This is a genomic window from Erysipelothrix anatis (genome assembly GCF_009828745.1).
Taxonomy (GTDB): Bacteria; Bacillota_I; Bacilli_A; order Erysipelotrichales; family Erysipelotrichaceae; genus Erysipelothrix; species Erysipelothrix anatis.
Window position 1 is genome coordinate 1 of sequence record NZ_WTSX01000014.1, and the last position, 57671, is coordinate 57671.

Here is a 57671-nt window from a genome sequence, read left to right on the forward strand (position 1 = left end):
TGGTCTTTTATTTTTCTATTTAATTGCTTATACTTCATATGGGAGCTCCTTTTAGTCGGGTGGGCTCCTTTTATTATACAAAAACAACCGCACCTTGGTGGTGCGGTTGAGATTTGAATTTAGGAAAGTAGCCTCGGCTACTTTTTATTTGGTATAAAATGGTTTCGTAATGTTTGCAATGGCGTGTCCGAGTTCAGAATTACGCGGATACAAATCTACCGGAAGAGGAGCGTTGATGTCAGCCAAGAGCGTTTCAGCAATCTCTCGTAGCGCAGTCTCTTCCTCAACACCATCGATAATAACTACGAATTCGCTACGTCTACCGGTTTGGAGGATTCCAAGCGATGCGGCTGTAATATCACCATATGCCTCCAGTCGATCTTTTAATGTAAAGATAACCATGAGTGCCGTATTATCGGCTGGTTTAATCGAAACCTCCGGATTTTCATCGAAAATAAGTTCAAGCATTGAGTTATCCAGTGAAATTGCTTCATGCATGGGATTAATTACAATTTCATAATTTGGTTTTAACGTGAGGTCACGTAGAAATTGAACGTGAATGGGTGAATCAACTACACCCATTTCTTCTGCATAGCGATCGTTTGAAAAAACAGGAATGATGGTGATGCCATCATCGGTTGCGATGGAGAAATCTTGAATTATATAGATATGAGTATCACGCAATGCAGCTTCGAACGCTGCCTCGGCTTTCTGAGAATAGTCATTAACTAATTGTTGAAGTGCTGTATCAAGTTGTGTCATAAGTCGTACTTCCTTTTCTATACTATAACACGGATAAAATAAAGAAACGGAAATATAATTAAAATGGGTAAAAAAGAAATTATAGAAGAATACAGATTTTGGTCTTTGATACATGCACTTGATTGTACTCACTGGAAACGTCAAAGCGACAATTTGTTTGTGAAATGATTGCTAGTGTACTTGCAATCATCAAAAAGATATCATATAATTGGTTAGCGATTATCAAGAGTTGAGGTAGAGAGTTAGCTCGTTGACCTCATACCAACCTACACAATGTAAGGTGGTACAGCTAACAACGATGAGCTATCATTATTTAATAATGAGCCTTAGTGTTGTTGCTAGGACTTTTTTTTATGTCGTTAGAAAAAGAGGCTAGTATTAGAATGGAATACGTATATTTTACATCAGAAAGTGTGACAGATGGTCACCCTGATAAAATCTGTGATCAAATCGCAGATGCAATTTTAGATGCAGCATTGAAAGAAGATGCGAACTCAAAAATGGCAGTTGAGGCTACCATTAAAGATGATTTTATTCTTGTTTATGGTGAGGCAAATACACAAGCAACAGTAGATTATGCTGCAATTGCGAAGCAAGTTCTCGCTGATATCGGGTACAAAGAAACCTACGATGTCTTAGTGAAAGTTAACAAGCAGTCATCACAAATCAATCATGCGGTTGTGAGTGATGAAAGTGTTGGCGCTGGTGACCAAGGGATTATGTTTGGATATGCAACGAATGAAACTGAAAGCTATATGCCACTACCAATTGCTTTGGCACATGCGCTATCCCAACGTCTTAGTGAGGCTAAAGCAACGATTGATTGGTTATTACCTGATGGAAAAACACAAGTTACCGTTGCGTACGATGGCAACAAGCCAGTGTATGTCCATACTGTCTTAGTCAGTGCGTCGCACCAAGCTGGTATACCATTGGAAACAATTCAAGAAACAATCATGAATGATGTTATCTTACCAACAATCGATGCTCACTGGATTACAGATGAAACGCGTTTTATTATCAATCCAAGTGGCGAGTTCAGTATTGCCGGACCATTTAGTGATTCAGGCACGACAGGCCGTAAAATTGTTGTTGATACATACGGTGGTGTTGGTCGCATTGGCGGTGGATGCTTTAGTTCAAAAGACCCATCAAAAGTTGACCGTTCGGCTGCATATTTCTCCCGTTATGTTGCGAAGTCGGTGGTAGCTGCTGGATTAGCAGACAAAATTGAAATTCAGTTAAGTTATGCAATTGGCTTATCCGATCCATTGTCAATTCATATTGATACATTTGGCACCGCGAAACGTCCAGAAGCAGAAATTTTGGAAATCATTAACGCTAACTTTGATTTCAAAGTTGGAAATATTATTAAAGAACTTGATTTGTTACGTCCAATTTACCGCGAAAGTGCAAACTTTGGCCATTTTGGTCGTGATGGTTTCCCATGGGAAGCAATTAAACCATTAAAATTCTAAAATAAAAAACGAATCTGGAACGCTCCGTCAATCATAAGTTGAGGAACATGTTCTGGATTCGTTTTTGTATCTTATTCAGTCCGTATTAAACCAGACTTTTCCATTTGTATCAACCAATCTCGATAGTCTTTAGGATATGGCATACTGTATGCAAGTGTCGCACGCATTTCTAAATTATTGTCGTCATAATACTTATAGGCCGTTACAGCATTAGTTGCTTCCCGTTGAGCTTTCAAATACGCTTGCCCAGCTTTCGTCATACCAAGAATGCGGGTATTTGATGGCAAAATCACATCGGAACGTTTAATGCCAAGTAAAATCATCATTAAAGTACGTTGGATGCGAGATCGTGTGTAGCGTTTTGAGACGCAAGCTTCAATAAGTTCCGTGATGGGAAGGTGAACATTTTTCTTTAAGAGATTTTCGATGCCTTCGTCGACAAGATGAATCGATTGTAACCACGATGTATCGTTTTGAAGTATGATTGCGCGTATTTGTAAATCATAGGCTTCAAGGCGATGCAATGTGCTGTGATCAAGATCTAAAGGGGTCGTGTGTGAAACTGGTTTGTGACCATAGTGATTACGAATTGCGGTTGCGGAGGCGATGTCCGAGTCAATGTCTGTTCCATGATAATTGTTTGTGCGTTGGATTGTACGTGTAGCGATGCCAAGCATTTCAGCGACACGAATGTATTGAAAACCAAGAATATCATTAGCATTGCGAGAGGTTCCCATTTGTCGAGCATAGCTTTGACCTACGTCTGGATCATAATGAAATTGTGATTTGATATGCTCTATATTATTGGATTCCGAGCCGAAGACAATGGTGTCAGCGCCCATACGATGTAAAAGTGTCACAGCCGCTTCTGCAAAAAAGTCAGCGCTTTGTAAAACGAATGGTGTGGGAAGTTCAATCACGATATCAACACCATGATTTAATGCTGCTTCAGTGCGTTCCCATTTATTAATAAATGCGGGTTCTCCACGCTGGACAAAATTGCCTGACATGACCGCAATTAAAACATCACAATTTGTGATTTCGCGGGCCTTCTTGATATGATAAATGTGGCCATTATGAAGTGGGTTATATTCCACGACAATGCCTGTTACACTGTATTTTTTTGTCATAATTGTATTTTATCACATAATGATGAAAATAATGTAAAAAATACGATATTCATAATGTAAGCATGATACAATAGGAACATAAAGAGGTATAAGACATGAGATTACGTAAAAAAGACTGGAGTTCGGAGGTTTTCGAACAATTTTCTGATTATTTAATAAGCGATTTTGAAGCCATTAAAGGCAACTGGAAAGAAACCCTAAAGACCGATAAACTCCATGTGGAAATTGGTGCAGGAAAAGGGGATTATTGGCATCAAATGTCAGCCCTATACCCTGAACGCGGGATAGTAGCAATGGAGCGCGATTTTACAGCAAGTTCTATCGCACTCAAAAAGTTAGAAAGCAACTCGGGTGAACGAAAACGTTTCATCTATGGTGATGCCGAAAAACTCTCGGAGATGTTTGGACCGAAAGAGGTTGATGTGGTTCATTTAAACTTCAGTGATCCTTGGAAAAAGAATCGACATGAAAAACGCCGTTTAACCTACAAGACAAAATTAGATGATTACTATGACGTACTCACTGATACAGGAGAAATTTGGATGAAAACAGATAATGTTGGACTCTTCAATTATTCCTTGGTAAGCGTTGGCAGTCACAAATTTGAATTAGTAGATGTCCACGTTGATTTCCGAACAACTGATGATAACGATCCTTTCACGGAATATGAACACAAGTTCCATGAAATGGGGCAACCAATATTTAGAGCAATTTGGAGGAAAAAAGATGTTAAGTAAACAACAATTACAATGGTTCGAAACATTGACACAATTAGATGGTGTCAGTGGACATGAACATCAAGTTGCTGCATACTTGCGCAAAGAATATGAAAAGCTTGGTGTTGATGAGATTATCCAGGATAATCTTGGAAGTATTATGGCAGTACGTAAAAGTAAGAATCCCAATGCCAAACGTGTCATGGTTTTAGGACATATGGATGAAGTTGGATTTCTTGTCAAAGAAGTTACAAAAACAGGTGTTTTAAAGATTCATCCGGTTGGTGGATGGTTTAATCAGACGTTACTAGCACACCGTGTTCGCGTTACAACGCGTAAAGGTGATATCTATCCTGGAACAATCGGTAGCATTCCACCACATATGTTGAGTCCTGAAGATCGTGCAAAACCTATCGATATTCCACAAATGCTTGTGGATGTGGGGGCAACGGATGCTGACGATATCAAAAACATGGGAATTCAACCTGGAGACATGATTGTTGTTGATGGTGGATTTGAGATTCTCAATGGTGGGAAACGTCTTCTTGCCAAAGCATTTGATAACCGTTATGGCTGTGTCATGGGACTTGATTTACTGGATGCACTCAAAGACCAAGAATTAGATTATGATCTCTATGTTGGTGCAAGTGTTCAAGAAGAAGTCGGACTTCGCGGTGCCCAGACGATTACACAACTTATTAAGCCAGATCTTGCAATTATTCTTGATTGCTCACCAGCAATCGATACAATGGATTCAGAAGCACTTGGAAAACTAGGAGCTGGAATTCTCTTACGAATGGCAGATGGTAGCATGATTGCAACCAAGGATCTAATTTACAAACTACAAGACATTTGTGTTGAACATGATATTAAACATCAATTCTACTATTCTCCAGGTGGAACTGATGCAGGAATCGTCCACAAATCCAATGAAGGAATCAAAACAATTACATGTTGTGTGGTTGCTCGCAATATACATACGTCAGGAAGTATTCTTGATACGGATGACTATACTGCAGCAAAAGAAGCAATTGTTCGATTCATGGATAGCAATGTTTGGAGTGATGTGATTGTTTAAACGAATCATCGCGAGTGCCCTAGTGTTAGTTATTCTTGCTGGGTGTAGTTCGCCAAAACCTTATGAGGCGGTTGTACAGGATGCCTTATCCAGACCTCTTGTTCAATCACCAAATAAAAACAAGCAGTATCTGAAGTATTATGTCTTACCAGATACTGGCGTCAAAGAAACCACACAACTCTCAACCATGATGACTGTGATGTCAGAGCCCGTCATGATGACTTTAGATGTATCAGAGATTATCGGGCGTAAGTACTATGATTCAGCAGTTCTCGAAACGAAATTGAATGCAGATACCGTTGAGTATACCCAATCAGGGACCTATTTAGACCGTAATGATGTTGAACGTCAGTTTATCTTTACAGTCTTACCAAGCGGTAACAAAAAGACAATAATCTTAGAAAATGGTATCGTGACCCTAGTCGGAATCGTATCACCATCAAATCTAGCTTATGTAGCCGATTCTATGTTTGTAACAATGCGAAGCACGGAAGTGAATGAAGACGAAGTTGTTGCATACTACTCAAACAAAGAAATCATTGACTATAAAGCCGTTCATGAAAATTTCTTTGATCACAAAGTACCTGAGGAAGGAAGCTTGATTGAAATCTACAATCAACTTCACCCAGATAATCCGATCGAAGTTCCAAAGACTGAACAACCAGCGGAAACGCCAAAAGAGTAGGGGGAACGATTAAAAATGTTTAAAAAACTAACATCACTTCTCTTCAAAGAAGAGGAAATTGTGATTGAGGAAGAAATTGAAAAGCATGATAAAAAAGAAGAGGAATCACTTGTTATTCCAAATCTAAAGCCAATGGTCGCAAAACCAAAGGAAACGAAAGTAGAGCCTGCTTCCGTAGTCTCAACACCTGCGCCGACATTTAAAGACTCACAAAAAGAAGAAATTCACAACAGTGCAGAGTCTACTCAAGAAACACGTAAATCGATGATGATTGATGTGGATATTGATACGCATCCTGAAGTGAAAGAATCCAAAGTAAAAACAGAGGAAAAAACTTCTGCACGTCGTGAGGTAAAATATCAACGTAAGGAAATTATCAGTCCAATTTTTGGTGGTTCTGATAATGGTGCGGAACCACTTTCGAATGCAAAACCACACTATCAAGATGCAAAATCACGTGCACCTAAAACAAGTGTGATTAGTCCAATGTTTGGACAAATTGAAGTAACAGAACCTGTACATGAACAAATCTCAGAAGATGTCATGGATATGGATGTCACTGAATTGTTAGCACCAGAGCGTACAGAGGAAGAAGTCCAAGTATCACTCTATGACTATCTTGAGGAGCTTGATAAGCATGAATCAAAATAAATTATTTTTTGTTGGAATTAAAGGGACTGGGATGGCATCGTTAGCCAAAATCATGCGTAATCTCGATTATGATGTAGCAGGTTCAGACATTTCACGTCATTTCTTTACCGAAGATTCACTTCGCGCATTGGAAATCCCAATTTTGGACTTTGATGCTAACAATATTAAAGATGGTATGACTGTTATTGTTGGGAATGCGTTTGGTGATGACCACGAAGAAGTGGTTGCTGCACAGTCAAACGATACAGTTACCGTTTATCGTTATCACGATTATCTCGGTGATTTGGTCTCGAAGTTTCGAACTGTTACTGTCAGTGGATCACACGGGAAAACAACGACGACAACACTGTTAAAGGATATGCTTGATTATTCAAAAAATACTGGCTATCTAATTGGTGATGGACGTGGTGATTTATCAAACCAAGATGATTACTTTGCGGTTGAGGCCTGTGAGTTCCGTCGTCATTTCTTAGCGTATCGTCCAAAGGTAGCAATCATGACCAATTTTGAAATTGATCATGTAGACTATTTTAAATCTGAAAAAGATTACCTATCGGCGTATGAAGAATTTGCTGAAAACGTCGAAGAGCTTATTATTGTATGGGGTGATGATCCACATTATCGCGATTTAGATTTCAAAGATAAGACTGTATGGACCTATGGATTCTCAGATTCTAATAACCTTCAAGCCCGAAATATAGAACGAACCACAACACATAGCATTTTCGATGTCTATCATAATGATACATTCGTAAAGCGTTTTGATTTACCACTTGTGGGCGATCATATGATTCTTAATGCGCTAGCAGTAATTGGTGTAGGTCTTTATGAAGGAATTGCTGTTGATGCCATTGAAAAGGGAATTCAGAATTTTAAAGGCGCAAAACGCCGATTTGTAATTGAAGAAGGCAAAGAAAATATTTATATCGATGATTATGCGCACCACCCAACTGAAATTAAAGTTACGTTGGAAGCTGCACATACGCGTTATCCAGACCGTCGCTTGGTTGCGATTTTCAAACCACACCGAACAGGTCGCGTTTATTACTTTGCTGATGCATTTGCCGATGCGCTTAATTTAGCGGATCATGTTGCGCTGATGCCATTTACAAGTATTGATGACCAAGAAGAAGGTATCGATATTGATATAACATACCTTCAAGATCGTATCAAAGGAAGCATCGTTGTTGATGAAGGATCAGAAGAATCGTTAGATCAACTTCAGAAATACGGTCCTGCTGTTTATGTATTTATGAGCAGCAAAGATATTTATGATTTCAAAGATGCGTTGAAACGTCGTTTCAATGATTGAAACATTTTTCATAAAGACGTATAATAATAACTATAAGAGGTGAAAAGATGGATAAATTACTATTGAGTTTACACGACGTATCACTTGTACTATTACCAACAATTGGAGTGGTTTGCTTAGTCTTGCTTGCGATGATTCTTTATCGAATCTATAAAATCGTACAAGAACTTCCAAAGACAGTCACAAAAATCGATGGGGTAATAGATGCTACACAAAGATCAGTAGACAAATTGGATGCACCACTTACTACCTTAAACAACGTTTCGAATACAGTAGACCTTGTAAATGATTCTGCTGTAGGATTTGCAAGTAAGGCAGTTAATATGTCAATCAAGCATTCCGATGCAATCGTTGAATGGTTCCGAAACAACCAGCAACAACGAACCCATCGAAAAGAAGAAAAAGAAGTACGAAAAGAAGCACGTGAACATGCAGAAGCAGAAGCCCGAAAAGCTGAAGAGAAAGTAGAGGATTTTGGAATTTATGACTAAATATGATGATATACTCAACGAACTCGTTTATAAAATAGACGATGTGGTGTACGATTTCTATAGTAAAAGTAATGAACTCATTGCAACCAAAGCCAATCAAGATCGCCTCTTCACATTCCGTGATAAAACAATCAATACCATAAATGATATGAATGTTCGTTCACTGGAAATGATTTCTGGATTTAGAAGTGAAAGTCTTGTACGTGAACGTACTGAAAATCTTTATGACAAGAATATTCAACTTATCCAATCTGCGTATGATGTCATTGAAGCATCACCAAACAAAAGTGAATTCTTAGAAGATGTTCAAAATTTTGCAAGTGGTGTCTATACTCAAGCTAAAGATATGATGAAACGTGTCGAAGATTCAGGTACAATCGATCGCATTACTGATTCTGCACAAGTAGGGTTCAAAAAAGTACAAGATAGTTGGGATGAATTTGCAACAAATCCAACTGTTGTTAAGAATGTAGAAACACTGAAAGAAAAAACGAAGGAAGCTGTCGATTATGGTGCTAAAGTCATCCAAGATACATCTAAATTCGTTGCTGATAAAGTGTCTGAAACAAAAGAAAAACCATCAGATCCATCCTCAATTTACGTATCATCAACTGATGAACTACGTGATGTCATTGAAGATGTGACTGAACACACAACTGAACAGAAGGATGATAATTAATATGAAACGCGTCACTATATACGACGTAGCAAAAGAAGCGGGAGTATCCCTTGCTACAGTTTCACGGGTTATAAACGGACTTGAAATTGTTCGTGAAGAAACACGTGTTAAAGTCGAATCCGCTATTGATAAGCTTGGTTACAAGCCCAATGCTATCGCTCAAGGTTTAGCACTTCAAAAAACAACAACAATTGCGTTACTTGTTCCAGAAGCGAGCTTTGCATATACTGGCCAAATCATTAACGGTTTGATCGATGTAGCGAAAATTTACAAGTATAGCATTATGTTACACACGATGACAGAAGGAATTGTTGATATCAAAGATGTTATTGATGATGTTATTAAGTCCCGTGTCGACGGTGTTATTATTTATAACGACAAATTAATGGATAATGAATTGGAAGAGTTAAGTAAATATCAATTCCCAATCGTTATTATTGGAAATAAGATGTCAGATAAACAAATTTCATCAGTATATGTTGATATTGAAAAAGCAGTTTATGAACTCACAATGAACCAACTTGCTAAGAATAAAGACCGTAAAGTTGGTATTATCCAAGATCGCAAGAATGACTTTACAACAAATCAAATGATTCAAGGTGTACGTCGTGCTTACGCTGAAATGGGACGTGATTCAGAAGGGTATATCGAAATTCCATCGGAATACCGTCGCTCGTATGATTATTTCTTAGATCACATCGAGGATATGGACTATGACTTCTTAATTGCTAACCGTGACTCACAAGCCATCTCGGCCATGAATGCTGCACATGAACGTGGAATGTCAATTCCAGATGATTTAGAAATTGTCTGCTTAATTGACTCGAAATACAATTCAATGGTACGTCCTCGTCTCTCAAGCTTTGCAATCCCTGCATATGACTTGGGTGCGGTATCAATGCGCGTCCTTACCAAAATGCTTAATGACGATGAGGTGGAAGATAAAGAAATTGAACTCAGTTACCTTTATACACCACGTCAATCAACACGAAACTAAAGAGAGCAATCTCTTTTTTTCTTATCTTCACAAATACTTAATATTTTAATGAAAGGTATGAATAATGTGATTTATATAGAAAATTAAATATTTGTGTTTATCTATTGACAGAAACTATCGAAAGAGGTAATATTATACATGGTCAGAGATGGCCAATCGTTTATCAACAAATAATCTTTACCCCCCCACCCAAGATATTTGTTCGATAGACAACTTCATTGAAAGGCGCAGCAGCGTCTTTTTTATTTTAGGGGGCACAAAAATGTTACTACATGAATTTTATGACACATTATATCCAAATACTGGATTTACAACCATTCGCAAGACCACCAGAGCTATTGTTCTGAACGAGCACAATGAGGTCGGAATGATGCATGTTAAAGGAAATGATATCTTTGGACCACGTGATCATTATGAGACGCCAGGGGGTGGTGTAGAAGGTTCTGAGACTCTTGTTGAAGCGATCAAACGAGAAGTCCTTGAAGAGGTAGGTTATGAGTGCGAGGTTGAATCGTATCTTGGTTCAGTGATTAATCGTTACAATTTACTGGAAGTGATTACCATGCATCATTTCTTTGTCGTTCGAACTACAAAAAAAGCATCGATTGCGTGGACCGATGCTGAGAAAGAATGGTTTGATGGAGTGGTTTGGAAAACGCCTGAGGCATGGCGCGAGATTCTAAATGAACCCCGGGAAATGGTTAATGAATTAGTCCATGACCGGGAGCGTTTCATTATTGACTATTACTTAAATCAATTAAATAGGTAACGGGACTCAATGGCGTCTCGTATTCAAGAACTTCGTATGGCTTGTTTAAAGCTTCTACGAAGTTTTTTACTGCAAGATACTCGTCATATCCGCCGTCATGTTTGAGATAGCAGGATACGACGATAAATCCATCAACATAAGGAAGAATGCGATGTAATGAAGCAATAGTAGTTGCGGCAGTTGTAATGATTTCTTTGTTACTAGATGGTAAATATCCGAGATTATAGATGGCGCCGGTTATAGGTGCGATTAGGGCGTAGTCTACAAGGTCGTGACTCTGATTTAGATAAGTAATGTTGTGATACTCTTTAGTGCGCTCTTGGGCGCTTCTGATGGCCTCTGCTTGGATATCGATTGCTGTGACATGTTTTGCATGTTGCGCTAAGAACAAAGTGTCGTGACCGTTGCCAGCTGTCATATCGACAACGTTGCTCGTTTCATCAAGAAACTTCTGCATAAAAAGATGGGCTAGTTGTTTATGGTTCATAAGTATCGTCCTTTCAAAAAAAGAACCCTCATTTACTGAGGGTTTTGTAATCTAATAATAACAACATCTGGATTTGTAAACAATCTAAATTCTGGTTTGCTTGTGCCTACACCAGAACTTTGAATCATAATGGTTTCATCATATTGTTTGCGTTTCTCATTGTACTTACTGGATGGGAATAGGGCTCCAATGAGTGGCAGCCTTATTTTTCCATTCATAGATTTCCCAGTAATCATGACATCCATGGTCTGATCTCGTAAACTGTCGTAGACATCCGGATTGTGTGCAATAGCAATAACAAAGCCACCATCAACAACGGTTGGATAGGTAATACTTGCATTTGTGTTCAAGCCAACAAGTTGAATTGATTCATTCGTTTGCTTATGAATTGGGGTCACACTGTTGTCGAGAATGCGAAACCCAGAAGTTTGAAGGGTTTGACGTGCTGTGTCGTTTGAACTTGGAATATCGCCACTACCAAGAACCGCATATTTTCCAAGTTTGTCTGGAATACTTGTGAGTAAGTCACGGATGGCAACTTCATCACTTGCGGTTGTTGTTTCGTCGAATAAGTTACCAGAGAAGACAACGATATCCGGTTGATATATTTTTAAATGATCAACAGCTTTATTTAAGTTTGAGATATTTCCATTCACATCCGAAATAACACCAATTGATGCATTATGGAATGAAGGTGGAATCTTTTCGGATACTACAGTTTCGAAGCGAAGCGATACCCGACTTAATGAAAACACAGTCATTTCTAAATAAACTCCAACAAGTAATGAAAATATAATAAGTAAGGAAATTATTTGTTTTTTCTTACGCTTCATGAGTTTCTACTGAAGTTTCAGGTTGCTTTACAACGTCAGTTTTCGTCGGTTGTTTTGCTTTCGCTTGAGCGGGTTTCTTTACTTGTTGATTGGGATTTTTCTTAGGCTTTGGTTGTTGTTTCGCTGGACTGTTTTGTTTTTGATCCTTTGATTCAGCTTTGGGTTTATTGTTCTGACCTTGCTTGTTTTGTTTTGGCTTTTGAGCTTTCCCTTGTTTTTGCTTGGCATTTTTCTGTGGTGCTGATGCATCCACAGTTTGCCTTTGGTTTAGAATAACAGGAATTACAAGCGGATTACGTTGGGTGTGCTTGTACAAGAATGGTTCTAGTGAACCGCGAATTGTATTTTTAATTTCACCAAATGTAACTTTCTTTTGCATACGCTTTTTGAGTGCTTCGTACACAACTTGTTCTGCTTCTTTGAGAAGCGTTTGATTTTCTTTAATAAAAACGAAACCACGACTTACGATACTTGGTTTAGCCAATATCTTGTTTTGTCGGGAATCAATCGTAACCACGACACTTACCAATCCACTATCAGATAGGATTTTACGGTCTTTAATAACTGCAGTAGAAAGTCCACTGGAGTCGTTACCGTCTACGTAGATGTCATCCGCCTGAATACGAACGTCTGTTTGGAAGACTTCGCCACTTCGAATTGCGAGTACATCACCGTTAGAACAGATAAAGATGTTTTCAGGTTTAACCCCTGTTTCGATAGCTGTTTCTTTGTGTGTTTTTAACATTTTGTATTCCCCATGCATTGGCATGAAGTATTTTGGTTTAATAAGTTGTAACATCAAGGTTTGCTCATCTTTGGAGGCGTGACCTGTAGTGTGAAGTGAATTAAGTGGTGAATTAGTAAGGACGTTTGCTCCAGCACGACTGAGGCGGTTCACGACTTGTGACACACTTGGCCCATTTCCAGGGATTGGACTTGATGAAAAGATCACAGTATCTCCAGGAATAATGCTTACTTGTCGGTGTGTTCCGTTTGCGATACGGCTAAGCGCAGCAAGGGGCTCACCTTGAGATCCTGTACAGAGTACAAGAACTTTATCAGCAGGCAATTTATTGAGTTGGTTAGCATTGATGAAGTTTTTATCTGATGCTTTAATATGACCTAGTTTTCGAGCAATAGTGATTACGTTTTCCATGCTTCGTCCAAATACGGCGATTTTTCGATCTTGTGCGATTGCTGCTTCAATGATTTGTTGGACGCGGTAAACGTTGGAGGCAAAGGTAGCAATGATAATACGACCTTCAACCTTTTTAAAGATGCGATTAATCTCTTTCGCAACATCCCGTTCACTTATTGAGAATCCACTCACTTGAGCATTGGTCGAATCACTCATAAGAAGTGTGACACCGATTTCTCCCATGTAAGACATAATTTGATAATCTGGATTTTCACCAACAGGTGTTAAGTCGAACTTAAAGTCACCGGTCGATACGATTCTTCCGTTTGGTGTATTTACAAGAACACCTAAAGCATCAGGAATCGAGTGAACGACATTAAAGAAACCAATTACAAAATGTTTTGTTGTAACTTTTGATTCAGAACTAATTTCTTGAATTTTGTGCTTTGTTTTAATTTTACGTTCTTCAAGTTTACGTTCGATTTGTGCTTTCGCAAAACGTGGTGCGTAAATCATTGGAATGGTTACGCGTTGTAGAAGAAATGGAATTCCTCCGATGTGGTCTTCGTGACCGTGAGTAATGATTAATGCTTTAATTTTGTGTTGGTTTTTTACAAGATGTGAAAAGTCGGGGATGACATAGTCAACGCCAAGCAAATCATCCTCTGGGAACATGACACCGGCATCAATGATGATAATCTCATCATCGTGCTCAATGACGTACATATTTTTACCAACTTCGCCTAAACCACCTAAAGCATATACAAGGGTATCGGTTTTGCGAATTGAATTGTTATTTTCTGCCATAATAGCTCCTATTCTATAATCTTGAGTTTATCATCGTGTGCCCATGGATCTTGTTTATTAATATGATCGTAGAATAACACACCGTTTAAATGATCAATTTCATGTTGTAAAACAATTGCCAAAAAGTCTTTTGCGACAATTGTAACGTTTTCGCCTCTCAGATAATCATACGCTTCAACTTTGATGCGCTGACTTCTTGGTACGAGGCCTTCATATACTTTTTGAATGGATAGACATCCTTCACCATATGATAATGCTGCTTTACGAACCGCATGGGAAACAATCCGTGGATTGATTAACGCATACTCGATTTCAAAGTAATTACCGTCTTTGTCTTCATCTTCGATGACGATGACTGTCATTTGCTTTGAAATACCAATTTGAGGTGCCGCAATACCATTTGCTGGTTGTAGATTATACTTTTCTGCAAGTTCATCGACGCGTGAATCACGCACATATTTCAGCATTGATTCGATAGTTTCAATATCCTCTGATTGCAAAGGAAAAGATACCGGTTTTGCTTTTTGACGCAAAACGGGATTTGGGTCTTGGACGATTGTGTCCATATTTATTTTATGCATATTAAAAATTCCTCTATTCAAAATATGAGTTCTTTATGATTGTTTGACATAAACTCGTTAGGTATAGTTTAGCGTATTTTTAACATTTTTGAAAGGCTTTCGCATATTTTTCAAGGAAGTTATGCTATGATAATCGTATGAAAAAGAACAGATTCTCACTTAAAATGCCTGCGGGCTATAACCGTGCGATTCATGCAGCAGTCTTAATTCTAAATCTCTTCGGAGTTTTAATGGTTATTTCAGCGAGTATGTCCACGGATGCAACAAACGGTTCCTTATTATTCGCGGGTGCGAAGGAACTGGGTTTTGTCGTTATCTCTTATGTATTAATGATTTTTACAGCTCGTAATTTTTCGTTTAAATTGGTAACAAAGTATCAACGAATTATTAGCCTTTGCGTGATCGCAGTCTTGTTATCGGTACTTGTCTTTCCGCCTGTTAATGGGGCACGGGCTTGGCTTCGTTTTGGACCAATTACGATTCAACCAGCCGAGTTTGCGAAGATTTGGGTAATTATTCTTGTAGCAATTAACTTGGGGGACAAGCAACGTCATCGAGTGGCTAAGACATGGGATTTGGTCAAAGAACCCTTAATCTTTATTCTTATTTTCAGTGCTATTATTATTGCACTTCAAAGAGACCTTGGGTCTGCAGTCGTACTTCTTGGAATCGGTTATATGTGTTTCTTGGTGCCTTCCAATCGAAAACTTGATAAGTTTCAAAAATATATGACGATTTTCCTCTTGGTAGGTATCGTCTTAGTGGTATTTTTAGGGACCGAAACGGGTTTACATTTGGTTGAAAGCATTCTTAATAAAATTGGAGCACATGACTATATGCTTGGACGTTTTAAATCATCCGCCGATCCTTTAGGAGAGCGATATGGTGATTCATACCAGTTATTCATGAGTCTTGTAGCAATGATTCAAGGTTTGGACGCAGGTTTATTTGGAAAAGGGTATGGAAACAGTCTTAATAAACTCGGATACTTACCCGAGGCGCAGACAGACTTTGTACTCGCAATAGTTGTTGAAGAGCTTGGTATTTTTGGAATTCTTATCGTTTTAGTAGGTTACGGTGTGATTCTCTACAATACATTCAAGTATGCACTTTATGTTAAGCTCGAACGGGATAAAATTATCTTAGTGGGTGTGGCTTCATACCTAATGATTCACTTTGTCTTTAATGTTGGAGGGGTGACGGGTCTTGTGCCATTGACTGGAGTTCCGCTACTTTTTGTATCTGCGGGTGGTTCAAGCAAAATGGCCATTATGATTGCAATTGGTTTGGTTCAACATGTCATCAGTAACTACAATGTAGAGCAAAAAGTATTAGCGCAAAAGAAACGAATGGAGCAACAAGGCTTATGAGAATCGTAGCTGGAACCCACGGATCTCGTGTCCTTAAGACTTTGTCAGGACAGACGACACGACCAACAACAGATAAAGTAAGAGGTGCTATCTTCAGTAAAATTGGACCATACTTTGATGGTGGTACATTTCTTGATGTGTTTGGAGGTAGTGGTGCCATGGCATTGGAGGCAATCAGTCGAGGAATGCATGCCGCAACGATTATTGAAAAAGATAGCCGAGCACTCAAAGTGATTCAAGATAATGTTAAGACACTGAATGTGACACAACAAGTGACAGTACAAAAGGGAGATGCCCTGACAGTAACAAAGCGATTATCTGGAACGTTCGATGTGATTTTTATGGATCCTCCATACGCATATACCGAATTACCGAGTGTTTTTCTAAATTTGATTGAGGGCAATCTATTGCATACGGATAGTATCGTGATTGTTGAAATGGATAGTCGCGCAGATTTAAGCAATCAAATTGGCGATTGGCACTGTTATGACACGAAATCGTATGGCATTTCAAAAGTAAAGTTCTATGAACATGCACCACAATAATGTGGTGTTTTTATCAAAAGAAGTATGGAAAATTGCAAATAAACCATAATTTTATGTTTTTTAGGTATGTAAAATCATGGGATTGAACACTGTGAGCATTCTTTTAAGACAATAAGTATGATAAAATGACATTATTGTTAGTTGCGAATCAACTAAGATAACATATAATGTACAAAGACTGGAAACGGGTACCATGGAAAAATATATATTAAAAGTTCGCGAAGATGGATCAGAAATTACCCTTCGTGACGTACAAATGAAAACATTAGAAATACTTTTAGAATTTGACCGTATTTGTAAGAAACACAATCTTGAATACGCATTAGGATACGGAACGGCACTGGGTGCGGTCCGTCATAAAGGGTTTATTCCTTGGGATGATGATGTTGATGTCATGATGACCTATGATACATATCACAAATTATTGGAAATATTACCAGATGAAATTCAAGAACCTTACTATTATCACTGCCTGGAAAAAGATGATGCATATAATGTCTTAATTCCTGAAATGAAATTCCGTATGGGCGGAACTTATGTTAAAGAACAAAACTCATTACTGATGAATAAATGTGAAGGTGATGGTCTATTTATTGACGTTTTTGCGGTTGATAAGGTATCGGAAAGTAAATTTAAGTACTTATCAAGCCTTTGCTTTTCGATTGCATGTATGCCGATGTTTGTCTTCTTGGATAATATTGGAATCCAAGCAGCGCCACTTAAACGATGGTTCAACAATCGTGCGAAACGTTATGCTGCGAAACATAAAGATTCGAAATATACAGCGCTTAATCTAACATGGACATTCTTTCCAAAATTAGAAGACCAACGCGTGCCAAACGAAGTAATGTGGCCAACGATAGATATGGAATTTGAAGGACATATGTTACCAATGCCTCCTGGATACCACGAGTATCTAGTATCGCTATTTGGGGAGTCCTACATGCAATTTCCACCAGAAAAACAACAGAAACCGAAACATATTGATGATATAGAAATTTAGTGAGATGGTAGCGATGAATAAAAAGATTACAGGATTAACGTATCACGAAGTTGATCAGCAAGTCAGTCGCGGGAATGTCAATGTTATACCAAAAACAAAGTCTAAATCGAATGCTCAAATAATAATGGGCCATACATTTAACTTGTTTAACTTGTATAATGTTGTGATTGCTGCTGCACTGGTATTTGTTGGTGAGTATTTAAGTGTTTTCTTTCTTAACGTCATTATTATGAATATTGCGATTCGATCTTTTCAAGAAATACGGTCAAAGCGCATCGTTGAGAATTTGAATATATTAATTGCTCAAGATACTAAGGTAATACGTGAAGGCAATATCGAAAATATACCAAGTGAAGCACTTGTTTTAGGTGATGTGGTTCTTTATCGAGTGGGAGACCAAGTTTCTGCGGATGCTGTTGTCATTGAAGGAACTGCTGAGATGAATGAATCCAACTTAACTGGAGAATCAGTCCCTGTTATGAAAAATAGTGGGGAAGTTCTTCTGTCCGGAAGTTTTGTAACAAGTGGCACCGTATATGCCCGTACTACACACGTTGGACTCGATAGTTTTGCCCAAAAAATAACGAATGAAGCACGTAATTATACGCCAATTGAGTCTGAGCTCATGGAGACATTTTTACGGATTACCAGATGGTGTACTCGAATTGTACTGCCAATCGGAATTATTCTAGTTGTTCAAGCGATGGTATTCCGTCATCAAGATTTGCGAATGACTGTACTATCAACATCGACAGTCCTTCTTGGATTATTACCAAAAGGTCTTATTCTTTTAACAAGTTTATCATTTGGTGTTTCTGTTTTTAGACTTGCTCAAAAACGAACCCTAGTACAAGAAATCTATAGTATTGAAGTGTTATCCAAAGTAGATGTGCTGTGTATCGATAAAACTGGAACATTAACAGCTGGAGAAATGACGGTTCAAGATGTTATTTATTTAGAAGAACAAACGAAAGCATTACCAATGATAAGTACCTATGTGGGTAACTCAACGGATTCTGATTCTACAACATTAGCGATGAAATCGTTCTTCTCTGGTGAATGTGATATTCATCCGATTCATGTCTCGCCATTCTCATCTGCTCGTAAATGGGGTTCGATGACATATGAAGGTCATGGGACAGTATTCCTTGGTGCACCTGAATTTTTAATTGATAATTATGAATTACCAGAACAAGCAATTCAGTATCAAAGTGAGGGTGCGCGTGTTCTTCTCGTTGCGCGAACACCTGATGAACTGCATGAGATTGTTCGTCCTGATGATTTAATTCCGACAGCATTGATTGCGATTGCAGACCCTGTTCGTTTGGATGTGTATGACTCATTGGATTTCTTCAAAAACAATGAAGTCAACGTTAAAGTTATTTCTGGTGACAATATCAATACGCTTATGGCGGTTGCTACGAAAACAGGAATTCAAAATGGCGATAAAGCAATTGATGTAAGTCAAATTGAATCGGATGAAGAACTGGAGGCAGCTGTACTTAATTACAATGTTATTGGCCGCGCTTCACCCTATCAAAAACAAAAAATGGTTAAAATGCTGCAACAAAATGGCCAACGTGTTGCTATGGTTGGTGATGGTGTGAATGATGTCTTAGCACTTCGTTCTGCCGACTGTTCGATAGCTATGGGTGCTGGATCAAGTGCAGCCCGTCAAGCTGCACAAATCATCTTATTGGATAATGAATTTACAACAATGGTAGACGTTGTTATGGAAGGTCGTTTAGTCACCAATAATATATCCAGATCAGCATCGATGTATTACCTTGGAACGTTGCTAACCTTCTTATTAGCTCTTGTGGCAGTGTTTATGAATACACCTTATCCATTCACACCGCTCCAAGTCTCAATCATGAGCATGTTTGTCGAGGGGATGCCATCATCGTTCGTAACCTTTGAATCAAACTACGCGAAACCGAAAGAGGCTATTATCCCAAGTATTATGAAAAATATCTTTCCGAATGCTGCAGCAACTGCTGTCGTATTCGTGTTGATTCTATTCCAACCAATGCCTTTACCAGTTCGTCAGACAATGATGTATTTCGTAACGATATTCTTATCACTGGTCATGGTTGTGAAGCTATTCCAACCAATGAATTGGAAACGAATTGGTGTGATTTTCTTATCGGCAACAAGTTTGATTACGGTTTGTTATTTCTTGTATAAACCAATGCATCTTGCACGTTTGAATTCACACGAAACAGTCTTAACTGTAATGTTTGCATTTATTGGTCTTGCGACTCTATTTGTACTCACTAAAATAATTGATCGAATCGTGAATCGATACGCATCTTCAAGCAATGTAAAATAAGACACAATGAAGTGTCTTTTTTTTATTGTGTTTACAAGTGTAAATATAAAGTGATAAGATAATAAAAGTAAAAGGAGTTTAATATATATGATTATGGAATCAACTTTAACGTGTCCATACTGCGGCTTTAAAAGTACTGAAATTATGCCTGAGGATATGTGTCAATTCTTTTATAAATGCAGTCAATGCGAAACTGTTATTAAAGCACAACCCGGTGATTGCTGTGTATTTTGTTCTTATGGAACAGTGAAATGTCCATCCATGCAATAGAAAAAAGAACCCATACGGTTCTTTTTTTTCAGCTAAAGAAGCTTATGAAATAATAGTAGGCGTCTAAAAATGTCCGATACTATTGTTATACTTTAAATAGGTGATAAAGATGGAATATTACAAGAAAAACATTGAAGTTATTTCAATCATAAAAAAAGACGGTACCTATGTTCCGTTAAGTATATCAACGGGAAATAACCATTATGATATTGATCGTATTATTGAAGTACGGCAAGCCAACTCCCAAGTTGGAGGGTCTGGTTTGATGTATCGTATTATAATTCAAGAACATGAGCGTCGAATATTTGTAAAACAAAACCGTTGGTGGATTGAAAGCACTAAACCATAGCAGGAGGAAGAAGTGATGGAAAAAGAACGAATTATTTTTCATATTGACATAAATCATTGTTTTGCGCAAATTGAAGAGATGTTGAATCCAAAGCTTCGTGACGTTCCTATGTGTGTTGGAGGTGACGAGGAAACTCGAAGTGGGATTGTTCTTGCGCGAAATCTGAAAGCGAAGGAATTTGGCGTAAAAACAGCTGAAACGCTCCGAGATGCGTATCGAAAATGCCCGCAATTAAAAGTTGTTCCTGCACAGTATCAAGAGTATATTTACTATACAACGAAAGTAAAAGAAATCTATAAAGAGTATACGAATCTTGTGGAATCTTATGGTTTGGATGAAGCATGGATAGATGTTACTGATTCATACCATTTATTTGGCAAACCGTACGATCTTGCGTATGAAATGCAACGTCGAGTTTTAGATGAATATGGACTGACTGTTTCAGTTGGTGTGAGTTGGAATAAAGTTTTTGCAAAATTAGGGAGTGACTTAATCAAACCATCAGGAATGGTAATAATAACCAAGTATAACTTTAAGGAAATTGTATGGCCATTACCTGTGGGTGATTTACTATTTATTGGAAATAAAACCGTGCCCAAGCTTCATGAAATTGGTATATATACTATCGGAGATTTAGCTCAAACACAGCGTGATGTGTTGTATCAACGATTTGGACTTAAGGGATTAGAGATGTGGCATTATGCAAATGGTGATGATGCGGGGACGGTTGAAGCAAATGGGTATGTTGCCCCGCCAAAGAGTATTGGGAATAGTACGACGCCACCTCATGACATTAATTCCTTACGTGAAGCTGAAATCATCTTACAGCGCCTTTGCGAGAGTGTGGCATCTCGACTGCGTGATGAAAAGATGAAAGGACTTGTAATCGCGATTGCGCCAAGAGATGTTAATTTGAAGAGTTTTACACGCCAACGTAAAGTAATGCAACCAACCAATGTTTCGTCGGAAATATTGCGTATTGCTATGGACTTGTTGGAGGAAAATTATGATTTTTCAGTGTTGCCTTTACGATCAATTGGTGTCTATGTCAGCAAGCTGATTGATGATACGTCAATTCCACAACAAATAAACTTGTTTGAAACAGTGGATAATGATGCAACGCGATCTTTGACAGTTGACAAGACGATTGACGCTTTGAGGGATAAATTTGGCTTTCATGTTGTGAAACGAGCATCGTCGCTTCTTAATAAAGATATCGAAAATTTTGATGCTAAAAACAGCAATTCTGTCTTTCCAGGAAGAAAAAAAGATTACAACTTAGACACTGATGATTTGCATAATAAAATACTACGTAAAAAGGAGAAGTATGATCAGAAAAGCCGTGTAGATTTTATGAGAGGAAAAGGAGAGTACTAACAACTTCAATGCTTGAATGGACATATAAAAAAACAGAAACACCACATGCGAAAAAAGCGGTTTTCTGTTTTACATTTTATTTAGAACGCTCGGCTAACGGTGGGTGGCTTAAGATATGGGTCGGCGAGCAACAAATGCACCAATCCCGATTCCTAATAAGATACTCACTATACCATACTCTATAAAGTTACTTCCAATAATTCCAAGAATAATGCAAACACCGAAAATTGTTGCATCATGTTCGTATTGTTTCTTTTTCTTATTCATCAAGCAACCTCCATTTCTTACCCCATTATATGAAATAAAACGCGATATTGGCATATCAAATTGTATTTCAATTGTCCTTATTTTCATAAGTCGTGTGACACATTGTGAAGTGAAATAAGGTCCATCTTTCCATAAATGTATCGGTTTAAGCAAGAAAACATGCGACGTAATCACAAAAACTTGTGTAAACAGTGGTATTCCCATATATTGAACATAAATGGAGGTGTTTTTATGAAAACAATCAATGAAGATCGAATTAAGTATTATAGCTACTTGTTGTACAGTTTAATTGTCCCGTGGATTTTATCGTTTGGTGATATTCTTGGTGCTAAAAATTTATGGGTAAATCTAACTGTTTCGGTTTTGATTCTTATAAGTTTTGGGGTAACCGTTTATGCGCTCTCTAAACTTAAAACACTTGGAATTGGGAATGAAAATTTAGATGCATCGTTTAAATATTATAAATATGCAGTTAACTCCTTTATCGGAGTAGTTATTCTTACGTTGCTGGGTGTTGTAGCACCTATCGCAGTTATTTTTATCGTCATCTTAACATTTGTCGCTGCGATTTTTCTTTTTATTGCGAATTATTTCCTGTTCTGTGGTGGTGATTCGTTATTTGTGGAAAAATTCAAAATGCTTTACATCGGTTCCATTGCGGTGGGTATTGTTGTATCGATTGTGGCTCAGTTAAATCCAAATTTCAAAGTATTCGCAACGATAATCCAAAATCTTGCCCAAATTTTAGTATTCATAAGTATCTACAAAGCGCTGAAGGGATTTCAATTAACCGCTAACAATAGTCCATAGTGGTTGCTATGATGTTTTGAAGCGTGGCTGACCATAAGATGAGTTTATATATTGACTTGCTGAATCGTTCAGGACGTAAGTCATATTTATGGATAAATTTGATGACAATTTAAAATGTGAGATATCGTGCTTCCTCGAAACATGGTCTACACGGATACACATCATAAATTTTGTTGAAATGGAAAATGGAGGCAGAATGAACACTTTCTATTTTGGATCTATTGCTCAATCCAATAAACTTGTGGAGCTGAGTAGCGGAATAGTTATTTACGCCCTTATATATTTGATACTGTTTGTTGTTAAAGTCAGAAAAATGCCTGCAAAAGAAGGCTTTATCTGGTCATTAAAGTTTCTTTATATATGCGCTTTACTAGAAGTGACTATCTATCCGATACCCCTGACACCTGAAATGGTACAATACAATTTCTCGAAACCGAACGGGAGTTCGATTAATTATAACCCGTTCGTAGTTTTTAGTTTGATCGGCGATGGGCATAGACTGTACCTTAAACACTATCTATTGAATATACTTTTGACTATTCCTGCAGGGTTCTTCATTGCGAGTGGAAAGAAACATATTTCGTTTTGTAGGACGGTTCTCTGGGTATCGATGTTGTCTATGTCAATTGAGCTTGTACAACTATTGATGAGAGTATACCTCGGATCATCAAGAGATATCGATATTCTCGATGTGTTTTTAAACATTGTTGGTGGTATTCTTGGTTATATGCTATTCAAAATTTATCGCAAAATTAGAGTGTATCTTACACAAACCAGGAGAAAATGACTTTGAATACCTTGATTCAAAAGAATAGAAGTTTTGATTTATTGTCTTTTTCGTGTAAAGTCACGTCACGAAGTTTAACTCTTTTAAAAGTATCATATTGAAAAAATATAGCCATTATGCAAAGTTTTCCTACTCTTACAACAAACTGTTGTAACCCAAATTGATCATTGTCAAATCAATCTCACCGGGACACGAGGGATAGCGATGAGTTAGGTGAGAAAATAGTTGAGATTTCTGGGCGGTTTCGGATAAATGAAAGCAATAAAAAACGCACTATACAGTGCGTATTATTTATATATGGCAGGGGTAGCAGGACTCGAACCCACATTAACGGTTTTGGAGACCGTTGCTCTACCATTGAACTATACCCCTATCGATTGCTCACAAATAATATCATAGTCTTATACCAATTACAACCTGTTTTTGATATAATATTTCAAGAGGTGCAAAGATGAAAATAATAATGGACGAAAGTGCTATCAATCGCTCACTGATTCGGATGACACACGAAATCATAGAACGGAATAAAGGACTCGATAAAGTCGTTTTATTAGGAATTGAAACGCGTGGTGCCACGCTTGCATTCCGGATCGCAAAGCTCATGGAAAAAATAGAAAAAGTTAGTGTCCCAGTTGCATCGCTGGACATTAGTTATTGGCGCGATGATCTCAAATCAAAAGATCAAGCATTCCGATTACCAATCAGTGTACAAGACCGCGTTGTCGTTATTGTTGATGACGTGCTATTTAAAGGAAGAACCGTGCGTGCGGCAATGGATGGCATTGTCTATAACGGACGGCCACAACAAATTCAATTAGCTGTGCTTGTTGATCGCGGACATCGCGAATTACCAATTCGTGCAGATATTGTCGGAAAAAATATACCAACCGCTCTCGAAGAAAAAGTTAAAGTTAAACTTCGCGAAGTTGATGGGGAAGAAAGCGTTACAGTTCAATAGAAGCCCATAACGGGCTTTTCTATTCATAATCTAACTTTAGGAGGTACGTTATGAGAATAGGACTCTTTACAGATACCTATACACCAGATATAAATGGTGTCGTAACATCGATTGTTACATTAAAAGATGCACTTGAACGAGAAGGCCATACTGTATTTATAATTACAAACCAGCCATCTATTGTGTCAACAAGTTATGAAAATAATGTTTTAAGATTGCCAGGGGTTGAACTCAAGTTCTTATATGGTTATGTTCTCAGCAGTCCAATTCATATTCAGGCACAAGCTGTCATTGAAGAAATGGAATTGGATGTCATTCATGTTCACTCGGAATTCGGAGTAGGGATGTTTGCACGCATTATTGCGCGAAATCTACGTTTACCCCTTGTTTCGACATATCATACAACATATGAGGACTATACCCACTATGTTAACTTGTTGGGCTTGAAGTCTGTGGATCATTTGTCTCGGATTGCCGTTGCAAAAATGAGTCGTATGTTTACCAAAACAGCACAAATTATTATCGCACCATCAGAGAAAACTAAAAAAATGCTCTTGGGTTATGACATCAAAAAAGAAATTGCTGTAATTCCAACAGGACTCGACTTGGAACGTTTTGATAAACGTGATGATGAAGCTGTTAAAGCCATTCGCAGTACGTATGCGCTTCAAGGGATTCCGTTGTTTGTTTACATTGGGCGTCTCGCTAAAGAAAAAAGCATCGATGTTGTTATACGTAGCTTTAAGGAATTAGTTGTTCGAGAAGGCTGTGATGCTCGTTTAATGATAGTTGGAGCCGGTCCTTCCGATGATGATTTAAAAGAACAAGCTAAAGACTTAGGAATTCAAGATAACGTTATTTTTGTTGGACGTGTTCCATCAGAAGAGGTTGTCAACTACTATCATGTTGCTGATGCCTTCATTTCTGCATCATTGACGGAAACACAAGGATTAACCTATATTGAGGCACTTGCGTGTGGTCTGTGTGTCTTTGCGCGGCCGGATCGTCCTTTAGACGGTATTATCGTCGATGACGAAACCGGATACCTGTTTGAAGATGCCACAACATTTGCTGATAAAGCAGAAGCGTTTATCAAAGCATCTGAGCAAGAGCATGAGCGAATCCGTACGAATGCACTTATGAAAGCAAGTACGTTTGATAGTAAACTCTTTGCTGATAATATGCTTGCAGTTTACCGACGTGCAGGCGATATGTACCATGGACGTTATAATGTCGTTGGAGTCGAAGAACGTAGTGATGGTCAAAGTGAAATTACAATTGAATCTAAAGGAAATACAGAAACACTACTTATTGATGAATTCATTCAAGAACGCCGTGAAATTAAAGAAGGTGATACATTGTCACGTCTCGAAATAAATGAAATGGAAGATGATCAACAAATATACGAAGCCTACCAAATCGCGCTTCAACGGATTGGACTTCGGGATTATACATCCTATGAAATGGCGGATTATCTACGCTCTAAGTTTGATCTAAATGAAACACAGATTGAGATTGTTGTTGATTTGCTCGTTAAACGACGCTTTATCGATGATGAACGATATTTCCGTGATAAAATTGATTACCACCGTGAACAAAATCGTGGAAATTATCGAATCTTTGAAGATTTACAGCGCCGCGGTTTTGCGAGTGATAAAATAACAGAAGCGCTTGAAAGCGAAGACCAAGATCTTTATATAGAACGTGGTATCGAACGTGCAAATGCATATTTGAATACCTTAAAAGACGGATCGCAGCGTCAACGTGTTGATAAGGCAAGCCAACATCTGTTGCGTCAAGGTTATGACTACAACGTCATTAAAGAAATTATGAATCGCATTGATGATTTCTATGGTGAGGACGAAGAAATAAGTAGTCTGCGTCTTGTTATAGACAAAGCATGGGCACGATACTCAAAACGTTACGATACGGAGCGCGAAATTAAGAATCATGTTGTGAAACATGCACTATCAAAAGGATATGATTATGACCTTGTATCCCGAGTAATGGAGGAAAGAAATGATGAAAATTAAAGAATTACAAAATGGACAAAAGTTCGAAGGTCCACTATTAGTAGGACGGTTTGTACGTGGAGTAACCCAAAGTGGTGCGCCATATTTGTCAATTACCTTCCAAGATAACTCGGGTGAAATTGAAGGGAAAGTATGGGATTTGAAACCTGAAATTGAAGCAATGGTCCAAGTCGGACTTATTCTAGAAGTTAAAGGTGATGTGAATCAATACCGTCAAGCATTACAGATGCGTGTCCATACTCTCGAATTTAAAGATCAAACGCAATATGCGTTGGACGACTACGTGAGTGCAAGTACCTATGACTTATCATTCTTAAAAACAGAGATTGAAACGTTTGTAGCTGCAATCGAAGATCCGATCATTAAGGAACTTGTGGTTGCAAACCTAGAAGCAGTAGGTGATCAGTTCTATCAATATCCTGCCGCAACACGTAATCATCATGATTTTGTGGGTGGACTCGCTACACACGTGTATGGGATGGCTAAAGCGGCGAATGCGATTTGCGACCTTTATCCAATCTATAACCGAGATTTGCTTGTAGCAGGTGTTATCTTGCATGATATGGGTAAAATTGAAGAGTATACAGCACCAATGCTCAGTGAATATTCTGTCGCGGGTCGACTTCTTGGTCATATATCAATCATGCATGCAAATTTTACAGCAATTGCCGAGCGTATTGGTCACGCTGATAAAGAACAAACATTGATTTTACGTCATATGATTTTGTCACACCATGGTCAAATGGAATACGGTTCACCGGTAATGCCGATGATTAAAGAAGCAGAAATGCTTAATATTATTGATAATCTCGATGCGCGAACCAACATGTTTGAAAAATTCTACGATGATCTTCCAGAGGGAGAATTCAGTCCCCGAATGTTCGCACTAGACAATCGCAATTTCTATAAAGCAAAAGGGATTAAATAATTTCAGAACACTTATTGTTAAACGATAAGTGTTCTTTTTTAGGTAATCGACAGAAGATTGTCCTAAACGTGCAAAAGTTTCGCAAACATGCTTTATGTTTTTAAAGATTTGTATTATGGTTATAGCATAAAGGGAGAGACTATGACTATCATAAATAAAATCAATAGTGCCATTCAAAATGACACACCCATTTCAGATGAAATTATCACATTGATGTTAACTGAAATTGGATCAGTAGATCCGGTTTTGCGTGATAATACAATCTATTTGGGTTTTTGTAATTTGTTTGAAACAGAACGCCTTAATCTTGCGCAAAAAAACTTGATCTTGAATAATGTACTCACCGAAAACAAGCTATTTCTAAATATTGATGGGCCAACCTCGGATAGTGTCTTCGCACGGAGTTTTACATCATTACTTATGGTGATATTATTGGAAGACCATTATAAGAACCCATGGATTGCGTCCAAGGATGAAAAAGCGTTAGTGATGGATGCTGTACGATATTTTAGAGTCGAAAATGACAATCGGGGCTTTATTGAAGAAAAAGGATGGGCACATGCATTTGCCCATGGTGCAGATCTAATTGCAAGCGCATCGCGCTCTGTTTACTTTCAAGAAATTGAAGTCGTTCAGTGTTTGGAAGCAACACGCCGCGCATTGGTGGATGTAGGTGGGTTCCTATATGGAGAAGAGGGACGACTTGCAAAGGCAAGCACAAACATGAGAGTGTACGGAAAATTAAATGATGCCGTATTTGCGGAATGGTTAGGGAACAATTCGCGTCATCTTGATGATTTGCAACAGTATGAAGTCTGTTGGAAAAATTATTTACTCGCATTGAACTTTACATTGATGAATGAAAATGTTTTGGGTGAAAAAACGGAACGTGCAATTAAAATGTCTTTAAATTTATTTTATAAACGATATCGATCATTTTAAGCGTCTCTTTTCGAGCGCATATGAAATCAGCGAAAGACATAACTAATCAATTGAAAAAAGTAGGGGTACTACGCAATGATTGATGCTATTTTAGCTACCAATGATTATTCTAAAATTACCAGATTTTTACTTGCAAATTCTAACCTACCGGGAAGAATGGCAAATTTAACACTCGCCAATCAAGTTGCCGACTATTATATGAATAACGACTATAATTTTGCTTACTTGAGTGCACTGACATTGAATCACAAGGATGCTAATGCACCAGAGGTTTTTGTTGTAATGTGCAAATTAATTACATTGGGGAGTATTTTTGAAAGACTGAGCAGCGATGAAAAAATTGTAGTCTTGAACGTGTTGTCAGAGTCTGCAAACGGTTCATGGCGTATTAAAGAAGCGGTGGCCATGGCATTTCAGAGGATAGGAATGTGCAATGAGGCACTGCTTATAGATACATTCAATGCATATTTGAAGACAGGTACTTTTTCACAGAAAAGAGCGGTCGTCGCGACGTTGGCTGATTATCAATTGTTAGAAAGCCAAGTATTGTGTGACTATTCATTGGTCGTTTCGAATTGTCTATTAGCGGAAATATGCACATTAGAACCAAGTCTTTATAAAGATGAGGACTTCAAAGTTTTAGAAAAAGGCCTTGCGTATGCAATCAGTGTCTTTGTAGCAGTAAATCCTAAACAGGGTTTTGAGTTATTATCGAAGTATGCTCAAAGTGATAATAAAGTTATCAAGAAAATTATCAAATCGAACTTGGGGAAAAAAAGACTAGTGTCAAAGTATCCTGAGGAAACGGAATCAGTAATGAAATTGCTGGGTTAAACTGCATGGGACTAACGAAATGATCCTAGGACGACAAGCTTGGCTCAAGAAGCCTTCGTAAGTAACGAATGGATTCATTACGTTTGTATATTGCCTTCAATTCTATCGTCTGGAACAGTTGATACTAAATATTTAGAAGCAACGAAACTTATGGGGAGTTATTAAATCAAATTAGATTAAATAGACGTGTCACATTTTTTCAAACTGTTAAGTAAAAAGACTTGACACCTCTAATGGCGAATGCTATACTCATAAAGTAAATTACATTTAGGAGGCTTTTATAATGGCAGTTAAATTACGTTTAAGAAGAATGGGATCAAAACAAAAACCTTTCTACCGTATCGTTGCAGCTGATTCACGTGCACCACGTGATGGACGTTTCATCGAAATCGTAGGATACTATGACCCAACACAATCACCAGCAGAAGTTAAAGTTGACGAAGCTTTAGCAATGAAATGGTTATCAGTCGGTGCTCAACCTTCAGATACAGTTCGTAGCATTCTTTCAAAAGAAGGTATCATGACTCGTTTTCATGAATCAAAATTAGCGAAATAATTATGAGACCGGTTGAAGATATTCTATATGATTTAGTGTTGCCATTAGTGGAAGACGAAAAGAGTTTGAGTGTCAAAAGGTTACCGAGTTTGGATGAGAATGAGATTATTCTTGCAATTTATGCTGAAAGTTCAGATATTGCACGTTTAATCGGCCGTCAAGGCGTCATGGCCCATGCAATTCGACAAACAATGTCAATTGGTTCACGCGTCCTTGATCAAAGAATTTCAATTAAATTTGAATCATATTAGGGATGTACTTAAGTACATCCCTTTTTTGGAGGTAAATATGTCATTAATAAGTATTGGTATTGTCCAAAAGCCACACGGAGTCCGTGGAGAATTAAAAATTTTTCCTAAAACTGACTTTATTAAAGAACGATTTAAAAAAGGACAAGTCGTTCAATTTCAATTAAACGGTAAAACAACAGAGCTTGTGATTGAAACAATGCGCATGCATAAAGGATCAGTTCTCATTAAATTTGAAGGACTTAATTCCTTGAATGATGTTGAATTTTTTCACAAAGGCGAACTCTTTGTACCGCGTGATGAAATGCATGAATTGCCCGAAGATGAATACTATTTTGTCGACTTAGTAGGGTGTGGTGTGTATCGCGATAATGAACACATCGGCACTGTTACTGAAATTGTTGAAACTCCTGCGCACCCAGTCATGCGTATTGAAGGGGAAGAGCGCGATATTTTAGTTCCGTTTGTAGAACGTTTTATTGCTTCAGTTGATATTAGTGAAAAACGCATTGATATCAATTGGATGGAGGGATTGTAATGAAGATTAGTGTTATTACGCTTTTTCCAGATATGTTTACTGGTTTCAAAACATCATCAATTATCAATAAAGCGATTCTAAAAGGAATCGTCGAGTATGAAGTTGTCGATATGCGTTCATTTACAGAAGACCGTCACAATCGGGTCGATGATTATCCCTATGGTGGTGGTGCTGGTCTTGTTTTAATGTGCCAACCTGTTATCGATGCAATTAAAGCAACACGCACAGAAAAATCATTAGTAATTATGATGACGCCACAAGGTAAGACGTTGAAACAATCCTTAGCGTATGATTTAAGCAAACATGAGCATCTTGTACTTGTTTGTGGCCACTATGAAGGTTTTGATGAACGGATTCGAATGTATGTGGATATGGAAATGTCGATTGGTGATTATGTATTAACGGGTGGAGAAGCCGCTGCAATGGTAATCTCAGATGCCGTTATTCGCCTCGTTGACGGCGTTATCACACAAGAGTCTCATGAAGATGACTCCTTCAGTGATGGATTGCTAGAATATCCACATTACACCCGTCCTCGTGTCTATGATGGCCATGAAGTACCGGATGTACTTGTTAGTGGGCACCATGAGAATATCAAACGATTCCGTCTCAAAGAGTCTTTACGAAAAACACAACGTGTTCGTCCTGATTTATTAGAAAATCGTGAATTTTCAAAGTTAGAACAAACATTGATGGAAGAAATTGCACAAGAAAATCAGGGGGAGTAAACAATCGTTTACTCTTTTTGTTAATTCGTTGACACACATGAAGTGAAAAGCGATAATTAACCATACGAAAGAGGTGACAGGATGAAACGAATTCTAATAACTGCTGGAGCAACATCGGAGCCCATTGATGCAGTACGATCAATCACAAATAATGCGACAGGTAAATTAGGGAGTTATATTGCCGATTTTGCTGTGACGCAAGGGATTGAAGTTCATTATGTTTCAGGAGCCAATGCGTGCCAACCCTCTCAACCAGTCAAGCATTACGTGACGACAGGTGTTGATTCAGTATTGGGAGTGTTAGATCAGTTGATGTCGCGCTATCACTATGATGCTATTATTCATTCGATGGCAATTAGTGATTATCGTGTTGCGGCAACAGCTCAGTATCAAGGAAGTAATCTAACTGAAATTGTTGCTAAAGATGCCCATCAAAAGCTTCCGTCATCCAATGATCACCTTGCCATTTTGCTCGAACCATCACCCAAGGTAATTGGTTATATTAAGAAAAAACAGCCAGAGACCCATCTCGTAGGATTTAAACTATTAAGTCAGGTGTCAGTTGATACATTAGTTCGCGTTGCCCAAAACTTAATGATCAAAAATGATTGTAGTTTTGTGGTTGCAAACGATGCAACAGATATTTCAGGGGACCTGCATCGCGGCTACATTGTAGACGAAAAAGGAATTATGAAACAGTACGAAACAAAAGAAACCCTAGCACAAGGGATTCTCCAGGAGGTTCAAAATTTATGGATAAAAAAACAGTGATTTTAGGTGTCAGTGGAAGTATTGCGGCATACAAAGCAGCAGATATTGTAAATCGTTTAAACAATAGTAATGTTGATGTTCATGTCATGATGACACAGGCAGCCCAAGCTTTTATAACGCCGTTAACATTGCAGACACTATCGAAAAATCCAGTTCACTTTAATGTACTGGAAGAAAAAATTGCGACCGAAATTGCTCACATAGATATTACCAAAAAAGCGGATTTATTGATTATTGCACCAGCCACCGCCAATATAATTGGAAAATTAGCAAACGGTGTCGCTGATGATATGCTTAGCACTTCTGTTTTAGCACTTGATACCAAGGTGAAGAAAATAATAGCGCCGGCCATGAATCAAAATATGTACGGAAACCCCGTTGTTCAAAAAAACTTGCAACAACTTAAAGCGTTAGGATGGCTTGAAATTGATCCACGAACATCTTTATTGGCGTGTGGTGATGTGGGTAAAGGTGCGTTAGCAGATGTAGATGTGATTGTGCAAACAGTCCTCGAGAATTTACAATGATGAATCGTCTTGTCATTAGTATTGGTAATACCCATACCCGATGGGGATTTATGCATAATGGAATCCTAAAACAATTTAAAATTGCGAACTTAGAGACGGTCGAAACAGTGAATCGAGCGATTACGGATTCAACTACGAATTTTTTGACTCGATTTGACACAATCAAAATAGCATCAGTAGTTCCCTCACGCACAGACCACCAAATTCATTTGTTGGAAATGTTTTATCTAAGTGCAGTTGAACAGGTTAGACTTAATGATTTACAAAAGGTCGATTTCACCGCGTATGAAGGTCTTGGGATTGATCGAGCTCTCATTGTTCATGAGGTTTATCGGACAACTGAAGATGCAGCAATGGTCATCGATTTTGGTACAGCGATGACTGTCAACGTTGTTGATAAAACAGGAGTCTTTGTTGGCGGAACCATAGTTCCTGGACATCAAGCGATGCTCGATGCTATGCATATTAGTACAGCGGCATTACCGGAATTGCTTCCGGAATGTACACCCCATGATTGGCTTGGTGATACGACACAGTCAGCGATGCAATCAGGAACTGCTTTTATGATTGCTAGTTATGTAAATTCACTCATTACGACAATGGCTACACGCTTCATGCCGTTAAACGTAGTTGCAACGGGTGGTGGTTATAAATCTATACATTCGTTAGTGACTGCGAATATTGAAGTTATTGATGATTTAATTCTAAGGAGTTTATTGAATTATGATGCAGAATAAAACGAAGAATCTAACGACTCTTGCATTACTGAGTGCATTACTTGTGATGTTAGCGTTGACACCCCTAGGGTTTCTACAAGTAGGACCTGTCCGTTTGACCTTTATCCATCTTCCTGTAATTGTGGGCGGGATTTTACTCGGAACAAAAGGTGGGATGACTATGGGATTCATCTTTGGACTTGCGAGTCTTTGGACCAATACGATGGCACCTTCTCTTTTGTCCTTTATGTTTTCACCATTTATTCCACTTCCAGGAACGACTCAAGGATCGTTATGGGCGATAATTATATGTTTTGGACCACGAATAGTATTAGGGTTCTTATCAGGGTATCTTTACGACAAAGGCTTCAAAGGATTTAAGTTGGGCGTTTGCGTTACACTGGTACATACAACATTAGTCTTTGGTGGCATGTTGCTTTTCTTTGCCCCTGTCCTCCAAGAAGTACTGCATGTATCCGTTTCTGGGTTATTTATGTTTTTAGGAACGCTTCTTTTAACAAACGCCATACCCGAAGCTTTTACAGCCGGCTTTATAACAAAATACAGTGTTCCTCGAGATCACAAATAAAAAACATGGACTTGCCATGTTTTTTTACTTTCTTTAGTCGGATCATAGGAATGCATGCTTAATGGTTTTGGTTTCGACGTTGCATTTCCATTTGTTGACGGCGGAGCATTCGCCGCTTGCGAAGTCTCACGCGATTTATTTCGCGAATCGTGATTATGAGTGCACCAAGTATCAAAAAGACAATGAATACTACTTGCCCTATGGATTTCATAAAATCCATAAAGACTTTGGTACCCTTGACGTTGATGTCTAAAGGTGCTAATACTTGTGTTTCAAAAACTGTTTTGGTGTTGTAGGATACTTTAATCTGTGCCATATCCGTATTCTGCGAGACTGGTGCGATGAAATTAGGTTGCGTTGCGGTAACATCAATGGCGACATCCTGTGGAGCTATTCCGTTTGGTAAATAGGTCACAATGTCGTAGTCGAGCATTACCGGAAAGGGTGAACTCGCATGCAATATAGGAATTTCTTGTAGGATGGTATTGCGAGTTACAAGCGTTGTTCGTTTAAAATCGTCAAAGACACGTGAGTAAACGTTGATGGCATCAATTACGTTTGTGAAGAGTAAGTCTTCATTAGGTGCATTTGTGCTAATAAAAATTAAGTGGGAGTCTCCACGTTTTGCGACACTTGAAAGTGAGCGTTCAGCCATCTCCGTGTAACCAGACTTAGCGCCATATAAATCGGTAAACCCTTTGTCGTGAGCTGCTTCTAAAGATCGATTAACAAGTTCGATACCATTAGGAGCTGTCGGGGTAGGTGATGTTGTGTATGTAACCGTACTATAAATCTTTGCGAAAGTCTTATTTTTCATTGCATATTGGACTAGTAATGCAAGGTCGTAGGGTGTTGAAAGATGATCATCTTCATCGAGGCCACTTGTATTTAAAAAATTGGAATCTTTCATGCCGATTTTTGCGGCAGTTGCGTTCATATGTTGTGCAAGGCCTTCGGGGTCCTGGGTAAGGCGCATTGAGATTGCACGTGTCGCATCAGCACCAGACGGTAATATAATAGCGTAGAGTATGTCTTCAATTGTTACGGTATCGCCGCCTTCGAATCCGGCAACAGATGCAATACTCGTTAAATCATCAACAACCTCTGCAGGAATTGTATAGGTTTCCTTGAGTGATACATTTTGAGACTCAAGCATTTCTAGTGCGGTAATTAAAGTAAGTACTTTGGTAATGGAAGCAGGATGAATTTTTGAATATCCATTCTTTTGTGTGAGAACCTGGCCGCTTTCCATATCCATTAAAAGATAATTAGAGCTGTACATCATGATGTTTTGTACAGAGATAAGGTCTTCTTGTGTTTGATAGGCAGTTGTAGGTGATTGTGCATAAGCAGTCGTTGGTGTAGAAAAACATAAGACACCTACAAGTAGTAAAGTAAATATTCGTTTCATGGACAATTTCCTTTCTTAAATAATATACCATAAAAGCAGAATCGGTATTGTGTAAAAAAGGTGGAATTGCATCAAACTGCATCTGAATCCAAAGAATCTTTGAATTATGATAGAATATAAAAGTGGAGGTTTTTATGAAACGACTAATTATTGGTGATGGCGTAGCCATCCAAAACGAAATGAAAAAACAAGGCTATGATGCGCCTTACATTGATCTCAGAGGAAGCCATCACGAGGTGGAAAACTTAATGGATCTCTATGAGACGCTAAAGCCAGAATTAATTACAAAGGTTCGAGACGCTATAATTGCGGAAAGTCCTGATGAAATTATTGTTGTTGGGAAACTTGAGGGTTACCTATGGCTAGGAACAATTATTACACGTTTTTTTGGACAGTTTAATTCATGGAATAACCAACGCGAAAATGACTATGGCGTTACAACGATTATTATTGATCAAAAGCCTGTAAAACTGTATGCAGTATCGCAATTAGAAGACTACGAATCAATCAAAAAGGTGTAAAGGATAAAACCTTGAACTCCCCATATTAATATGTTAAAATAATAAACGGTGCAAAGACACCTATATTCACACATCATGGATTGACGGACTCCGTGCTCAAATATGAGTCGTCTCGTCTTGGAAGTGATGGAGGACTAACGGAAAGGTAGGAATTTAGTTATGTCAGTTGTGACAATGCGCAAATTATTAGAAAGTGGGGTTCATTACGGACATCAAACACGTCGTTGGAACCCAAAAATGAAGCCGTATATCTATGCAGCTAAAAACCGTATTTACATCATTGACTTGAACAAAACTCAAGACAAATTAGATGTAGCATACGCAGCAATGAAAGAAATTGCTGAAAAAAATGGAAAATTATTGATTGTTGGTACTAAAAAACAAGCACAAACAATCGTTGTAGAGGAAGCATTACGTAGTGGTTCATTCTTTATTAACCAACGTTGGTTAGGTGGAACATTAACAAACTTCCGTACAATCCAAAAAAGTATCCGTCGTCTTGTAGAAATCGAAGAGATGGAAGCAAGTGGATCAATCCAAGTTTATACTAAAAAAGAAATTGCTTTATTACTTAAAGAAAAAGACCGTTTAGAAAACTTCTTAGGCGGAATTAAAGAAATGAAGAAACTTCCAGATGCAGTATTCGTTGTTGACCCACTCGAAGATGCAAACGCAGTTGCTGAAGCACGTAAATTAGGAATCCCAGTATTCGGTATCGTTGATACAAACTGTGATCCAGATACAGTTGACTTCGCAATTCCTGGAAATGACGATGCAATTCGTTCAATCCGTACAATTGTTGGTGCTATGGCTGATGCTATGGTTGAACCAAAAGGTGGCGTATTACAAGTTGCATACCAAGACCAAGATCAAGAAGACATTACAATGGAAGATGTTATCGTTAACGTAGAACAACAAGCTGCAGAAAACGATCGCCGTCGTCGTCAACGTATGGACGAACGTCGTAAACGTGATGACCGTCGTCGTCAACAACGTTTTACACCACGTAATGACAACCGTGAAGGTGCTCCACAACAACGTGAAGCGCGTACAGAAGAGAAAAAATCAACAGAAAAAAGTGAGGCGTAAACTATGATTACAGCAAGTTTAGTAAAAGAACTTCGTGAACGTACTGGTGCCGGAATGATGGATTGCAAGAAAGCTCTTGAAGCTACAGATGGAAACATCGAAGCTGCAATCGATTGGTTACGTGAAAAAGGTATGGCAAGCGCCGCTAAAAAATCAGGACGTATCGCTGCAGAAGGAACAAGTACAGTTTTATCATCAGGAAATACAGCTGTAATTCTTGAAGTTAACTCAGAAACAGACTTTGTTGCTAAAAACGAACAATTCGTAGAATTAGTTAAAGACTTAGCAGAAGTTTTCCTTGCAAACAAACCAGCAGATTTAGATGCTGCTTTAGCACTAGATCTTAAAGGACAATCAGTAAATGATGCAATCATTTCAGCTACAGCAACAATCGGAGAAAAAATTACACTTCGCCGTGTTGCAGTTGTAGAAAAAGAAGATAACCAAGTATTCGGTGAATACATCCATATGGGTGGTAAAATTTCAGCAGTTACTGTTTTAAACGGTGACAATGCTGAATTAGCACGTGATATTGCAATGCAAGTTGCGTCAATGAGCCCTCAATATGTTTCACAAAAAGAAATCCCAAGCGAAATCGTAGATCACGAAACAGCTATCCAAGTGGAAATCGTTAAAAACGATGCTGAATTAGCTTCAAAACCTGAACAAGTTGTTCAAGGAATTATTAAAGGACGCGTAAGCAAACAAATGCAAGATATCTCATTAGTAGACCAAATCTACTTCAAAGATGGAAAAGCTAAAGTTTCACAAATCCTTAAAGATGCTGGAACTGATGTTGTAACATTTGTACGTTACGCTGTTGGTGAAGGAATCGAAAAACGTGAAGAAGATTTTGCAGCTGAAGTTGCAAAAGCATCACAAGTTAAATAAAAATAAGGACACTCTTTAGTGTCCTTTTTGAAAGGGCGTAAATCTCATGTACAAACGGGTATTATTAAAACTGAGTGGAGAGGCACTTGCATCCGATTCGGGTATTTTCAGTCGTGAAGTTCTCGAAGATGTAGCAGCTCAAATTAAAACAGTTGTTGAAGATGGTATCGAAGTTGCAATCGTCGTTGGCGGTGGAAACTTTGTACGCGGTCGTATGGCCGATGAGTTAGGGATTGATCGTACTCAAGTAGACTCAATGGGGATGCTTGGTACGGTCATCAACGCACTTGCTATTCAAGGAGCACTTGAAGCGCAAGGAGTACCAACTCGTGTTCAAACAGCAATTGATATGATTAAAGTTGCAGAGCCTTATATTCCACGTCGTGCAGTGCGTCATCTCGAAAAGGGACGCGTAGTAGTATTTGGGGCAGGTACAGGATCTGCATTCTTCTCTACTGATACAACAGCAGCATTACGAGCATCTGAGATTAAAGCAGATGTCATCCTAATGGCTAAAAATGGCGTTGATGGTGTTTATGATTCAGACCCTCGTGTGAATCCGAATGCCAAACGGTATGAGTCATTATCATACAAAGAGGTGTTACAGCAAGAACTAGCGGTAATGGATTCAACTGCAACATCAATGTGTATGGATAATGATATTGATCTCATAGTGTTTAATATGAATGAAAAAAATAATATAATTAAAGCTGCAAGAGGCGAAGCAACCGCAACACGTGTTGCTAGGGAGGTATAATCATGCAAGCAATTATCACAGATGGTCGCATGTTAATGCAAGATGCGATTGAATCATACGAAGGTCGTTTAGGAACACTTCGTACAGGACGTGCAAACGTATCAATTCTTCACGGAATTATGGTCGATTACTATGGATCACCAACACCAATCGAGCAAATCGCATCATTATCAATCGTTGAAGGACGTCAAATTGTTGTTAAACCTTTTGACCCATCAAGCATGAAAGATATGGAACGCGCAATCAATGAATCAACATTGAACTTACCAGTTCAAAATGATGGATCTGTATTACGTATTAACGTACCTCAACTCACAGAAGATGCACGTCGTGAAGTTTCAAAATCAGTTGGAACATTCGCAGAAGACGCAAAAGTTGTAGTCCGTAATGTTCGTCGTGATTTGAATGATGAAGTAAAAAAAGCAGATGATCTTCCAGAAGATCAAGAACGTGCGTTACTTGAAGATGTTCAAAAGCTAACAGACGAATTCATCAAGAAAATTGATGAAATTGCGAAAGCAAAATCAGCGGAGATTATGTCACTCTAATTATGGAGAGTCTAAAACATGTTGCCATCATCATGGATGGCAACGGCCGTTGGGCTCAAAAACAACGTAAGGAACGTACAGTTGGACACTACTTTGGTAGTGAAAATGTTCGTGAGATTGCCTTAAAAGCGTTGGATTTGGGCATTGAAGCCATAACACTTTATGCATTTTCTACAGAAAACTGGAAACGCCCACAAAAAGAGATTGACTACTTGATGAAGTTACCAGCAGTCTTTTTTGAGCGCTTTCTCAAAGAACTTAACGAAAAAGGGATTCAAATTCGCACAATTGGCGATTTATCAATGATGCCCGAAAAGACTCGAAAAGTAATGGAGAACGCTGTCGAAAAAACAAAAGACAATAAGGCTTTAGTCCTTAATTTTGCACTTAATTATGGATCACGTGATGAAATTGTCCGCGCAACACGTAAAATTATCCAAGACGGACTGACAGAAATTACTGAAGAAGTCTTTGAAAGTTATCTTGATACTGCAACTATGCCGGCAGTTGATCTACTAATACGCACAGGTGGCGATAAACGCCTCTCAAACTATTTATTATGGCAATTAGCTTATGCGGAATTGATTTTTGTTGATGAAGAGTGGCCGCAATTTGGCCCTGAACAATTTGAATCATGCATTGAAGCGTATCATAAACGCCAAAGACGATTTGGAGGACTTTAGTATGAAAGAGCGTTTGATTACAGGAATTGCACTAATTGTTGTTTTCGGAACGGCAATTTTGATGGGTAATCAAGCTCTTTTTTTATTACTGCTTGCAGTAGTTACAATTGGAGCTTATGAAATCTATCGTCTCAAAAAGGACGAGATGAAACCCATAATCTTACCGTTATTAATTGTTTCAACAATTTTAGGTGGGTTGTTAGGACCCGAGTATCTCAGTGTATTTATCATGGGATGGATTATGACCCTATTTGTGCTTACCGTGGTGTTTGACTGGTTTAATTTTAGTCATGTTAATTATATCTTCGTCATGGTAATGATGCTTGTGGCAGCAATCCAAGCCGTTAAAGTGGTGTTATCCTTTAACACGATTACATTCTTGTTCATCTTGTTAGCAACGTATGTAACAGATGCAGCAGCATATTTTGGCGGTCGTCATTTTGGGAAACATAAACTTATTGAACGTATTTCACCAAAGAAAACAATTGAAGGGGCAGTTATTGGATATGTAGCTTCTGCGACAATTGCATTAATCTTTGGCCATATCTTTGTTATTGAGTATGTTCCCGCAATCGTCGTATATTTAAGTGCCATTCTGATTCCAATAATGGGTCAATTTGGTGATTTAGCATTTAGTTTAATTAAGAGATATTTTGATGTTAAAGATTTTGGATATATTTTCCCTGGTCATGGAGGAATCTTAGACCGTGTGGATAGTGTTATCTTTGCGCTCTTTACATTCAATATCCTCTTACAGATTTTTGTCTAGGAGGCAGTCAATATGAGTATCATAATGTCAATTATTTACTTCGCACTCGTTCTAAGTATACTCGTGTTTGTGCATGAGTTAGGACATCTCATTGCCGCAAAAATGTTTGGTGTGTATTGCCAAGAATTTGCTATTGGAATGGGACCAAAAGTGTTTTCAATTAAGAAACCACACTGGGAAACAACTTACAGTATTCGAGCATTGCCGCTTGGTGGATTTGTTTCGATGGCAGGTGAACCGGGTGAGGGTGATATGGGAGTTCCAGTTGAGCGTTCCATGGTCGGAATCGCGCGTTGGAAGCGTCTTATTATCATGCTTGCAGGAATCTTTATGAATCTTGTGTTGGCAGTTGTTGTTTATGCAGGAATGTTTAGTATGAATGGCGTTGTTGAAGTACCAAAACCTATCGTTGCAGCAGTTGTTGATGGTATGCCAGCGGATAAAGCGGGAATGCAGGCAAATGATGTCATGACTGAGATTACGTTTGCAGATGGTAGTGTTGTGCATCCTAAAACATTTGCTGACTTACAAACAGGAATGGCAATGTACAAAGATAAACCAATGACAATCAAACTAGATCGTAACGGTACAACTGAAACAGTCACAGTTACTCCTGAACCATCAAAAGAAAATAAAGATATGTACGTGATTGGAATTCAAGCTCCTGCAGCAACATTACGTAATGTGAATCTTTTTGAAGCTGTACCACTTGCATTTGCGGAAGTAGGAAGTGTTATTGCTCAAATGATTTTTATCCTAAACCGTGTTTTCAGAGGGATAGGACTTGATAGTTTAGGTGGTCCAATTGCAATATTTGGTGCAACGTCTCAAGTAAATACCTATGGTGCTGTTTATTTCTTTAATCTAGTAGCACTTTTATCTGTTAACCTGGCAGTTGTAAACTTGCTACCAATTCCAATTATGGATGGTGGACGTGTTGTTATTACCTTAATTGAAATGATAATTCGCCGACCAATTCCAGAAAAACTGGAAAATGCTCTTATGATTGCAGGTGTAGCGCTTGTATTGATTTTCTTTGTTTATATCTCATTTCAAGATATCATGCGTGTAATTCCAAACTAGACTAAAAAAAGGCGGCAGCCTTTTTTTTCCTATCTATGATATAATGATACAAAAGGAGTAAGTTATGGCTTATACAGTAAATAAAATTGAATCAAAACCACAATGGTTTGCCGTCATGGATTTTACCATACCAGACTTTTCTCGCGACACAGATGTTCGTGCGATGTACTCAATGCGTTCAGAATTGGCGCGTCTGGGTATAGAACTTGCATCACCAGAATATAACTATATGATCGGGTATGACTCTGATGATCGTATCGAAGTTGTGGATGTAAAATTATTTGTAGCTATCGAAGCACCAACAGATAAAGAAACTACACTGACATTCATTGAAAAAAATGATACACGTGAGGTAATTCGTATCGAGACCGATTCATTCGAGGATGTCCACACAGGCCTTGCGGAATGGATGCACGACAATGATTATATTGGCGATGGCGACGTTCGTCGCGTACTGGTTAAGGATGCAACACGCCTTGTTTTTGATAGCCCAGTTAAAAATTCTGACGAATAGTAAATTGACATTAATTAAAATTTTGACATCAAACACTGTTTGATGTTTTTTAGTGTTTTTGAAACTTTAGACTTTTCAGTAGGACATCACAATGCTGCATCATTCATTTGTTATAATGTTTATAAACAATAATAGGAGGACTAAGTATGGTATTTCCAAAAGGTTTTTTGTGGGGTGGGTCAACTGCTGCCAACCAATGTGAAGGGGGTTATAACAAAGGCGGACGTGGACTTGCAAATGTGGATTTAATCCCTCACGGACCGGAACGCTGGGATGTTGCGATGGGAACACGAAAAATGCTCGAGTTCGAAGAAGGATACTACTATCCTGCAAAACAAGCCATCAATATGTATGAGCATTTTAAAGATGATATTGCAATGTTTGCGGATATGGGGTTTAAAACATATCGTTTATCCATTGCATGGTCGCGGATCTTCCCCAATGGGGATGAATTGGTTCCCAATGAGGAAGGTCTCAAGTTTTATGAAGACGTGTTTAATGAGTGTCATCGCTATGGTATTGAGCCATTGGTCACAATTACACACTTTGACGTACCGATTCATTTGACCAAACAATACGGTTCGTGGCGTAGTCGCGAAATGATTACATTTTATGAACGTCTTGTACGTGCCTTATTTACAAGATTCAAAGGTCTTGTGACATATTGGCTAACCTTCAATGAAGTCAATATGATTCTTCATGCGCCATTCATGGCTGCAGGTCTCATAATTGAACCGCATGAGGATGCAAATCAAGTGAAGTATCAAGCAATTCATCACGAGCTTGTAGCAAGTGCACTGGCTACGAAGATTGCGCATGAAATAGATCCTAATAATAAAGTGGGTTGCATGTTAGCTGCTGGGGCGAATTACCCCAACACTCCACATCCGGATGACGTCTTTGAGGCATTGGAACGTGATCGTGAAGGGTATTTCTTCATTGATGTACAATCACGTGGTTATTATCCGTCATATGCATTGAAAAAAATGGAACAACTCGGTGTAACTTTGGATGTGGATCCTGAAGACGTGAAGTTATTGCGTGAACATACGGTTGATTTTATTTCATTCTCCTATTATTCGTCACGTGTTGCGGCCGCAATGCCTTCTGACCAAGCATCCACGGATGCGAATGCGTTTGCATCGTTAAGAAATCCATATCTCGAGGTCTCAGAGTGGGGTTGGCAAATTGATCCTAAAGGATTTCGCACAACGATGAATCAGTTGTATGATCGTTATCAAAAACCGTTATTTGTTGTTGAGAATGGCCTCGGAGCGGTTGATACATTCACAGATTCTAAAGAAATCCATGATACATACCGTATCGATTACCTTCAAGCCCATATTAAGGCAATGCATGATGCGATCCATATTGATGGTGTTGAACTATGGGGTTATACATCATGGGGATGTATTGACCTCGTAAGTGCATCGACAGGAGAAATGTCCAAGCGTTATGGTTACATCCATGTGGATTATGATGACGCTGGAAAAGGGACCGGAAAGCGAACTCCAAAACAATCGTATTATTGGTATAAAGATGTTATTGCATCAAACGGTGCGATGTTCGATAAAGACTGACTTAAACGCAGGTTAATGCCTGCGTTTTTTTATGCAAAGATTTTGGTAGATACCGAAATTTAAGATATTTACACTTCGTTCACATTGTCGATATTGTGAAAAAATACAAAATTATCACAGGATGGGGCAAAAAATAACAATCACACATTAAACTAACAATTCACTAATAAGGCGAAGATAATTCAAACTTAGTGACTGTGAACGTAAGTGATAACGATAGAGCCGTTCTAAAGCCTTGAGATAACATGGATTTAATATAAGAGCATGATGGTAATTTGAAAATTAACAATATAAAGATTGTTAGGATTATGTTTTGAACAAGAAGTTCAAAAGAAAAATTCGGTGCCGCATAATGAAAGATATAATTAATATATGTATGTACTATGTCTTTTATAAAGATACATCAGTGAAGTACTATGCACAAAAAAACTATCTTCTACTCTATAGGGGGGTATCGAGGTAGTGTGTCGCAGTTTACCTGTTGACATCAAAAAGGAGGAAATATGTTTAAGTCAAAGAAAAGACTTGGACGCGTTTTTAGTGTCGTAGCATTAGCGTTTGTGCTCACACTGTCTAGCTTAACAGTTAGTGCAGCAACCGAAACCAAACCTAAGACAAATGATGAACTCGTTCAAGCAATTATCAATGACAAAGATACAAAAGTGTCATTGACGAATACTTCAGAGGGGTATAAAGCTGAAGTAACAATGGATTTTCATATTAAAGATGCGGATTGGGTTACCATTCAGAGCCTAACAGATCCTTTGGAGCTGAAGTTTCCAGATTCAATGAAACTCTCACCCAAGCAAGATTTAAAATTCGCGAATACTGATAAAAACTTTAAAGATAATGTGTACCAGTCTTTAGAAGATACCCGCATTAAAACAGAAGACAATACGATAGCAATCGATTTTAAAGAACTAACGCAACGTCCACAAGACTTTAGACTTGTTTACGAACTTGATATTGTTGCAGATAGTGCACTGATTGATGCCATCGATCTCAAGGTCTTTCCGGTAGTTGCACCACTTATCAAAGATACTGTAGCGTTTATTAATAAAGTAGAAGATGAGCGTGTGGCAGCACTTAAAACAGCAGAAGATACAGAATCAGAAGCTGCAACGAATAACACTTCAGAAGTTGGAAATTCAGATACAGATAAGCCAGAAACGGTAAAACCCGATACTGAAACACCAAATGGTGATACTGAAACATCAGAAGAAACCAATGAAACTGTAAAAACACAGGTATCTGGAGATATCAACATTGAACTCGTTGGTAATCCACAAGCACGTGTTAAACATGCAAATAAAGAGATTAATGATTCGTACCCTATCGCGATGACTAACTACTCAGAAACAGCCACTAACTATTCGATTGATTTATTTACCGACGAGAACCCAACACACCTAGGCGTATCCTATGTCGTGAAACTCGATGATCAATCCCTTGCTCTTATCACTGAAGAGAATAAAGCGAATGCCCTAGATTTCCAATATAAGAAAAATGGCGTTCAAGTTCCGTTTAAATATGAATATGCTTTCCCAGAAGTAATCAAATTTTATGACCAAACAGGGGATAGCATCTTAGCAAGTTCGAAACTTTCCGATTACAGCACTTCTTCATTTAAACGTGTTGCTCCAGGAACCAATGAGGGTCCCTTTAAACTAGATGTTGAAGAAATCAAGATTGATTCAAATGTTGAAGGCGCAGCCGTTCAATATAAGTTCCAAGACTTTATTTCAACACAAATTAGCAACTATATTAATGAAGAACTTCAAGCAGGGAAGTCATTGACTGAAATCAAAGCGGCTTTAAAACAAGGTGTCGTTGTAACAGATGATCAATATAAAGTTAACGATTACCAATACCAACAAAATACCAAAGCAAGTTTTGAGAAGCTTAATGTGTATCCACTTGAAATCAAGAATATCTTAAATTCCCAAAAAGATATTAAGAAAGACCTACCAGTTACACCAGTTGGTGGTGTCGATAACACTCTTGAAGCCAAATCATTTGAACAAGTTCCTAACGGCTTTGAATTGATTTGGGAAGGTGTTGCTAATACTAACCGTAAATCAACATTAAATACTTTAGACTTATCATTTGATGCACCAACCGTTGTAAAAACATCAGGTTTAGCGAATTGGAATATCAAAACAGTCGTCAACGTATCGTACTATGATGTTCTTAATGATGGAACATTGGTTCCTAATACAACTTTAGCGCCAGAACGTATCGAAAAAATTAATGCTGCAACTGATAAAATTGAACCTATTTCAATTGATACACATGGTCAAAATGTCGCAATCAAATATGATGTGACACAGACATTCATAAACAACGATCTCAACCTTGAAATCGAAGGAAATCAAGTGGGTCGTTTGAGTGCCGCTCTGAACAAAAATCAATTTAATAAATCGGTTGAGAATAAAAAAGAGTTCCCACGTTCCATTGTAATTAATGGCGTTAAAGGAGCTGAAGGTGCACCAACAAGCTTACATTGGGATGTTGTCTTCAATAACAACAAATTAATTCGTCAACCAAATGATGGATTCAATTTCTATCTTGATGCAAGTAAAGTTAAAGCATATCGTTTCAATGGATCGGGTGACAGTTATAGTGAAATTAATGTTGCCTACAACCAAATGAAAATTAAAACCACAATCTTTGTTGACGGTAAAGAAATAAGTAAAGATGGCCGTTTCACAGTCGAATGGAATGCTGATTTCACAGAAGCAAAAATTCGATTAAAACCTGGTCTTGCAGAACCACTCAATAAAGAAGTGAAATTCCAATTTAAATACGAAATTGATGTTGTTGAACCATATGTTGAAGGTAAAGCAATTCGTGATGAATTACTAACATCATCAAAACTTAAATTTGAAGGAAATGCCAATGTTAAGTCGTTTACCAATGGTATTGAAATTGAACCAACAAAACCTACAGAAGAAGAATTAAAAGCACAACAAGCACTTAACTACCTTGTACTATTAGACAAGCGTCCTGTGATGATTGACTACCGTACAAAGGAAGTAATTTGGGGTGTTGCGATTAATACCGTAACTGCAAATCGTATTGGTTTAGAAGGTTTTACCTATTCAGATACTTTCAAATCTCCAGGTATGTTCTTTGAACCAATGGATGAAAACAACCCAATCTTAATGTTTAAGATTGATCCAACCAAACAACCTCAAACATCACATGGTGAATATTCCAAATTTATTTCAGAAGTTAAGAAAATAATGGATAATGCCGATATCTATTCTGATGAAATTGCAAATGCAATTGTTGGGGCAGGTGGATTGCTAGGCCAGAAACTTGATGATGAAGCGGAAGATTCAAAAACTTATGGTGACATTGTCAGTTATGTAAATCCAAGTGAAATTGCATACCTCAAAGATGATGCATCGACATTAACCAATGAAAAATTCGCGTTGAGTCAACCGAAAGAATATCCAGGTTATGTCGATAAACTTAAAGGTAAAGTTGTGAATGGTGAACCTGGTGATCCATTTGTTTCGACACCTACAAAATCAGAACTCTTGAAGGGTGTTGATTTGCGCCTTGACTTTATCGATTCCAATAAAGCAATCGGTCCTGCCGGTGGCGAAGATGACAATGCTTACTATATTCTTTATAAAACTAAATTATCCAGTGATACGCCAATGGAAAGTGTTAAAAATGCAGGCGCATTAACATTTGCAACATGGGTCATTGGTGAAGGAAACACAATCAGTTGGACGGGTGGCGACATTGAAGCATCGAAAGATCTTGGTGAAGTTGCGAAGTATAACACCGTTCCTAAAAAAGAAGGAACCGTCAAAGTCATTAACGATGCGGCAACAAACCGTCAACGTCTTGCAGCAAACTGGAATATCACATTTAACTATGATGTTGATACACGACGTGTTGCTGAAGTACCAATGGTTGTCGTTGATACCATCGATAAAAACCGTGACCTAGGTGGTTTCACGTTAGGAAATAAACACCTCGTTCCTCAAGAAATTGAAGCAATTACACTCGCAAAATTCGAAGTTGATAAGGATGGAAATCTAAAACCAACGAATGAAACAGTAGAGGTAACTAAAGCATCAGGCGAGCTTACTGTTGATGAAACTGCAGATAAAATTACATATACGATTAAGAAACATCTCGATCCTAAGTACGTATACCGTTTCGAAATTAACACACTCATTGAGAGTCATGAAGCTGTAATTCCAGTTGCAACAGAAGAAGTATCGAATACTGTGGCGACTGGAGAGTTCGAAAACACCGTAACGTATACTTGTGGACACGAACCAAACCAAGTCGATTTACCAGAACCTGGTGTAGCAACAGCTAAAGCAAACTTAGGAAATCGCAATCGTGTTCAAAAAACAGGATCACTTGTCTCGGGTACATATCCGGGATCACGTCAACAAGTTCAATGGACATTGACCTTGAATGAAACGTATGAAAATATGTCAAATATCGTGATTAAGGATACTCTTGAAAGCAAACATACATTCAAATTTATTAAAGACCACAACGACTTGGAACAAAGTGGAACTGGAAATGCAGTCTTAGATCGCTTCTCAATTCAAGAACTTGTCGGATCAAGCTGGAGAACAATTCCAAGTGACAAATATGTTCTAACGAATGCTGATGGAGATGCAAACAAACCATTGGATAACTGGACAACGGGAGAAAGTGGATTCATTCTTCGTTTTACCGAAGCAATGTCTAACCCAATCCGTATTCAATATGCAACCTTTGGTCATGTTGTTGATAACAAAGAAATTCCATTAAAAAACCACGCTGACTTGTCATATACAACAGATGCAGCACAAGCAATTGACCACAAAGTAACAGCCGCAGTTAACTTTAAAGTTAATGACGAAGCTGGTGGTTATGAAGATGAACGTTTTGATATTGGTCTGACAGTGCGCTATAACGATAACCAACCAGCTTTAACAACTGACTTGGATAAAGGAGAGCGTATTACTGGAAACAATGTTGAGCAATCAATTATTGTACTTTACCGTTACCAGAATAAATTCGTCGAAAACAACCATGTTTACCGTATTGGTCAACCAGACGCAAATGGTTACCTAGAATTCAAGAATATTGAAAAAGGAAACTATATCGTTAAACAATTTAATGTAGCAGATGGTTATTCTGTACCGAACTCATTAGGTTATGTTGAATCTGGACGAAATACTACAAAAGATAAATCTGTAGAAATCAATGCGAGCCAACTTGCATCTGGAAATCTTGTAACACTTGATGTTAAAGATCCAAGTAAACGCATGTTTGACTTCTTTAAAGCAGATCCTGTTGTAACAAAAGTTGATTACGCAATCTACAATACAACACCAGTCTTCGAAGTGAAAACCGATGGAAAACTCGTAACAGCTACAGGAGCAGATGCAACTGAAAAATTGAGCGATATTAATCTAGATATTACCAATGAAGCTAAACAAAAAGCAGCATTTAGAAGTAGTGATCAAGGGACCTTTAAAGTGGGAACAGTTAATCCCGAAGACGATCGAATCGACTTTGGTAAATTTGCAATTACACAACCAACTCAAACCCTAAATGGTTACCTTCGAAATACAGAAACGGTTAACCATACACTGGCACGAAATCCAAATGGTACAGTTGATGCAACAACAATCAATGCAACGTTCAATAACTATAAGACAAGTGCAACGATGAAAGTTGTTCATCGTGGAACCGAAAATCTTATTGCAAATAGTGCTTACACACTTGAGCAGTACGACGGAACAGCATGGGTCCCTTATGAAGCAGCATCTACCGGAAAAGGTGATGCCAATGCATATACACTTACAAATGGAAAACTAACGGTTCACAATCTTGATGCCGGCCGTTACCGTTTCAATCAAACTGCAGTTGGTGATGGATATCTAATTAATCCAGAACCTTTAGAATTCTATGTATACGGTCCAACACAAGAAACAGCAACTGATGCATACGAAGGAAAACCTGAAGTCATGCAACTTACATTCGACAACATTAAAGCGTCTGTAAACTTCTCAAATGTCATTGGTACGGAGACAATCTCTGGATCCACATTTGATATTAAAGATGAAAGCGACACGGTTGTTGATACCTTCACAATTACGGATAAAGATGCAGGTTACACACGCAATCTCGCTCCTGGAACGTATTCATTAGTCCAAACAGGAACAAGTGATAATCGTCCACTTAATGCTTCACCAATGACTTTCGAAATTGAAAGTGATGAAGGAATCTTTGAAGGTGAAACAGAAGCAAGTACCCGTACCATTGTGTTCGAAAACCATCTTGGAAGTTTCGAGTTTGCGACACATACACCATCACTCGCAACATTTGATATTGAGAGCTATGCTCTAGATTACAATGCAACAGCAGTTGCAACACCAAGCCAAGTTAATCTTGGATATGGCAATTACGAAGTGAAAGATGTCCAAATTAACAATGCATGGATTCACGTACCAACCGATTACACATTTGTAGTTCCACAAAGCTATACGGATCCAGCTACCTTGAAACAAACAGTTCATGTTTATGGTACACAAGTAAATATGGATTATGTAAACCGTGATGGGGATGTCTTAACTGATACAACACCGCTTACTGGTGGTACATTCTCCTTAACTGAAGAAACATCAAATACACTTGTTGCAAGCGTTGATGAAAGCAATCCAATCCGCAACATTGGACCTGGAACCTATGCTTTCGCACAAACAAATGCACCACAAGGTTATGGACTCAACACCGCAATTCTTGCGAACATCGTTGTACCACAAACCTTAAGTCAAAATGATGTTGTGATCGATACAGTTAACCACACAATTGAAAACTATAACTTAGAACCAATTACTTACTACAACTATCGTGGAAAAGTTGGGTTAACGAAAACCTCAGCAGAAACAAATACTCCGCTTGCAGGTGTTGTTTTCAATCTCTATCACGAAGGTGTAAAACTTGATGGTGAGTATGTTACAGATACTGATGGTAAAATTACGATTGACCGTCTAGCACCAGGTAACTACTACTTTGAAGAGATTAAAGGGGATGGCAATCACATTGCGAACGCAAGTAAAACTCCATTTACGATTGCAGCTTCCAATGAAAATGCTTATGCACCACAAACAGTAGCAGTTTCTAACTACTACGCTGATGTCGTGTTTAAGAATACAAACCCAGACCATGATGTTATCTATACGGATGGTACATTCACACTCTTATCAAATGAGAATGGTACATGGACACCCGTTAATGGTTTCATTGACTTTAAAGTTACACCGCAGACAGATACTTTCAAAATCTTTGGTGTCAAAGCAGGTTCATACAAACTCGTACAAACAAAAGCACCGACACATACTGTCCGCAATACATTTGAATACTTGTTTGATATTCCAGACTATACACCTGAAGAAATAGAGGGTCGCTTGACGTTAGAACTTGATGATTACATTAACTATCAAGCAACATTAAAAGTTGATCTTATCGATCCAAACGGTGCGTTTACGAATAACGTTGATGCAACATTTAACGATGCGTCAGGCCGTAAAGATCCAATGCTCCAAGTAGGTTCAGTCCTCACACGCACTGGATTGGGATCAGGAAACTATAGCATCACAACAAATAAAGCCGATCAAGCAATTGTTGTTGATGAAACATTAGATGTTGTAGTTCCAGAATCTGCATTGAACGACGAAGGCTTAGCGCTTACTAAAACACTTCGCGTTACTTATGCTCGAAACACATTGAAACTCGTTGATGGTCGTACCTCAAATGCTTTAGGCTCAGGTATCTTCACAATTAACGATGTTGAATACAAAGTAAGCACAGCGGGTGTTATCAAACTTGATGCACTCACACCAGGAACATACTCATATGTTCAAACACAAGCAGCTGATGGCTATGTATTAAATACACTTAACCAAGGTAGCTTTGAGGTTTTCGGTAAATTGAGTGACTTTGAACCACAATTTGTAAACCGTGAAGGTTTCCCATATGTTGACCTTCAAACAACTACATTCAATAATTACCGCGTTAATGTCATTATTAATAAGGTTGATGATAAAGATCGCCCACTTCAAGGTGTTGAATTTACATTAACTCATGACGCAGACAACACTGTAGTAACTACAAACGCACAAGGTCAAGCAATAATTAATGACCGTGCTCCTGGAGCTTATGTATTGAAAGAAACAAAAGCACTTCCAGGCTATGAGGGAATTACGGATGCTCGTGAATTCATTATTGAATCTGAGTACGCTGGCGAACCTCAAGATATTATCTTTAAAGTAACAAATAAAGAAATTATTGATCCTGTTAAACCAGTTGCCCCACCCTTACCTTCAACAGGTATGGCTGCAAGTACACCATGGTTTGCATTCGGAATCGTCGCACTTGGTGGCATCTTCATTGTCGCTTCGCGTCGTCGTAAGCATCAATAGCATTTAAAGACTCCTTCTTAGGAGTCTTTTTGTGTGTGAAGACATAAAAAAAGCATCCGTTAAGATGCTTTTTTAGATGTGTGATTAAATCATAAAGAATACGATTGCGATGAAATGTGATATTGAAGCTGCATTAATGAATAAATGCCAAATAAAGTGATAGTATTTTTTATCTTTTTGTAGATAGAAATATGTACCCACGGAATAAAAGACACCACCCAGAACAATTAAGCCAATAAACATAGCGCTTGTATTTTGGATGAGTTGCGGAATTAATAATACCGCTGCCCAGCCCATTACAAGATAAATTGCAACTGATAATTTAGGCATTGAGCGTTTTGCAACAGTTTTCTGCAATATCCCAATTAAAACCATTAGCCATTGAATTACAACGACTGTAACGCCAAGCCAGCCATCAATGACGGTTAATGCAATTGGTGTATAAGTCCCAGCAATAGCTACAAAAATAAAGCTGTGATCCAGTATTCTAAATATATATTTATGTTTAGTATCATTCGCCATTGAATGGTAAAGTGTCGAGCCCATAAACATTAAAAATAAAGAAATAATAAATATCGCATCGCCAATGACTAAGAGCCATCCACCTTGCTGAAATGCCCGTACTGATACATATGGGAAAACCAAAAGCAGCAAGCCAGCCATCACACCATGTGATACAGCATTCGCAACTTCTTCACCAAATGTGAGTCGCTTATAATCTTTCATCGAACGATCCATTGTTTTAGTTGTCATAGTGTCATCTCCGTTCTTTAAAAGTGTACCATAAATCCTAAATGTTTGTATATCAAAGTATGCAGAAAGATTATGAAGCCTGTATGAACATATTCTCCATTAAGAAACTTGTATAATCAAGATACACTCTATATAATTAAAGTAATCGCTTAGGGGGTAATTATGAAAAATTCACACAAAAAAAACCTTAAAAAAAGCCTGAAAATATTTTTAGCGCTGACCATTATGGTATCAATGGGATCTTGGTCTTTATTTGCACTTGATGGTTCAAATGACGAAGACAAAGGGACGGTTGAAAAAGATAATGCAATTGAGCCCCCGGTCCAAAGCCAAGATGCGCTCGAGAATTCTATGCTCGAAGTAATTGAGTTGGAACCAATGGCTCTTGAAGAACCGAAGGAAGCATGGGGTGGTGATACCGAAGGGGTCGAAGCCGCAATGCAAGCTCGGGCTGCATCAACATATGCGAAATCGGGGTTTATTCAGTTCAATCTAGCCATTGATAAAAATATCAATCTCTATGATACTGCAACGGATTCAAGCCCGTATCGCTACTTGTCTGGACACGTTGCATACTCAGGCGTTGTGCCATTTTATGATGCGACAGACGACCGTTATAAAATAACAATTAGTGGCATCGAAGGATGGGTTCCTAAATCTGCCTTCAAAGAGTTTAAAGTATCGGAAGCTAAAGGAGCCAACTATTACTCTGTCCGTAATGGGAATTTATACAATAATATCAGTATGGGTGCTGCAACTAGCAACTATGGTACAATTCTCAACGGACCTGCGCCATCTTATCTAAAGGAAGATGTACGTTACTTCTCAGCAGATGGTCACTACTTCTACACTAATGTTAATGATTTGATTTTGGATTATCGCTCTGGAGGGAACTACAGCGCAGTTAACAAATCAACGCCATTCTATAATTACTACCAGTTTTTATCATTCCGTTCAGAATCATCGATAACTGCGGATCAACTCAATGCATTTCTTAGAGATCGTAAAGGATTCACGAGTGCACCTACAAACTGGGATTCAATGACAAGTACTCAATCTAAATTATATGGATCAGAATCTGCGTTCGTTGACTTGGGTCGAAAATACGGAACAAACCCACTGATGAACTTTGGAGTATCAATTAATGAGACTGGTTGGGGCCGCAGTTGGCTTGCCGTAGATCGTAATAATGTATTTGGACATAATGCAACAGATAGTAGTCCTTGGTTAGCAAACAGCTACGATAGTGTACCCACAGCCGTTGATATTCACTACACAATGTTCTTAAACTGGTTATATATGGATTTCGGTGAATCAAGTTTCTACTACGGTGGGTATCTTGGAGATAAACAAACCGGTATTAACGTCAAATACTCAAGTGATCCTTTCTGGGGGCAAAAAGCAGCTGCATTCTCCTATGAAATAGATCGTAACTATGGAAACCAAGATTATGGTCGATACTCAATCGGAGAATCAACGGCACAAGTTGTTCCTATTCGAAAAGAGCCAAGCACAGGCTCACAACAAGTTATGAAAACAGAAATCGTTGGGCAAAAAGTCATGATTCTAGATACAGTCCAAGGAGAAAGTGTGAACGGAAATGCGACATGGTACAAGATTGCTGCAGATTCGTTACTCAATAGTGATCGCGATCGGTTAGCATGGATAACAGGTGGTGCAAACCGTACTGCAACCTATGACCGTAGTAATAACTACCTCTACATTCACTCAAGCAATGTACGCAAAGTATTTGATGGTAAAGGATCGCCAGTTACACCTGAACCGGAATTTCCAAGAGGGGATATAAATGGCGACGGAAAAGTTTCGGTTGTTGATTTTGCGATGATGAAGAGTCACCTTGAAGGTGTTCGGACTCTAACAGGAGATCAATTAAAGCGAGCTGACCTAAATAATGATGGAAAAGTAACTGTCATTGACTTTGCAATGCTTAAAAGTCATTTGGAAGGCATACGACCACTTTAGGAGGAGATTTTTATGAAGAATTTTAAAAAAATAATGGCACTTTCTTTAGTGTTTTTAATGATGTCTGTGTTACCAATATTTGCACTTTCCGGATCTGCGTACGTAAGTGGACCTGGGTCAGTGAATGTGGGGCAATCAATCACTGTAAGTGTAACGGTCAATGCTGATGTAGATGCATCATTTGATCTTGTTGTTAGCGCAAGCGGAGCTGCAAGCGGTTCTACAAATTGGGCACCAGGATCACGAGGAGAAAGTAGAAGTTTTACTTTCCCAACACATGCAGCAGGGACTGCTACTATTTCTGTATCGGGTGAAGGTGCTGACTGGGTCAATTTTAATACCTTCTCTGTTTCGGGAGGAACCTCAGTTAATGTGGTTAACCCAAACACTGGTGGCGGAAACACTGGGGGTGGAAACACTGGTGGTGGAAACACTGGTGGTGGAAACACTGGTGGTGGAAACACTGGTGGTGGAAACACAGGTGGCGGAAACACAGGTGGATCATCAAACAATGGTGGTTCATCAATTCCAGATGAAGATAAAACACCAGAACAGCTAGCTGAAGAAAAAGCTGCGGAAGAAGCAAAAGCAAAAGAAGATGCGCAAAAGAATCCATTGATTAGTTCATTCAACATCATTTCTAATAATGAAAAGAAATTTGGTGAGACGCTAAGCGATATTCCAACAGCAGTTGATACATGGGAATACGAATATAAGTTACCGAAACGAATTGATAGTGTACTTTTAGACGTTAAGAGTGTCAGTGAAACAACGACGCTTACATTTGATAAAGAACAAAAATTTGCGGAAGGTGAAAAAACTAAAGAAGTTGTGATTCGTGCGGTTGATGGCGAAATCACTCAAGAGTATAAATTAAAGCTGACACTCGACGATAGCGAACCTGTTAAAGTCAATGTTGGCGATAAGACTGCTACACTCTATGATGATGAAGCACTTGATAAATTGATGACAGAGTATGGGTTTACAAGAGAAGTAATCGATCAAAATGGAACGGCATCATTTGCATATCAGAAAGATGCGATGAAACTACAACTCTTAACCGATGAAAAGCAAAATGCACAATGGCTAGCATTGGATAAAACAAATGCTGCGAAAACTGTAGTGTATCCGGTACTTCAAGATGAAGGAAAAATGTATATCTTGACGGCTCCAAATCCAGAAATGGCGAAGCAAACGTATGGTGGCGTCGCAGTGACCCCAACGGATTTAGATTTCAAAAAATTCGAAGGTGTTGACAGCTCGTTGAAATTTGAAAAACAAGTGTCGGTTTGGAATTTAGAAGGTGAATCAGGCATGATCGTGAACGGTATGCAAACTACGGACTCTGAACCACGACTTTACCATATCGATAACACACAAAAACTAACACCTGCATTCGTTGCATTTGATGTAGCGTCATCAAAAACGACAAAAGTTTGGGCAATTACCGCAACAGTTGTGGCAGTTGCACTTGCAGCAGGATTTGGTGCTTATTTATACGTAAATCGCGCACCCAAAAAACGTAAAGATGTAAACATTTAAAAATAGAAACTCGAGTGAAAATCTCGAGTTTTTTTATGCGAAAATTATCGGAAGATACGCTATCGGTGGCCAAATATGGTAGAATAATACAAGAGGTGCGTGCATGAATAAAATTATCAAATCATTTCTTAAATCACTGCTTTTAGTAGCACTCGCAATCCTATTATTTTGGATAGGATATGTAGGCTTCATTGGTGGTCCTGCGCGTGCATATGAACGCGAAGATCGACTAATGGTCGAAGCAATGATGGAATCTAAAGGATTTACAGAAGCAACAATTATTGATCGATTTTCATATGACGAAGTGTATTACATAACAGAAATAAATGACGATAGTGGAAATTTCATTTTTTGGTTTAACAAAGATCTAACAAAGACAGGACAACATGATGTTGTGACTACAGAGCCAGTCCATGCGCTCGCAACCAATTTTGGAATGCGTCCCGAGGATGTATCCTTCGGAGTCTATCAAGATAAACTTGTATATGTGCTCAAAAATAAACACTTTGAAAAATTTGTAGATATAGAATCGCACAATGTTGTATATGATCGAGGGAGTGGTGTTTAAAAATGTGGTGGAATAAATCATACATCAATCGAAGAGATTGGATATTAGAAAATATGAGTACACTAAAAGTAACACCGAACCAGGTGGTGGTGCTACTCTTAATTGATTTCTTGAATGAACAAAATATTGCCATATCGCTTGAAGTACTTGCCGAACAATCAGGGATGAGTGTCCAAGCGGTTGATGAAGTAATGCATGACTTAATGCGTCAGAAAATGCTTGCAATCAAAGTCGAAAATGAGTCCATTCGTTTTATCATGGATGGATTGTTTCAAGATGGCGTTGCCTATGAATACGTCAATCAGTCTATCTTTGAAGTGTTTGAGAGCGAATTCGGAAGGCTTTTATCACAACCAGAATTAGTGATGCTGAACAATTGGATGAAACAGTATACTGAAGCAGATATTCTTGATGCCTTGCGTAATGCCATGGTATATAAGAAGGTATCGATGAA

At 38.4% G+C, this 57671-nt stretch carries 56 protein-coding genes and 1 tRNA gene (1 of these 57 running past the window's edge); 47 read left to right on the top strand and 10 right to left on the bottom strand.

The features are described 5' to 3' along the window. Window positions 1-144 precede the first annotated feature (144 nt). Entirely contained in the window at window positions 145-762 is a 618-nt protein-coding gene (locus tag GVV19_RS09245; RefSeq protein WP_159647194.1) for an enhanced serine sensitivity protein SseB C-terminal domain-containing protein, read from the bottom strand. A 383-nt stretch (window positions 763-1145) separates the two neighbouring features. Between GVV19_RS09245 and metK the strand changes: the two genes are divergently transcribed. Next, window positions 1146-2240 (top strand): methionine adenosyltransferase, encoded by a 1095-nt coding sequence (gene metK, locus GVV19_RS09250; protein WP_159637899.1) that lies wholly within the window; start codon window positions 1146-1148, stop codon window positions 2238-2240. Window positions 2241-2311: 71 nt separating this feature from the next. Here metK and GVV19_RS09255 read toward each other — a convergent pair whose 3' ends face one another. Further along, a complete protein-coding gene (locus GVV19_RS09255) occupies window positions 2312-3370 on the bottom strand; it encodes a tRNA(Met) cytidine acetate ligase (RefSeq protein ID WP_159647196.1) in 1059 nt (352 codons plus the stop codon). A gap of 95 nt (window positions 3371-3465) precedes the next feature. On the opposite strand from GVV19_RS09255, the gene trmB reads away from it, so the two are divergent. From trmB to GVV19_RS09300, 9 genes are all read left to right on the top strand, one after another. Next, entirely contained in the window at window positions 3466-4107 is a 642-nt protein-coding gene (gene trmB / locus GVV19_RS09260) for a tRNA (guanosine(46)-N7)-methyltransferase TrmB (protein ID WP_159647198.1), read from the top strand. Then, on the top strand, window positions 4097-5164 hold the full coding sequence (locus tag GVV19_RS09265; protein ID WP_159641501.1) for a M42 family metallopeptidase: 1068 nt from the start codon (window positions 4097-4099) through the stop codon (window positions 5162-5164). The genes trmB and GVV19_RS09265 overlap by 11 nt, the downstream gene beginning before the upstream one ends. Beyond that, window positions 5157-5849, top strand: coding sequence for a hypothetical protein (locus GVV19_RS09270; RefSeq protein WP_159637891.1), 693 nt, complete (start codon window positions 5157-5159; stop codon window positions 5847-5849). The genes GVV19_RS09265 and GVV19_RS09270 overlap by 8 nt, the downstream gene beginning before the upstream one ends. A 15-nt stretch (window positions 5850-5864) precedes the next feature. Further along, window positions 5865-6500 carry a hypothetical protein gene (locus GVV19_RS09275; protein WP_159647200.1) on the top strand — a complete coding sequence of 212 codons (636 nt, stop codon included), beginning with the start codon at window positions 5865-5867 and terminating at the stop codon, window positions 6498-6500. Beyond that, on the top strand, window positions 6487-7812 hold the full coding sequence (murC, locus tag GVV19_RS09280; protein WP_159641503.1) for a UDP-N-acetylmuramate--L-alanine ligase: 1326 nt from the start codon (window positions 6487-6489) through the stop codon (window positions 7810-7812). Before GVV19_RS09275 ends, murC begins: the two co-directional genes overlap by 14 nt. A gap of 47 nt (window positions 7813-7859) precedes the next feature. Next, window positions 7860-8303, top strand: coding sequence for a hypothetical protein (locus tag GVV19_RS09285; protein WP_159641504.1), 444 nt, complete (start codon window positions 7860-7862; stop codon window positions 8301-8303). Beyond that, window positions 8296-8982 carry a hypothetical protein gene (locus GVV19_RS09290; RefSeq protein ID WP_159637883.1) on the top strand — a complete coding sequence of 229 codons (687 nt, stop codon included), beginning with the start codon at window positions 8296-8298 and terminating at the stop codon, window positions 8980-8982. The genes GVV19_RS09285 and GVV19_RS09290 overlap by 8 nt, the downstream gene beginning before the upstream one ends. 1 nt (window position 8983) lies before the next feature. Continuing rightward, window positions 8984-9979, top strand: coding sequence for a LacI family DNA-binding transcriptional regulator (locus GVV19_RS09295; RefSeq protein WP_159641505.1), 996 nt, complete (start codon window positions 8984-8986; stop codon window positions 9977-9979). Window positions 9980-10241: 262 nt separating this feature from the next. Next, window positions 10242-10748 carry an NUDIX domain-containing protein gene (locus GVV19_RS09300; protein ID WP_159647202.1) on the top strand — a complete coding sequence of 169 codons (507 nt, stop codon included), beginning with the start codon at window positions 10242-10244 and terminating at the stop codon, window positions 10746-10748. Here GVV19_RS09300 and GVV19_RS09305 read toward each other — a convergent pair. From GVV19_RS09305 to def, 4 genes are read right to left on the bottom strand one after another with little or no spacing between them, the layout of a single operon-like run. After that, window positions 10714-11286, bottom strand: a complete 573-nt coding sequence (locus tag GVV19_RS09305) for a class I SAM-dependent methyltransferase (RefSeq protein ID WP_268891708.1) — start codon at window positions 11284-11286, stop codon at window positions 10714-10716. The two genes, GVV19_RS09300 and GVV19_RS09305, sit on opposite strands and share 35 nt — an antisense overlap. Further along, the gene (locus tag GVV19_RS09310) at window positions 11268-12068 is read right to left on the bottom strand and encodes a metallophosphoesterase (RefSeq protein WP_159647206.1); all 801 of its coding nucleotides are present in this window, start codon (window positions 12066-12068) and stop codon (window positions 11268-11270) included. The genes GVV19_RS09305 and GVV19_RS09310 overlap by 19 nt, the downstream gene beginning before the upstream one ends. Beyond that, the gene (gene rnjA, locus GVV19_RS09315) at window positions 12058-14013 is read right to left on the bottom strand and encodes a ribonuclease J1 (RefSeq protein ID WP_159647208.1); all 1956 of its coding nucleotides are present in this window, start codon (window positions 14011-14013) and stop codon (window positions 12058-12060) included. Before rnjA ends, GVV19_RS09310 begins: the two co-directional genes overlap by 11 nt. An 8-nt stretch (window positions 14014-14021) precedes the next feature. Further along, a complete protein-coding gene (def, locus tag GVV19_RS09320) occupies window positions 14022-14594 on the bottom strand; it encodes a peptide deformylase (protein WP_159637869.1) in 573 nt (190 codons plus the stop codon). Between the two features lie 137 nt (window positions 14595-14731). On the opposite strand from def, the gene GVV19_RS09325 reads away from it, so the two are divergent. The 7 genes from GVV19_RS09325 (at window position 14732) to GVV19_RS09350 (ending at window position 21840) form a co-directional block, all read left to right on the top strand. Further along, complete coding sequence (locus GVV19_RS09325) at window positions 14732-15964, top strand: FtsW/RodA/SpoVE family cell cycle protein (protein WP_159641509.1); 1233 nt, start codon at window positions 14732-14734, stop codon at window positions 15962-15964. Beyond that, complete coding sequence (gene rsmD, locus GVV19_RS09330) at window positions 15961-16509, top strand: 16S rRNA (guanine(966)-N(2))-methyltransferase RsmD (RefSeq protein WP_159647210.1); 549 nt, start codon at window positions 15961-15963, stop codon at window positions 16507-16509. The genes GVV19_RS09325 and rsmD overlap by 4 nt, the downstream gene beginning before the upstream one ends. A gap of 193 nt (window positions 16510-16702) precedes the next feature. Further along, a complete protein-coding gene (locus tag GVV19_RS09335; RefSeq protein WP_159637862.1) occupies window positions 16703-17512 on the top strand; it encodes a LicD family protein in 810 nt (269 codons plus the stop codon). A 13-nt stretch (window positions 17513-17525) separates the two neighbouring features. Then, window positions 17526-19844, top strand: coding sequence for an HAD-IC family P-type ATPase (locus GVV19_RS09340; RefSeq protein WP_159647212.1), 2319 nt, complete (start codon window positions 17526-17528; stop codon window positions 19842-19844). Window positions 19845-19931: 87 nt separating this feature from the next. Next, on the top strand, window positions 19932-20114 hold the full coding sequence (locus GVV19_RS10905; protein WP_166120222.1) for a GDCCVxC domain-containing (seleno)protein: 183 nt from the start codon (window positions 19932-19934) through the stop codon (window positions 20112-20114). A gap of 109 nt (window positions 20115-20223) precedes the next feature. Beyond that, on the top strand, window positions 20224-20463 hold the full coding sequence (locus GVV19_RS09345) for a hypothetical protein (protein ID WP_159647214.1): 240 nt from the start codon (window positions 20224-20226) through the stop codon (window positions 20461-20463). A gap of 15 nt (window positions 20464-20478) precedes the next feature. Beyond that, window positions 20479-21840: a DNA polymerase Y family protein gene (locus GVV19_RS09350; protein WP_159647216.1), complete on the top strand. Its 1362-nt coding sequence runs from the start codon at window positions 20479-20481 to the stop codon at window positions 21838-21840. A gap of 108 nt (window positions 21841-21948) precedes the next feature. Here GVV19_RS09350 and GVV19_RS09355 read toward each other — a convergent pair whose 3' ends face one another. Continuing rightward, a complete protein-coding gene (locus GVV19_RS09355) occupies window positions 21949-22107 on the bottom strand; it encodes a hypothetical protein (protein WP_159641514.1) in 159 nt (52 codons plus the stop codon). A 231-nt stretch (window positions 22108-22338) separates the two neighbouring features. Here GVV19_RS09355 and GVV19_RS09360 point away from each other — a divergent pair, with 231 nt between their 5' ends. Continuing rightward, a complete protein-coding gene (locus GVV19_RS09360; RefSeq protein WP_159647218.1) occupies window positions 22339-22917 on the top strand; it encodes a hypothetical protein in 579 nt (192 codons plus the stop codon). Window positions 22918-23230: 313 nt separating this feature from the next. Then, on the top strand, window positions 23231-23704 hold the full coding sequence (locus tag GVV19_RS10960; RefSeq protein WP_407926023.1) for a VanZ family protein: 474 nt from the start codon (window positions 23231-23233) through the stop codon (window positions 23702-23704). Window positions 23705-24002: 298 nt separating this feature from the next. Here GVV19_RS10960 and GVV19_RS09370 read toward each other — a convergent pair. After that, window positions 24003-24076: transfer RNA gene (locus GVV19_RS09370), tRNA-Trp, on the bottom strand. Window positions 24077-24155: 79 nt separating this feature from the next. Here GVV19_RS09370 and pyrR point away from each other — a divergent pair. The 13 genes from pyrR to GVV19_RS09435 all read left to right on the top strand — a co-directional run bounded on the left by pyrR (window position 24156) and on the right by GVV19_RS09435 (window position 34072). Then, the gene (gene pyrR / locus GVV19_RS09375; RefSeq protein WP_159637848.1) at window positions 24156-24662 is read left to right on the top strand and encodes a bifunctional pyr operon transcriptional regulator/uracil phosphoribosyltransferase PyrR; all 507 of its coding nucleotides are present in this window, start codon (window positions 24156-24158) and stop codon (window positions 24660-24662) included. Window positions 24663-24712: 50 nt separating this feature from the next. Further along, a complete protein-coding gene (locus GVV19_RS09380) occupies window positions 24713-26695 on the top strand; it encodes a glycosyltransferase (protein ID WP_159647222.1) in 1983 nt (660 codons plus the stop codon). Next, a complete protein-coding gene (locus GVV19_RS09385; RefSeq protein ID WP_236261713.1) occupies window positions 26682-27623 on the top strand; it encodes a 3'-5' exoribonuclease YhaM family protein in 942 nt (313 codons plus the stop codon). The genes GVV19_RS09380 and GVV19_RS09385 overlap by 14 nt, the downstream gene beginning before the upstream one ends. 141 nt (window positions 27624-27764) lie before the next feature. Further along, a complete protein-coding gene (locus GVV19_RS09390; RefSeq protein WP_159641518.1) occupies window positions 27765-28565 on the top strand; it encodes a DUF2785 domain-containing protein in 801 nt (266 codons plus the stop codon). A 75-nt stretch (window positions 28566-28640) separates the two neighbouring features. Continuing rightward, window positions 28641-29399 carry a hypothetical protein gene (locus GVV19_RS09395; RefSeq protein WP_159647224.1) on the top strand — a complete coding sequence of 253 codons (759 nt, stop codon included), beginning with the start codon at window positions 28641-28643 and terminating at the stop codon, window positions 29397-29399. 283 nt (window positions 29400-29682) lie between these two features. After that, a complete protein-coding gene (gene rpsP / locus GVV19_RS09400; RefSeq protein ID WP_159637840.1) occupies window positions 29683-29955 on the top strand; it encodes a 30S ribosomal protein S16 in 273 nt (90 codons plus the stop codon). Window positions 29956-29957: 2 nt separating this feature from the next. Continuing rightward, the gene (locus tag GVV19_RS09405) at window positions 29958-30206 is read left to right on the top strand and encodes a KH domain-containing protein (RefSeq protein WP_159637838.1); all 249 of its coding nucleotides are present in this window, start codon (window positions 29958-29960) and stop codon (window positions 30204-30206) included. A 37-nt stretch (window positions 30207-30243) separates the two neighbouring features. Next, entirely contained in the window at window positions 30244-30741 is a 498-nt protein-coding gene (rimM, locus tag GVV19_RS09410; protein ID WP_159647226.1) for a ribosome maturation factor RimM, read from the top strand. Beyond that, the gene (trmD, locus tag GVV19_RS09415) at window positions 30741-31469 is read left to right on the top strand and encodes a tRNA (guanosine(37)-N1)-methyltransferase TrmD (protein ID WP_159647228.1); all 729 of its coding nucleotides are present in this window, start codon (window positions 30741-30743) and stop codon (window positions 31467-31469) included. The genes rimM and trmD overlap by 1 nt, the downstream gene beginning before the upstream one ends. An 81-nt stretch (window positions 31470-31550) precedes the next feature. Next, the gene (locus GVV19_RS09420) at window positions 31551-32240 is read left to right on the top strand and encodes a phosphopantothenoylcysteine decarboxylase domain-containing protein (RefSeq protein WP_159647230.1); all 690 of its coding nucleotides are present in this window, start codon (window positions 31551-31553) and stop codon (window positions 32238-32240) included. Continuing rightward, complete coding sequence (locus GVV19_RS09425) at window positions 32222-32767, top strand: flavoprotein (protein WP_159647232.1); 546 nt, start codon at window positions 32222-32224, stop codon at window positions 32765-32767. The genes GVV19_RS09420 and GVV19_RS09425 overlap by 19 nt, the downstream gene beginning before the upstream one ends. Next, on the top strand, window positions 32764-33504 hold the full coding sequence (locus GVV19_RS09430; RefSeq protein WP_159647234.1) for a type III pantothenate kinase: 741 nt from the start codon (window positions 32764-32766) through the stop codon (window positions 33502-33504). The genes GVV19_RS09425 and GVV19_RS09430 overlap by 4 nt, the downstream gene beginning before the upstream one ends. Next, window positions 33491-34072 carry an ECF transporter S component gene (locus GVV19_RS09435; protein ID WP_159647236.1) on the top strand — a complete coding sequence of 194 codons (582 nt, stop codon included), beginning with the start codon at window positions 33491-33493 and terminating at the stop codon, window positions 34070-34072. Before GVV19_RS09430 ends, GVV19_RS09435 begins: the two co-directional genes overlap by 14 nt. A gap of 58 nt (window positions 34073-34130) precedes the next feature. On the opposite strand, the gene GVV19_RS09440 is transcribed toward GVV19_RS09435, so the two are convergent. Beyond that, a complete protein-coding gene (locus GVV19_RS09440; RefSeq protein ID WP_159647238.1) occupies window positions 34131-35483 on the bottom strand; it encodes a D-alanyl-D-alanine carboxypeptidase family protein in 1353 nt (450 codons plus the stop codon). Between the two features lie 134 nt (window positions 35484-35617). Here GVV19_RS09440 and GVV19_RS09445 point away from each other — a divergent pair, with 134 nt between their 5' ends. The 11 genes from GVV19_RS09445 (at window position 35618) to GVV19_RS09495 (ending at window position 52371) form a co-directional block, all read left to right on the top strand. Then, the gene (locus GVV19_RS09445; RefSeq protein ID WP_159641595.1) at window positions 35618-36004 is read left to right on the top strand and encodes a P-loop NTPase family protein; all 387 of its coding nucleotides are present in this window, start codon (window positions 35618-35620) and stop codon (window positions 36002-36004) included. Window positions 36005-36163: 159 nt separating this feature from the next. Beyond that, window positions 36164-37093, top strand: coding sequence for a 30S ribosomal protein S2 (gene rpsB, locus GVV19_RS09450; protein ID WP_159647240.1), 930 nt, complete (start codon window positions 36164-36166; stop codon window positions 37091-37093). A gap of 3 nt (window positions 37094-37096) precedes the next feature. Further along, complete coding sequence (gene tsf / locus GVV19_RS09455) at window positions 37097-37984, top strand: translation elongation factor Ts (RefSeq protein ID WP_159637825.1); 888 nt, start codon at window positions 37097-37099, stop codon at window positions 37982-37984. Window positions 37985-38030: 46 nt separating this feature from the next. Continuing rightward, complete coding sequence (gene pyrH, locus GVV19_RS09460) at window positions 38031-38741, top strand: UMP kinase (protein WP_159637824.1); 711 nt, start codon at window positions 38031-38033, stop codon at window positions 38739-38741. Window positions 38742-38743: 2 nt separating this feature from the next. Then, window positions 38744-39289 carry a ribosome recycling factor gene (gene frr / locus GVV19_RS09465; protein ID WP_159637823.1) on the top strand — a complete coding sequence of 182 codons (546 nt, stop codon included), beginning with the start codon at window positions 38744-38746 and terminating at the stop codon, window positions 39287-39289. A gap of 2 nt (window positions 39290-39291) precedes the next feature. Then, window positions 39292-39972, top strand: coding sequence for an isoprenyl transferase (locus tag GVV19_RS09470; RefSeq protein WP_159637822.1), 681 nt, complete (start codon window positions 39292-39294; stop codon window positions 39970-39972). 1 nt (window position 39973) lies between these two features. Beyond that, complete coding sequence (locus GVV19_RS09475; protein ID WP_159641597.1) at window positions 39974-40741, top strand: phosphatidate cytidylyltransferase; 768 nt, start codon at window positions 39974-39976, stop codon at window positions 40739-40741. Window positions 40742-40753: 12 nt separating this feature from the next. After that, window positions 40754-41824, top strand: coding sequence for a M50 family metallopeptidase (locus GVV19_RS09480; protein ID WP_159641598.1), 1071 nt, complete (start codon window positions 40754-40756; stop codon window positions 41822-41824). 64 nt (window positions 41825-41888) lie between these two features. Next, entirely contained in the window at window positions 41889-42338 is a 450-nt protein-coding gene (locus GVV19_RS09485; protein WP_159637819.1) for a hypothetical protein, read from the top strand. A 146-nt stretch (window positions 42339-42484) separates the two neighbouring features. Continuing rightward, window positions 42485-43918, top strand: a complete 1434-nt coding sequence (locus tag GVV19_RS09490; RefSeq protein ID WP_159647242.1) for a 6-phospho-beta-glucosidase — start codon at window positions 42485-42487, stop codon at window positions 43916-43918. A 503-nt stretch (window positions 43919-44421) separates the two neighbouring features. Beyond that, window positions 44422-52371 carry an LPXTG cell wall anchor domain-containing protein gene (locus tag GVV19_RS09495; RefSeq protein WP_159647244.1) on the top strand — a complete coding sequence of 2650 codons (7950 nt, stop codon included), beginning with the start codon at window positions 44422-44424 and terminating at the stop codon, window positions 52369-52371. Between the two features lie 84 nt (window positions 52372-52455). On the opposite strand, the gene trhA is transcribed toward GVV19_RS09495, so the two are convergent. Continuing rightward, window positions 52456-53124, bottom strand: coding sequence for a PAQR family membrane homeostasis protein TrhA (gene trhA, locus GVV19_RS09500; protein ID WP_236262234.1), 669 nt, complete (start codon window positions 53122-53124; stop codon window positions 52456-52458). Window positions 53125-53286: 162 nt separating this feature from the next. Here trhA and GVV19_RS09505 point away from each other — a divergent pair, with 162 nt between their 5' ends. The 4 genes from GVV19_RS09505 to GVV19_RS09520 all read left to right on the top strand — a co-directional run. Further along, entirely contained in the window at window positions 53287-55107 is a 1821-nt protein-coding gene (locus GVV19_RS09505; RefSeq protein ID WP_159647246.1) for a dockerin type I domain-containing protein, read from the top strand. A gap of 12 nt (window positions 55108-55119) precedes the next feature. Further along, the gene (locus tag GVV19_RS09510; protein WP_159647248.1) at window positions 55120-56649 is read left to right on the top strand and encodes a hypothetical protein; all 1530 of its coding nucleotides are present in this window, start codon (window positions 55120-55122) and stop codon (window positions 56647-56649) included. Window positions 56650-56752: 103 nt separating this feature from the next. Then, a complete protein-coding gene (locus GVV19_RS09515) occupies window positions 56753-57217 on the top strand; it encodes a transporter (RefSeq protein ID WP_159641603.1) in 465 nt (154 codons plus the stop codon). A gap of 53 nt (window positions 57218-57270) precedes the next feature. Then, window positions 57271-57671 carry the 5' portion of a DnaD domain-containing protein gene (locus tag GVV19_RS09520; RefSeq protein ID WP_236261711.1) on the top strand. The gene runs 49 nt beyond the window's last position, so the window shows 401 of its 450 coding nt (coding positions 1-401); the start codon lies at window positions 57271-57273; its stop codon lies beyond the right edge, outside the window.

Bases quoted from the DNA above. Each gene is read 5' to 3' on its own strand.
- GVV19_RS09245 (WP_159647194.1), bottom strand. From the start codon at position 762: ATGACACAACTTGATACAGCACTTCAACAATTAGTTAATGACTATTCT.
- metK (WP_159637899.1), top strand. From the start codon at position 1,146: ATGGAATACGTATATTTTACATCAGAAAGTGTGACAGATGGTCACCCT.
- GVV19_RS09255 (WP_159647196.1), bottom strand. From the start codon at position 3,370: ATGACAAAAAAATACAGTGTAACAGGCATTGTCGTGGAATATAACCCA.
- trmB (WP_159647198.1), top strand. From the start codon at position 3,466: ATGAGATTACGTAAAAAAGACTGGAGTTCGGAGGTTTTCGAACAATTT.
- GVV19_RS09265 (WP_159641501.1), top strand. From the start codon at position 4,097: ATGTTAAGTAAACAACAATTACAATGGTTCGAAACATTGACACAATTA.
- GVV19_RS09275 (WP_159647200.1), top strand. From the start codon at position 5,865: ATGTTTAAAAAACTAACATCACTTCTCTTCAAAGAAGAGGAAATTGTG.
- murC (WP_159641503.1), top strand. From the start codon at position 6,487: ATGAATCAAAATAAATTATTTTTTGTTGGAATTAAAGGGACTGGGATG.
- GVV19_RS09285 (WP_159641504.1), top strand. From the start codon at position 7,860: ATGGATAAATTACTATTGAGTTTACACGACGTATCACTTGTACTATTA.
- GVV19_RS09290 (WP_159637883.1), top strand. From the start codon at position 8,296: ATGACTAAATATGATGATATACTCAACGAACTCGTTTATAAAATAGAC.
- GVV19_RS09295 (WP_159641505.1), top strand. From the start codon at position 8,984: ATGAAACGCGTCACTATATACGACGTAGCAAAAGAAGCGGGAGTATCC.
- GVV19_RS09300 (WP_159647202.1), top strand. From the start codon at position 10,242: ATGTTACTACATGAATTTTATGACACATTATATCCAAATACTGGATTT.
- GVV19_RS09310 (WP_159647206.1), bottom strand. From the start codon at position 12,068: ATGAAGCGTAAGAAAAAACAAATAATTTCCTTACTTATTATATTTTCA.
- rnjA (WP_159647208.1), bottom strand. From the start codon at position 14,013: ATGGCAGAAAATAACAATTCAATTCGCAAAACCGATACCCTTGTATAT.
- def (WP_159637869.1), bottom strand. From the start codon at position 14,594: ATGCATAAAATAAATATGGACACAATCGTCCAAGACCCAAATCCCGTT.
- GVV19_RS09325 (WP_159641509.1), top strand. From the start codon at position 14,732: ATGAAAAAGAACAGATTCTCACTTAAAATGCCTGCGGGCTATAACCGT.
- rsmD (WP_159647210.1), top strand. From the start codon at position 15,961: ATGAGAATCGTAGCTGGAACCCACGGATCTCGTGTCCTTAAGACTTTG.
- GVV19_RS09335 (WP_159637862.1), top strand. From the start codon at position 16,703: ATGGAAAAATATATATTAAAAGTTCGCGAAGATGGATCAGAAATTACC.
- GVV19_RS09340 (WP_159647212.1), top strand. From the start codon at position 17,526: ATGAATAAAAAGATTACAGGATTAACGTATCACGAAGTTGATCAGCAA.
- GVV19_RS10905 (WP_166120222.1), top strand. From the start codon at position 19,932: ATGATTATGGAATCAACTTTAACGTGTCCATACTGCGGCTTTAAAAGT.
- GVV19_RS09345 (WP_159647214.1), top strand. From the start codon at position 20,224: ATGGAATATTACAAGAAAAACATTGAAGTTATTTCAATCATAAAAAAA.
- GVV19_RS09350 (WP_159647216.1), top strand. From the start codon at position 20,479: ATGGAAAAAGAACGAATTATTTTTCATATTGACATAAATCATTGTTTT.
- GVV19_RS09355 (WP_159641514.1), bottom strand. From the start codon at position 22,107: ATGAATAAGAAAAAGAAACAATACGAACATGATGCAACAATTTTCGGT.
- GVV19_RS09360 (WP_159647218.1), top strand. From the start codon at position 22,339: ATGAAAACAATCAATGAAGATCGAATTAAGTATTATAGCTACTTGTTG.
- GVV19_RS10960 (WP_407926023.1), top strand. From the start codon at position 23,231: ATGCCTGCAAAAGAAGGCTTTATCTGGTCATTAAAGTTTCTTTATATA.
- pyrR (WP_159637848.1), top strand. From the start codon at position 24,156: ATGAAAATAATAATGGACGAAAGTGCTATCAATCGCTCACTGATTCGG.
- GVV19_RS09380 (WP_159647222.1), top strand. From the start codon at position 24,713: ATGAGAATAGGACTCTTTACAGATACCTATACACCAGATATAAATGGT.
- GVV19_RS09385 (WP_236261713.1), top strand. From the start codon at position 26,682: ATGATGAAAATTAAAGAATTACAAAATGGACAAAAGTTCGAAGGTCCA.
- GVV19_RS09390 (WP_159641518.1), top strand. From the start codon at position 27,765: ATGACTATCATAAATAAAATCAATAGTGCCATTCAAAATGACACACCC.
- GVV19_RS09395 (WP_159647224.1), top strand. From the start codon at position 28,641: ATGATTGATGCTATTTTAGCTACCAATGATTATTCTAAAATTACCAGA.
- rpsP (WP_159637840.1), top strand. From the start codon at position 29,683: ATGGCAGTTAAATTACGTTTAAGAAGAATGGGATCAAAACAAAAACCT.
- GVV19_RS09405 (WP_159637838.1), top strand. From the start codon at position 29,958: ATGAGACCGGTTGAAGATATTCTATATGATTTAGTGTTGCCATTAGTG.
- rimM (WP_159647226.1), top strand. From the start codon at position 30,244: ATGTCATTAATAAGTATTGGTATTGTCCAAAAGCCACACGGAGTCCGT.
- trmD (WP_159647228.1), top strand. From the start codon at position 30,741: ATGAAGATTAGTGTTATTACGCTTTTTCCAGATATGTTTACTGGTTTC.
- GVV19_RS09420 (WP_159647230.1), top strand. From the start codon at position 31,551: ATGAAACGAATTCTAATAACTGCTGGAGCAACATCGGAGCCCATTGAT.
- GVV19_RS09425 (WP_159647232.1), top strand. From the start codon at position 32,222: ATGGATAAAAAAACAGTGATTTTAGGTGTCAGTGGAAGTATTGCGGCA.
- GVV19_RS09430 (WP_159647234.1), top strand. From the start codon at position 32,764: ATGATGAATCGTCTTGTCATTAGTATTGGTAATACCCATACCCGATGG.
- GVV19_RS09435 (WP_159647236.1), top strand. From the start codon at position 33,491: ATGATGCAGAATAAAACGAAGAATCTAACGACTCTTGCATTACTGAGT.
- GVV19_RS09440 (WP_159647238.1), bottom strand. From the start codon at position 35,483: ATGAAACGAATATTTACTTTACTACTTGTAGGTGTCTTATGTTTTTCT.
- GVV19_RS09445 (WP_159641595.1), top strand. From the start codon at position 35,618: ATGAAACGACTAATTATTGGTGATGGCGTAGCCATCCAAAACGAAATG.
- rpsB (WP_159647240.1), top strand. From the start codon at position 36,164: ATGTCAGTTGTGACAATGCGCAAATTATTAGAAAGTGGGGTTCATTAC.
- tsf (WP_159637825.1), top strand. From the start codon at position 37,097: ATGATTACAGCAAGTTTAGTAAAAGAACTTCGTGAACGTACTGGTGCC.
- pyrH (WP_159637824.1), top strand. From the start codon at position 38,031: ATGTACAAACGGGTATTATTAAAACTGAGTGGAGAGGCACTTGCATCC.
- frr (WP_159637823.1), top strand. From the start codon at position 38,744: ATGCAAGCAATTATCACAGATGGTCGCATGTTAATGCAAGATGCGATT.
- GVV19_RS09470 (WP_159637822.1), top strand. From the start codon at position 39,292: ATGGAGAGTCTAAAACATGTTGCCATCATCATGGATGGCAACGGCCGT.
- GVV19_RS09475 (WP_159641597.1), top strand. From the start codon at position 39,974: ATGAAAGAGCGTTTGATTACAGGAATTGCACTAATTGTTGTTTTCGGA.
- GVV19_RS09480 (WP_159641598.1), top strand. From the start codon at position 40,754: ATGAGTATCATAATGTCAATTATTTACTTCGCACTCGTTCTAAGTATA.
- GVV19_RS09485 (WP_159637819.1), top strand. From the start codon at position 41,889: ATGGCTTATACAGTAAATAAAATTGAATCAAAACCACAATGGTTTGCC.
- GVV19_RS09490 (WP_159647242.1), top strand. From the start codon at position 42,485: ATGGTATTTCCAAAAGGTTTTTTGTGGGGTGGGTCAACTGCTGCCAAC.
- GVV19_RS09495 (WP_159647244.1), top strand. From the start codon at position 44,422: ATGTTTAAGTCAAAGAAAAGACTTGGACGCGTTTTTAGTGTCGTAGCA.
- trhA (WP_236262234.1), bottom strand. From the start codon at position 53,124: ATGACAACTAAAACAATGGATCGTTCGATGAAAGATTATAAGCGACTC.
- GVV19_RS09505 (WP_159647246.1), top strand. From the start codon at position 53,287: ATGAAAAATTCACACAAAAAAAACCTTAAAAAAAGCCTGAAAATATTT.
- GVV19_RS09510 (WP_159647248.1), top strand. From the start codon at position 55,120: ATGAAGAATTTTAAAAAAATAATGGCACTTTCTTTAGTGTTTTTAATG.
- GVV19_RS09515 (WP_159641603.1), top strand. From the start codon at position 56,753: ATGAATAAAATTATCAAATCATTTCTTAAATCACTGCTTTTAGTAGCA.